64 protein-coding genes (1 of these 64 cut by a window edge) are annotated in these 54,787 nt (G+C 71.6%); 26 read left to right on the forward strand and 38 right to left on the reverse strand.

Annotation, left to right across the window (positions count from 1 at the left end; all coding sequences use genetic code 11):
- Positions 1-380 precede the first annotated feature (380 nt).
- Positions 381-2,900 (forward strand): Helicase associated domain protein, encoded by a 2,520-nt coding sequence (locus ACIP4P_RS43230; protein ID WP_400929406.1) that lies wholly within the window; start codon positions 381-383, stop codon positions 2,898-2,900.
- Positions 2,901-3,039: 139 nt separating this feature from the next.
- On the opposite strand, the gene ACIP4P_RS43235 is transcribed toward ACIP4P_RS43230, so the two are convergent.
- Entirely contained in the window at positions 3,040-4,761 is a 1,722-nt protein-coding gene (locus ACIP4P_RS43235; RefSeq protein WP_400929409.1) for a PAS domain S-box protein, read from the reverse strand.
- An 897-nt stretch (positions 4,762-5,658) separates the two neighbouring features.
- On the opposite strand from ACIP4P_RS43235, the gene ACIP4P_RS43240 reads away from it, so the two are divergent.
- Positions 5,659-6,321 carry an HNH endonuclease family protein gene (locus ACIP4P_RS43240; RefSeq protein WP_400929412.1) on the forward strand — a complete coding sequence of 221 codons (663 nt, stop codon included), beginning with the start codon at positions 5,659-5,661 and terminating at the stop codon, positions 6,319-6,321.
- Positions 6,318-6,605: a hypothetical protein gene (locus ACIP4P_RS43245; RefSeq protein ID WP_400929415.1), complete on the forward strand. Its 288-nt coding sequence runs from the start codon at positions 6,318-6,320 to the stop codon at positions 6,603-6,605. The genes ACIP4P_RS43240 and ACIP4P_RS43245 overlap by 4 nt, the downstream gene beginning before the upstream one ends.
- Before the next feature lie 640 nt (positions 6,606-7,245).
- On the opposite strand, the gene ACIP4P_RS43250 is transcribed toward ACIP4P_RS43245, so the two are convergent.
- From ACIP4P_RS43250 to ACIP4P_RS43275, 6 genes are all read right to left on the reverse strand, one after another.
- The gene (locus tag ACIP4P_RS43250; RefSeq protein ID WP_400929418.1) at positions 7,246-7,521 is read right to left on the reverse strand and encodes a hypothetical protein; all 276 of its coding nucleotides are present in this window, start codon (positions 7,519-7,521) and stop codon (positions 7,246-7,248) included.
- A 56-nt stretch (positions 7,522-7,577) separates the two neighbouring features.
- Entirely contained in the window at positions 7,578-7,856 is a 279-nt protein-coding gene (locus ACIP4P_RS43255; protein WP_400929421.1) for a hypothetical protein, read from the reverse strand.
- The gene (locus ACIP4P_RS43260; RefSeq protein ID WP_400929424.1) at positions 7,853-8,653 is read right to left on the reverse strand and encodes a sigma factor-like helix-turn-helix DNA-binding protein; all 801 of its coding nucleotides are present in this window, start codon (positions 8,651-8,653) and stop codon (positions 7,853-7,855) included. The genes ACIP4P_RS43255 and ACIP4P_RS43260 overlap by 4 nt, the downstream gene beginning before the upstream one ends.
- A 50-nt stretch (positions 8,654-8,703) precedes the next feature.
- The gene (locus ACIP4P_RS43265; RefSeq protein WP_400929427.1) at positions 8,704-9,795 is read right to left on the reverse strand and encodes a helix-turn-helix domain-containing protein; all 1,092 of its coding nucleotides are present in this window, start codon (positions 9,793-9,795) and stop codon (positions 8,704-8,706) included.
- Positions 9,796-9,801: 6 nt separating this feature from the next.
- Positions 9,802-10,041, reverse strand: coding sequence for a hypothetical protein (locus ACIP4P_RS43270; RefSeq protein ID WP_400929429.1), 240 nt, complete (start codon positions 10,039-10,041; stop codon positions 9,802-9,804).
- Between the two features lie 780 nt (positions 10,042-10,821).
- Positions 10,822-11,103 (reverse strand): ATP-binding protein, encoded by a 282-nt coding sequence (locus ACIP4P_RS43275; protein WP_400929432.1) that lies wholly within the window; start codon positions 11,101-11,103, stop codon positions 10,822-10,824.
- Positions 11,104-11,187: 84 nt separating this feature from the next.
- On the opposite strand from ACIP4P_RS43275, the gene ACIP4P_RS43280 reads away from it, so the two are divergent.
- Positions 11,188-11,883 (forward strand): hypothetical protein, encoded by a 696-nt coding sequence (locus ACIP4P_RS43280; RefSeq protein WP_400929434.1) that lies wholly within the window; start codon positions 11,188-11,190, stop codon positions 11,881-11,883.
- 220 nt (positions 11,884-12,103) lie between these two features.
- Here ACIP4P_RS43280 and ACIP4P_RS43285 read toward each other — a convergent pair whose 3' ends face one another.
- The 3 genes from ACIP4P_RS43285 to ACIP4P_RS43295 all read right to left on the reverse strand — a co-directional run bounded on the left by ACIP4P_RS43285 (position 12,104) and on the right by ACIP4P_RS43295 (position 14,713).
- Positions 12,104-13,624, reverse strand: a complete 1,521-nt coding sequence (locus tag ACIP4P_RS43285) for a hypothetical protein (RefSeq protein WP_400929437.1) — start codon at positions 13,622-13,624, stop codon at positions 12,104-12,106.
- Positions 13,625-13,678: 54 nt separating this feature from the next.
- Complete coding sequence (locus tag ACIP4P_RS43290) at positions 13,679-14,257, reverse strand: hypothetical protein (RefSeq protein WP_400929440.1); 579 nt, start codon at positions 14,255-14,257, stop codon at positions 13,679-13,681.
- A gap of 168 nt (positions 14,258-14,425) precedes the next feature.
- Positions 14,426-14,713 (reverse strand): hypothetical protein, encoded by a 288-nt coding sequence (locus ACIP4P_RS43295; protein ID WP_400929443.1) that lies wholly within the window; start codon positions 14,711-14,713, stop codon positions 14,426-14,428.
- A 248-nt stretch (positions 14,714-14,961) separates the two neighbouring features.
- Here ACIP4P_RS43295 and ACIP4P_RS43300 point away from each other — a divergent pair, with 248 nt between their 5' ends.
- From ACIP4P_RS43300 to ACIP4P_RS43310, 3 genes are all read left to right on the forward strand, one after another.
- Complete coding sequence (locus ACIP4P_RS43300; RefSeq protein WP_400929446.1) at positions 14,962-15,150, forward strand: hypothetical protein; 189 nt, start codon at positions 14,962-14,964, stop codon at positions 15,148-15,150.
- A gap of 202 nt (positions 15,151-15,352) precedes the next feature.
- Positions 15,353-16,600 (forward strand): ParA family protein, encoded by a 1,248-nt coding sequence (locus ACIP4P_RS43305; RefSeq protein WP_400929449.1) that lies wholly within the window; start codon positions 15,353-15,355, stop codon positions 16,598-16,600.
- Positions 16,597-17,766: a ParB/RepB/Spo0J family partition protein gene (locus ACIP4P_RS43310; protein ID WP_400929452.1), complete on the forward strand. Its 1,170-nt coding sequence runs from the start codon at positions 16,597-16,599 to the stop codon at positions 17,764-17,766. Before ACIP4P_RS43305 ends, ACIP4P_RS43310 begins: the two co-directional genes overlap by 4 nt.
- 146 nt (positions 17,767-17,912) lie before the next feature.
- On the opposite strand, the gene ACIP4P_RS43315 is transcribed toward ACIP4P_RS43310, so the two are convergent.
- The 26 genes from ACIP4P_RS43315 to ACIP4P_RS43440 all read right to left on the reverse strand — a co-directional run bounded on the left by ACIP4P_RS43315 (position 17,913) and on the right by ACIP4P_RS43440 (position 34,983).
- Entirely contained in the window at positions 17,913-18,353 is a 441-nt protein-coding gene (locus tag ACIP4P_RS43315; protein ID WP_400929455.1) for a hypothetical protein, read from the reverse strand.
- Positions 18,354-18,645: 292 nt separating this feature from the next.
- Positions 18,646-18,879 (reverse strand): hypothetical protein, encoded by a 234-nt coding sequence (locus ACIP4P_RS43320; protein ID WP_400929458.1) that lies wholly within the window; start codon positions 18,877-18,879, stop codon positions 18,646-18,648.
- A gap of 156 nt (positions 18,880-19,035) precedes the next feature.
- The gene (locus ACIP4P_RS43325) at positions 19,036-19,887 is read right to left on the reverse strand and encodes a hypothetical protein (protein WP_400929461.1); all 852 of its coding nucleotides are present in this window, start codon (positions 19,885-19,887) and stop codon (positions 19,036-19,038) included.
- A gap of 84 nt (positions 19,888-19,971) precedes the next feature.
- Positions 19,972-20,112 (reverse strand): hypothetical protein, encoded by a 141-nt coding sequence (locus ACIP4P_RS43330; RefSeq protein ID WP_400929464.1) that lies wholly within the window; start codon positions 20,110-20,112, stop codon positions 19,972-19,974.
- A 175-nt stretch (positions 20,113-20,287) separates the two neighbouring features.
- Complete coding sequence (locus ACIP4P_RS43335; RefSeq protein ID WP_400929467.1) at positions 20,288-20,677, reverse strand: hypothetical protein; 390 nt, start codon at positions 20,675-20,677, stop codon at positions 20,288-20,290.
- A 26-nt stretch (positions 20,678-20,703) separates the two neighbouring features.
- Positions 20,704-20,958, reverse strand: coding sequence for a hypothetical protein (locus ACIP4P_RS43340; RefSeq protein ID WP_400929470.1), 255 nt, complete (start codon positions 20,956-20,958; stop codon positions 20,704-20,706).
- 88 nt (positions 20,959-21,046) lie between these two features.
- Positions 21,047-21,637: a hypothetical protein gene (locus ACIP4P_RS43345; protein ID WP_400929473.1), complete on the reverse strand. Its 591-nt coding sequence runs from the start codon at positions 21,635-21,637 to the stop codon at positions 21,047-21,049.
- A gap of 17 nt (positions 21,638-21,654) precedes the next feature.
- The gene (locus ACIP4P_RS43350) at positions 21,655-22,263 is read right to left on the reverse strand and encodes a hypothetical protein (protein WP_400929476.1); all 609 of its coding nucleotides are present in this window, start codon (positions 22,261-22,263) and stop codon (positions 21,655-21,657) included.
- Between the two features lie 55 nt (positions 22,264-22,318).
- Entirely contained in the window at positions 22,319-22,723 is a 405-nt protein-coding gene (locus tag ACIP4P_RS43355; RefSeq protein ID WP_400929479.1) for a hypothetical protein, read from the reverse strand.
- 124 nt (positions 22,724-22,847) lie between these two features.
- Positions 22,848-23,228, reverse strand: coding sequence for an RRQRL motif-containing zinc-binding protein (locus ACIP4P_RS43360; RefSeq protein ID WP_400929482.1), 381 nt, complete (start codon positions 23,226-23,228; stop codon positions 22,848-22,850).
- Between the two features lie 17 nt (positions 23,229-23,245).
- Positions 23,246-23,749: an AAA family ATPase gene (locus ACIP4P_RS43365; RefSeq protein WP_400929485.1), complete on the reverse strand. Its 504-nt coding sequence runs from the start codon at positions 23,747-23,749 to the stop codon at positions 23,246-23,248.
- A 51-nt stretch (positions 23,750-23,800) separates the two neighbouring features.
- Positions 23,801-24,088: a hypothetical protein gene (locus ACIP4P_RS43370; protein WP_400929488.1), complete on the reverse strand. Its 288-nt coding sequence runs from the start codon at positions 24,086-24,088 to the stop codon at positions 23,801-23,803.
- A 161-nt stretch (positions 24,089-24,249) separates the two neighbouring features.
- Positions 24,250-24,648, reverse strand: coding sequence for a hypothetical protein (locus tag ACIP4P_RS43375; protein ID WP_400929491.1), 399 nt, complete (start codon positions 24,646-24,648; stop codon positions 24,250-24,252).
- A 265-nt stretch (positions 24,649-24,913) separates the two neighbouring features.
- Entirely contained in the window at positions 24,914-25,288 is a 375-nt protein-coding gene (locus ACIP4P_RS43380; protein ID WP_400929494.1) for a hypothetical protein, read from the reverse strand.
- 517 nt (positions 25,289-25,805) lie between these two features.
- Positions 25,806-28,436, reverse strand: coding sequence for a hypothetical protein (locus tag ACIP4P_RS43385; RefSeq protein ID WP_400929497.1), 2,631 nt, complete (start codon positions 28,434-28,436; stop codon positions 25,806-25,808).
- A 209-nt stretch (positions 28,437-28,645) separates the two neighbouring features.
- A complete protein-coding gene (locus ACIP4P_RS43390) occupies positions 28,646-31,024 on the reverse strand; it encodes a hypothetical protein (protein ID WP_400929500.1) in 2,379 nt (792 codons plus the stop codon).
- A gap of 110 nt (positions 31,025-31,134) precedes the next feature.
- Positions 31,135-31,650 carry a hypothetical protein gene (locus ACIP4P_RS43395; RefSeq protein ID WP_400929501.1) on the reverse strand — a complete coding sequence of 172 codons (516 nt, stop codon included), beginning with the start codon at positions 31,648-31,650 and terminating at the stop codon, positions 31,135-31,137.
- Positions 31,647-31,901 carry a hypothetical protein gene (locus ACIP4P_RS43400; RefSeq protein WP_400929504.1) on the reverse strand — a complete coding sequence of 85 codons (255 nt, stop codon included), beginning with the start codon at positions 31,899-31,901 and terminating at the stop codon, positions 31,647-31,649. Before ACIP4P_RS43400 ends, ACIP4P_RS43395 begins: the two co-directional genes overlap by 4 nt.
- The gene (locus ACIP4P_RS43405; protein ID WP_400929507.1) at positions 31,898-32,449 is read right to left on the reverse strand and encodes a hypothetical protein; all 552 of its coding nucleotides are present in this window, start codon (positions 32,447-32,449) and stop codon (positions 31,898-31,900) included. Before ACIP4P_RS43405 ends, ACIP4P_RS43400 begins: the two co-directional genes overlap by 4 nt.
- 33 nt (positions 32,450-32,482) lie before the next feature.
- Positions 32,483-32,620, reverse strand: a complete 138-nt coding sequence (locus tag ACIP4P_RS43410) for a hypothetical protein (protein ID WP_400929511.1) — start codon at positions 32,618-32,620, stop codon at positions 32,483-32,485.
- Positions 32,621-32,821: 201 nt separating this feature from the next.
- Positions 32,822-33,025: a hypothetical protein gene (locus ACIP4P_RS43415; protein WP_400929514.1), complete on the reverse strand. Its 204-nt coding sequence runs from the start codon at positions 33,023-33,025 to the stop codon at positions 32,822-32,824.
- Positions 33,026-33,192: 167 nt separating this feature from the next.
- Positions 33,193-33,717: a hypothetical protein gene (locus tag ACIP4P_RS43420; protein WP_400929517.1), complete on the reverse strand. Its 525-nt coding sequence runs from the start codon at positions 33,715-33,717 to the stop codon at positions 33,193-33,195.
- Positions 33,718-34,077: 360 nt separating this feature from the next.
- A complete protein-coding gene (locus ACIP4P_RS43425) occupies positions 34,078-34,368 on the reverse strand; it encodes a hypothetical protein (protein WP_400929520.1) in 291 nt (96 codons plus the stop codon).
- Positions 34,368-34,499, reverse strand: coding sequence for a hypothetical protein (locus ACIP4P_RS43430; RefSeq protein ID WP_400929523.1), 132 nt, complete (start codon positions 34,497-34,499; stop codon positions 34,368-34,370). The genes ACIP4P_RS43425 and ACIP4P_RS43430 overlap by 1 nt, the downstream gene beginning before the upstream one ends.
- Positions 34,496-34,684, reverse strand: coding sequence for a hypothetical protein (locus ACIP4P_RS43435; RefSeq protein WP_400929526.1), 189 nt, complete (start codon positions 34,682-34,684; stop codon positions 34,496-34,498). The genes ACIP4P_RS43430 and ACIP4P_RS43435 overlap by 4 nt, the downstream gene beginning before the upstream one ends.
- A 2-nt stretch (positions 34,685-34,686) precedes the next feature.
- Positions 34,687-34,983 (reverse strand): hypothetical protein, encoded by a 297-nt coding sequence (locus ACIP4P_RS43440; protein ID WP_400929529.1) that lies wholly within the window; start codon positions 34,981-34,983, stop codon positions 34,687-34,689.
- A gap of 186 nt (positions 34,984-35,169) precedes the next feature.
- Between ACIP4P_RS43440 and ACIP4P_RS43445 the strand changes: the two genes are divergently transcribed.
- The 11 genes from ACIP4P_RS43445 (at position 35,170) to ACIP4P_RS43495 (ending at position 47,113) form a co-directional block, all read left to right on the forward strand.
- A complete protein-coding gene (locus ACIP4P_RS43445) occupies positions 35,170-35,502 on the forward strand; it encodes a GntR family transcriptional regulator (protein WP_400929532.1) in 333 nt (110 codons plus the stop codon).
- 166 nt (positions 35,503-35,668) lie between these two features.
- Entirely contained in the window at positions 35,669-36,706 is a 1,038-nt protein-coding gene (locus ACIP4P_RS43450; protein ID WP_400929535.1) for an AAA family ATPase, read from the forward strand.
- Positions 36,703-37,905, forward strand: a complete 1,203-nt coding sequence (locus tag ACIP4P_RS43455; RefSeq protein ID WP_400929538.1) for an HAD family hydrolase — start codon at positions 36,703-36,705, stop codon at positions 37,903-37,905. Before ACIP4P_RS43450 ends, ACIP4P_RS43455 begins: the two co-directional genes overlap by 4 nt.
- Positions 37,902-38,813, forward strand: coding sequence for a DUF1932 domain-containing protein (locus ACIP4P_RS43460; RefSeq protein WP_400929541.1), 912 nt, complete (start codon positions 37,902-37,904; stop codon positions 38,811-38,813). Before ACIP4P_RS43455 ends, ACIP4P_RS43460 begins: the two co-directional genes overlap by 4 nt.
- A 413-nt stretch (positions 38,814-39,226) precedes the next feature.
- Positions 39,227-40,453, forward strand: coding sequence for a hypothetical protein (locus tag ACIP4P_RS43465; protein ID WP_400929544.1), 1,227 nt, complete (start codon positions 39,227-39,229; stop codon positions 40,451-40,453).
- 79 nt (positions 40,454-40,532) lie between these two features.
- Positions 40,533-42,014 carry a replicative DNA helicase gene (dnaB, locus tag ACIP4P_RS43470; protein ID WP_400929547.1) on the forward strand — a complete coding sequence of 494 codons (1,482 nt, stop codon included), beginning with the start codon at positions 40,533-40,535 and terminating at the stop codon, positions 42,012-42,014.
- Between the two features lie 226 nt (positions 42,015-42,240).
- Positions 42,241-42,747: a hypothetical protein gene (locus ACIP4P_RS43475; RefSeq protein ID WP_400929550.1), complete on the forward strand. Its 507-nt coding sequence runs from the start codon at positions 42,241-42,243 to the stop codon at positions 42,745-42,747.
- A gap of 452 nt (positions 42,748-43,199) precedes the next feature.
- Entirely contained in the window at positions 43,200-45,674 is a 2,475-nt protein-coding gene (tap, locus tag ACIP4P_RS43480) for a telomere-associated protein Tap (RefSeq protein WP_400929553.1), read from the forward strand.
- Between the two features lie 94 nt (positions 45,675-45,768).
- Complete coding sequence (tpg, locus tag ACIP4P_RS43485; RefSeq protein WP_400929556.1) at positions 45,769-46,314, forward strand: telomere-protecting terminal protein Tpg; 546 nt, start codon at positions 45,769-45,771, stop codon at positions 46,312-46,314.
- A 110-nt stretch (positions 46,315-46,424) separates the two neighbouring features.
- Complete coding sequence (locus ACIP4P_RS43490) at positions 46,425-46,676, forward strand: DUF6213 family protein (protein WP_400929557.1); 252 nt, start codon at positions 46,425-46,427, stop codon at positions 46,674-46,676.
- Positions 46,677-46,780: 104 nt separating this feature from the next.
- Entirely contained in the window at positions 46,781-47,113 is a 333-nt protein-coding gene (locus ACIP4P_RS43495) for a hypothetical protein (protein ID WP_400929559.1), read from the forward strand.
- A gap of 221 nt (positions 47,114-47,334) precedes the next feature.
- Here ACIP4P_RS43495 and ACIP4P_RS43500 read toward each other — a convergent pair whose 3' ends face one another.
- The gene (locus ACIP4P_RS43500; protein ID WP_400929561.1) at positions 47,335-47,565 is read right to left on the reverse strand and encodes a hypothetical protein; all 231 of its coding nucleotides are present in this window, start codon (positions 47,563-47,565) and stop codon (positions 47,335-47,337) included.
- 318 nt (positions 47,566-47,883) lie between these two features.
- Positions 47,884-48,573 (reverse strand): hypothetical protein, encoded by a 690-nt coding sequence (locus ACIP4P_RS43505; protein ID WP_400929563.1) that lies wholly within the window; start codon positions 48,571-48,573, stop codon positions 47,884-47,886.
- A 136-nt stretch (positions 48,574-48,709) separates the two neighbouring features.
- Here ACIP4P_RS43505 and ACIP4P_RS43510 point away from each other — a divergent pair, with 136 nt between their 5' ends.
- The 8 genes from ACIP4P_RS43510 to ACIP4P_RS43545 all read left to right on the forward strand — a co-directional run.
- Positions 48,710-48,940, forward strand: coding sequence for a hypothetical protein (locus ACIP4P_RS43510; RefSeq protein ID WP_400929565.1), 231 nt, complete (start codon positions 48,710-48,712; stop codon positions 48,938-48,940).
- A 94-nt stretch (positions 48,941-49,034) separates the two neighbouring features.
- Entirely contained in the window at positions 49,035-50,078 is a 1,044-nt protein-coding gene (locus tag ACIP4P_RS43515; protein ID WP_400929567.1) for a hypothetical protein, read from the forward strand.
- Positions 50,079-50,257: 179 nt separating this feature from the next.
- A complete protein-coding gene (locus ACIP4P_RS43520; protein WP_400929569.1) occupies positions 50,258-50,419 on the forward strand; it encodes a hypothetical protein in 162 nt (53 codons plus the stop codon).
- A 186-nt stretch (positions 50,420-50,605) separates the two neighbouring features.
- A complete protein-coding gene (locus ACIP4P_RS43525) occupies positions 50,606-51,172 on the forward strand; it encodes a hypothetical protein (protein WP_400929571.1) in 567 nt (188 codons plus the stop codon).
- 138 nt (positions 51,173-51,310) lie between these two features.
- Positions 51,311-51,595: a hypothetical protein gene (locus tag ACIP4P_RS43530; RefSeq protein ID WP_400929574.1), complete on the forward strand. Its 285-nt coding sequence runs from the start codon at positions 51,311-51,313 to the stop codon at positions 51,593-51,595.
- A gap of 664 nt (positions 51,596-52,259) precedes the next feature.
- Complete coding sequence (locus ACIP4P_RS43535; protein WP_400929577.1) at positions 52,260-53,909, forward strand: replication-relaxation family protein; 1,650 nt, start codon at positions 52,260-52,262, stop codon at positions 53,907-53,909.
- Between the two features lie 174 nt (positions 53,910-54,083).
- Positions 54,084-54,653, forward strand: a complete 570-nt coding sequence (locus tag ACIP4P_RS43540; protein WP_400929580.1) for a hypothetical protein — start codon at positions 54,084-54,086, stop codon at positions 54,651-54,653.
- Positions 54,654-54,763: 110 nt separating this feature from the next.
- Positions 54,764-54,787, forward strand: partial view of a hypothetical protein gene (locus ACIP4P_RS43545; protein ID WP_400929583.1) — the start only. The gene runs 327 nt beyond the window's last position; 24 of the gene's 351 nt are visible here — the first part of the coding sequence; it begins with the start codon at positions 54,764-54,766; its stop codon lies beyond the right edge, outside the window.

The raw sequence follows: 54,787 nt of genomic DNA on the forward strand, positions 1-54,787 counted from the left end.
GAGGGGTGGCGCTGAGGGGCGCGTGCGGGTCGGCTTCACTCCTCCCGGATTGGCCTAGACCGTGGTCCAGGCCAATATTTCGACCCCGGGCGGGGGTGGGGTGCGCTACCCTCGGAGGGTGAGCAACGGTGACCGGTGTATCAGTTTGAGTCTGTCAGGAAACCTTGCCGGATGCGGGGTCCGTCCCCGGCACTTCCGGGATTTCCAGGTGTTTCTTCGAGGTAGCTGATAAGCTACCGGAAGCCGCTTACATATTGGCTTTTATTTCCCGTCCGATCTGGCCTCTCGGCCCGGCCGGTGAATGTATCAGAAACGCACTGTCAGCAGTTCTTGTCAGATCCCGGGTCCGGCCTGGGGCATTCGAGGGGAGAACTTTTTCCGTGAGCGTGGAGATTTTCCTGGCGGAGGATCAGGAGCCCGAGGAGATCACGCTTCGCCACCACCAGGTGGAGGCACTGGAGGCGATCGTGCGGGGCCTGACACCGCGTCCGGGGCAGAGTGCGCCGGCGGGGCTGCGGGTGACCGCGCAGATGGCCACGGGCACGGGCAAGAGCTTCGTGGGGGCCGCGGCCAGGCAGAAGCTGACGCCCCGCGGCGTGGTCCTGGTCGTGGTGCCCACGCTGGACCTGCTGGTGCAGATGATCCGGGAATGGCGCCGGGACGGGCGGGCCGGGGAAATTCACGCGGTGTGCTCGCTGGCCGTGGGCGAGCTGCCGTTCGGCGTCCGGGCGAGCACCGGCGGGCGGCAGATCGGCTGGTGGATCGAGCAGGCCGCCCACAAGCGCCGGCCGCTGACCCTGTTCGCCACCTACTCCTCGGCGGGGGCCGTGGAGGACGCCTACGACTACTACGCCGAGCGCGGCCAGACGCTGCCGCCTCTGGAGCTGATGGTCTGTGACGAGGCGCACCGCTCCTCCGGCCACGCGGAGAAGACCTGGACGGTCGTCCACGACAACGACCGGATCCCGGCGCTGCGGCGGCTCTACATGACGGCGACGCCGCGCGTGTGGGCTCCGCCGAAGGCCGGCATGAAGCGGCGCGAGGGGGCCCTGCAGCCGCTTCCGGAGGAGTTGGCCTGCTCGATGGACGACCAGCGGATCTACGGGCGGCAGGTGGTCACCCTGGGTCTGGCGGAGGCCATCGACCGGAAGTTGTTGGCGCCGTTCGAGGTGGTGGTGCTGGAGCTGCGCGACCCGGGCGCGGACCGGCAGGCGGCGTCGAGGCAGCCGGTGCCGTGGGGGCCGGGGGTCGGGGAGGCCGAGGACGGCGAGGAGGACCAGGTGCCGGCCGAGCGGATCGCCGCCATCCAGGCCGGGCTGGTGAAGACGATCGTGGAGCGGCGGCTGCGGCGCACCATCACGTTCCACAATCGGACGATCGAGGCGCGGTATTTCTCGGAGACGCTGAACCAGGCCGTGGACCGGCTGCACGCCGAGAACCCGGCGAAATATCCGGAGGAGTTCTGGGCGCAGTGGCTCTCCGGTGAGCATGAGGTGGATTTCCGCAAGGAAATCATCAAGGACTTCGGGACGGCCGAGGAGGAAGAGGGACTGGCACACGCCGTGCTCTCGAACTGCAGGGTACTCGGCGAGGGCGTCGATATCCCGAATGCAGACGCCGTGCTGCTCCAGGGCCGGGGGAGCATGGTGGATATCGTCCAGGCCATCGGCCGGGCCCTGCGCATGAAGCCCGGCGAGGGCAAGACCGCCAGCCTGATCGTGCCGGTGTTCCTCAAGCCCGGCGAGGAGCCCGGAGACATCCTGGAGTCGGACTCCTACACGCCGCTCGTCAAGATCCTCACCGCGATCCGCAGCCACGACGCCCGGGTCATCGAGGCCCTGGCCGTCCCTCAGAAGTCCGGCAAGCGCACCACCGGGCGCAGCGCGGAAGCCCAGGTGGCGCCGGGGTTGAGTGAGGGTTCGCCGTCGTTCTCGCTGCCGGTGCGGTTCCAGTCGCCGGTTGACTCGGACGTGCTGGCGCTGTTCATCGCCACCCGGGTGCTGACGGGTGAGAACCAGCTCTGGCGCGAGGGCTTGGGACACGCGCGGCGGTGGTACGAGGAGACCGGCGGGCTCGATGTCCCGTATTCCGCGCGGGTCGGTGAGAACGAGAATTTCCGGCTCGGTGAATGGCTCACGCAGCGCCGGGTGGAATATGGAAATGGTGAATTGGCGCGTCACCGGGTCGACATGCTCGACGCGCTGGGCATGATCTGGTCGGTCTCGGACGCGCGGTTCGAGGCCGGGCTGGACTGGGCGCGGGTGTGGGCGGCGGAGCATGGGGGGAGCTTGGCGGCGCCGGCGCGGGCCGCGGTCGGCGGGTACGCGATCGGGGCCTGGCTCTCCGGCCTTAGGGCGGCGGCCGAGGTGCCCGAAGGCGAGCCCGGGGCGCTGGCGCCGGAGCGGCGGGCGGCGCTGGAGGAGATCGACCCGTGGTGGTGCCCGCGCTGGCCGATCACCTGGCAGCGCTCGTACGCGGTGGCCCGGCAGTGGTGGCTGGAGTCGGACGGCCGGGTCGACTGGGCGCAGCTGTCGGTGGAGACGGAGTTCGAGGGCGAGGCGCTCGGGCGGTGGGTGCGGGCGCAGCGGGCCGGCTTCGCCGCGCTCGACCAGGAGCAGCAGGACCTGCTGACGGCGATCGGCGTCGAGGAGGACCAGGAGCTCGCCGTCGCGCGGGCGGCGGCCGCGGCGAAGCCGAAGGTGTCGAGGGCCGACCGGTTCGCTCAGGGCCTGGCTGCGTTGGCGGCCTTCGTCGAGCGCGAGGGGCACGCCCGGGTCCCGCGCACCCACAAAGAAGGCGGGACGTCGCTGGGCACCTGGCTCAACAACCAGAAGGCCCGCCAGGACAAGCTCACCGCGGAGCAGCTCGGGCAGTTGGAAGCCCTCGGAGTGAGCTGGTAGACCAGCGGGACCGAGGCCGATGCCCTCACGTCGTTGCGGTCCTTCACCGGGTCGACGGGCTGGTGCGCCTACAGAGGTGTTGGAGAGCCGTTGCCCCATAGTTGCTGGCAGGCTCGCCTCGGGCGGGCGGGTTGCCAGTTCACGCCCTTCTACGGGCATCGACAGTGATGACGAAGAACTTCGTTGCCTCCTCGATGACGACGACGGAGTGCCTCAGGCACACCCATTTATAGCTGCCGTCCCGGTGGGATATGCGGACTTCGGCCATGCCAATTCCGGCGCTGGCACGTTCTAGCAGGACTCGATCCTCGGGATGAACGAGGTCGGCGAAGCTCTGCTGGCGCAGCACCGCGCGGGAGCGGCCGAGCAGTTGACAGAGGGCGTCGTTGACCCTGGTCAGCTGGCCGCGCCCGGCTACGTCCAGTTCGGTGATGGCCATCCCGCTGGGCGCGTACTCGAAGGTGCTCCGGAAGCTCTCCTCGCTGGCCCGCAGCGCCTGTTGCTCCTTCTCCAGCCGGGCCAGCGCGTGTTGCATCTCGGCCCGCAGCCGGGCATTGCCGATCGCGATCGAGGCCTGAAGGGAGAAGGTCTCCAAGGCTTCACGGGTCCAGGCCCCGGGTCGTTTGCCGCTGTGCGGGCGGTCCACCGAGAGCACCCCAAGCAACTCGCCGCCAGCGCTGTGTAGCGGTGCGTTGAGCATGTCCTGCGGGTGCCAGTCGTTGGCGCCGAGAGGCAGCGGGCCGTCGCCGATCCAGCGCGGGATGTCCCTGGCGATAGCCCAGCCGCGGTCGTACGGCAGGAAGCGCAGGGTGCCCCAGTGGTCGCTGACGCCCAGCAGCCGGTCCCAGGACTCGCGTGAGCCGACCTGGCCGAGCAGCACCGAGGGCCCGCCCATCGGGCTCTCCTCCAGCTCCCAGAGCGCCGCCACCACCAGGTCGCCGGCCGGCCGGACCAGGCTCACTACGGCAACACCGAAGCCGAGACCGTCCACCGCGCCCTCGACGACGGCCTGCAGCGTGCCCGCCAGGCTGCGGGCAGCGTTGACGTCTGCCACCACCTTCTGCAAAGTACGGAGGGTCGCGAGACGGACGTACGGCTCCGACTCCCCAGCCGTCCACGCCTCGACCGGCTGCCCCGACTGATCGGGCGCGAGGCTGCTCCCCTCATGGCGTCGGGTGCGCTCCATCTGCAGGGTGGCTTCCGCGGCAAGAAGGCGGCTCTCCAGTTGCACGCACTGTTCCTCTGCGGTGAGTTTCAGGGTCTGGGCGCGAGACAGCTCGCTCCGCAATGCTTCTAGCTCGGTCTTGAGGTCGCGGATCTCGCTCCGGAGTTCGTCTGCTCCTTCGGGCGGGGTGTAGATGTCGAGCTCCGCCGAGCCGGAGGTGTAACGGACGGTGGCCCAGTCGCTTTCCAGTTGGCGGTATCGCTGCTCAGCCTGGGTCGCTCGTTCCTGAGCAGCCACAACGGCCTCAAGCAGAGCACGTTCACGCACATTGGCGCGTTGGAGTTCGCGTTCGGCTGCCCCGAGGCTCTCACGAAGCTGTTCAAGCTCGTGCTGAGTGGGGTTGCGGACGCGCAACGCCTCTAGGCGAAGTTGGTAGGCCTGAACGCGGACGTCATCGGTCACTGGATTGCCTGTGAACTCAGCTACCTGAGTCAGGAGTTCATCAACGAAGTCTTCAGGGGCGATCCGCCGACCGTTGAGATAGCGGGAGACTGAGCCCTTGTCTCGTTTGACACGGGCGGCGTAGCGGGTGAGGGATGTCGCGAGGCTGGCGAAGAGCTGGCCGAGGAAGTCAGCAAGCGCCTCAACTTCCGGCTCATGCAGCTCAGGCAGTTGCTCGGCTCGTTTCTCCAGCACTCTGCTTCCTCATCAGGTTTTCGGTGTTGCAGGCAATTGGCAACTGTTGCGGCTAGTGCAACATCTGCGTATGACGGAAGCCTAGGTGACGGGATCAAACCGTCGCAGGGGAAGGGCTGTTGTGCTTGTCGCGGCTGTTGGTCGCGGGTCCGCCACGCCGGTATGTGGATGGTGCCGTGCTGGCTGGGCCCTGGCGATTGCGGTGAGCCCGGGTCCTTCGGTGTTGGTGAGCCCGGGTCCTTCGGTGTTGGAGAACACAGCTTGGCGAAGCAAAGATCTCTCGCTTCGGAAGGCTTGACCGGCTCGTCCGGTCGCCTATGGTGCGGCCTCACAGAACAGCCTCAGGATGTCGGGATGCAACTGCACCAGGTTTGGGGTCGAGTTCCTGGCCTGGCGTTGGCTCCTGCTGTTGATGGACAAAACGGACGGAGAAGAGTGTGAACGAGTTGGAGCCGCGCGGTCAGGCGCACGGCGCGGTTGGGTGGGACGGTAGGGAGCGGCGTGCGCAGCCGCGTTGTGAAGAGCTAACGAATCGATCCACATCACGGGGGCGTTGGGGTGGTCAGGTGGGCGAGCAGGTACTGATCGGGGTCGGTTCCACGCTCGGTGCGAGCGCTGTGATCTGGGGGCTCCAGTTCCTGGCTGCCCATATCGAAGTGGTCTGGCGCTGACGCCCCGCCCGGGGCCGGTCCGCCGTCGGCTCGGAGCGGCGGACCGGCTCGCGGAAAGTGGGCCTGGGTCATTAGCTGGGGGCCGCTACAGCTCGTTAGCTGTGCCGGTGGCGCAGGCGTCAGGCTGGTTCACCCCGAGTGAACGGTCGTCAACATCTCTCGGCGGCACGCTTACGAACGGGCGTAGCGGCACATGGGTTTCAGGGTGCTGGGGTAGCAAGGCGGCATGATCAAGAATGTGCGTGGGTGGCGTCGTGCCGCCACGGTCCTTGCGTCGTTGGCCGCTGTGCTCGGCCCGGCGGTCCCTGCCCAGGCCGCTGCGGCGTCTGCGAGGGCGTTGCCGGAGCCTCCGCCTGTCGACGTTGTGCGGGGGGAGCTGGCCGGCCTGACGGTGGCCGAGCCGCACTCCATGGAGGGCTACTCGCGGGCGAAGTTCCCTCACTGGGCGATCCAGTACGGCCAGTGCGACACGAGGGAGGTCGTGCTCGCCAGAGACGGCCAGGACGTGGTCCAGGACGAGAAGTGCCAGGCCGTCTCGGGGTTCTGGGTCAGCCCGTACGACGGGAAGACCACCAGCGACTCCAAGGCGCTCGATGTCGACCACGTCATCCCGCTGGCGAACGCCTGGCGTAGTGGGGCCGACTTGTGGGACACGAGCAAGAGGAAGGCCCTCGCGAACGACCTGACGGAGCCGCAGCTCGTGGCCGTCAGCGCGGCCAGTAACAGGAGCAAGGGTGACAAGGACCCGAGCCAGTGGAAGCCTCCGCTCCAGTCGTACTGGTGCACCTACTCGCGGGCGTGGGTCGAGGTGAAGAGCCACTACCAGCTGAACGTCACCGCCCCGGAGAAGCAGGCCCTGTCCGACATGCTCGACACCTGCAACCAGTGACCGCCGCGGAAGGCGGTGAGCGCCACCAGGACCACCTCGTCGCAGGGCCCGGCGGGGTGATGACCGAGGAGGTCGGCTCGGTCACCGGTGACCTCACCGTCGTCACCAGTGTCTTCCCGGGCAACCAGGTGTGGGTCGCCGTCCAGTACCGCGGTGCCGACGAGTGGTACACCCTCACCGGCACCCCCGCTCCCCTGCCCGACGGCTGCTCCCTCGCCGAGTACCACGAGCACGTCCTCGCCGCCATCCGCGCCGGCGGCGAGGCCGTCGCACCGAACCTCTGATCCTGACCGCCCGGCTGAAGGCTCCGGGCGGAATCGCATCTGTGGCCGCGGCCCCGTTCCCGGGGCCGCGGCCACAGCGGTTCCCGGTGTCATTCTCCGCAGGTCGGCCGGGGTTGACCGGCCGCCAGGAGCGTGTAGGCTCCGCCGGTTTCGCGGCGCCCGGCCTCTGAGCCTCCATACAGGGCCGGGCCTCCGAGTGGACTTGACCGGCGCTCTCGATTCCCTACAGTCCGGTGCCGCGGAACCCGCCCTGGCCCCGCCCGGGGCGCCACGCACACCGGAACGTCGTCGTGTGCGGCCGTGTCCGTCCAGCCATCCACGACCCGGAGGGGACCACCATGACCGACCTTCTCTCACGCCTGACCGCCGCGCCCGCCCGGACCGCCGTCGTTCTCCTGAGCGCGCCACATGGACCACCACCGTGCTCACTGGCCTTGCCCCCCTCGAACCGGAAAGCAGTACGACACGGGCCGCTGACTAACCGGGCGTCGTGGCGGTGCTGGGCTCGCTCTGCTCTCGAAGACGGAGGCCACTGACGCCTGGGGCCGGTCCGCCGCCCACTCGGGGGTTCGGGCGCAGACCGGCCCCTCCAGCGTGTGGCCGTGGCAGCACGGTGTCGCCCGGGTTGCTCCAGGCGGCGTCAGGGGGTATCGCCATCCCAGTCCCAGCGGCGCGGGTCGGCGGCCCTGGGCTCGTAGTGCGCCCGCCCGCCACCGCCGTACCGGCCGAGCTCGGTCATCAACGCCGCACCGCTGGCCAGCTGCCCGGCGTCGCAGCCGGTGACGTCCAGCAGCAGGCCGTCGAGCGGGCCACCGACCAGCTCCCGGTAGGAGCGGCCGGGCAGCGGATTGGAGTCGGGGGCACCGTAGTCCGTCCCGTAGACCCGGCCCCGCAGCAGCACCTCGTCGTCGTCCATACCGCCCACCCTCCCAGCCCGCACCGACAGCACGCGGACGATCAGGCAGGCGGGGGTCACCACCAGGCCGGCTCGACGTCGACGGCCTGGTCGTCGTCCACGTCGTCGGCGGCCCGGCCACCGGACTCCAGCGCCTGGGTCTCCTCACGGAGCAGCTCGGCGATCCAGTCCGCGACGCCGACGGGGAGGCGGACGGTTCGCTGTTCGATGTCGTACGGGGTGCCGATGGTCAGCCAGAGGTCGGCGCCGCCGTCGGGACCGGCCGCTCGGGCGAAGGCTGCGAGGGCGTCGGCGAGGTCGGCGCCGGCGGCCTGGCTGTCGTGGTCGGTGTTCACCAGCTCGCCGGGCCGTCGGGGTCGGTCGGCTGCGCCGTCTTGCGGACGGTGGCCGGCGTGTAGAGGTACCAGCACCAGTCGTCGTAGTCCGGACCCCAGCGAACCAGGGCGACCCAGGCGGTGGAGCCCTGGTGCAGGCGCCAGCGCTCGACCCGGCCAGGCCGCCACCGCCCGCCCAGACGGATCTCGACCCAGCGCCAGCGCGGCTCGGCGTCCCAGCAGCGGCCGGGCCCGGACATCAGCTCCCGGGGCGCCCGCTCGGCATCGCCGGGCTCCCAGGCGGGGTGGTCCGGGTGGGAGCGGGAGAACGGAACTGCGCTGGTCACATTCTCCAGCTTAATCGAACAATTGTTCCCGTGAAGCGTCGATCGCCGGTCTTGACTGGGACGCCGGGCAAGAGAGCGGAGGCGAACACGAACCGTGGCGAGGTCGGTCCCGGTGAGCGCGGCCACTTCCGTGTCCGGCAGCCCCAGCGCGTGGTGGAGCAGCAGTACGTCCTGTTCGGGCGGGGTGAGGTGGGCGAGAGGACGCAGCGGGCGGGGGCCTGCGGCCGAGTGGACGTGGTGGCGGACCGCTTGCCAGGCGCAGGCGGCTGGGCTGGGGGTGCGCAGGGCGTCTCGCCAGTGGTGGGCGAGGTCGTCGAGCGCGGTGCGAATGGCGTGCCGGGCAGCGCTTGAGGGGAGCAGGAGGATGGCGTAGCGCAGGTAGCGGTCGTGGTGGAGGTCCCGTAGGGCGATCAGGTCGATCGCTGGGTCGGGTCGGGGCTGGCCGGGGGTGTCTGCGGTTGCAGGTGTCATGTGGTGCCCCTGAGGGGTCGGAGGTAGAAGAAGCGGTGGGGGCGGGTGGGTCAGGACCAGAGCGGCACGATGCCCAGGCATCCGATGTCGAGGAGGAAAGGGGATCGGCGCCAGCGGCGGGGGACACGGATGGGCAGTCCGGCCTCGGTGTAGCCGGCTGCGGGGAGCGAGGGTACGGGGCCGAGCGCCGTGCTGGGTTCGCTCTTCGTGGGGGATGGTCCTACGACGAGGCCGTGGTTCTTCAGGTAGGCCACGTCTTCGGGCTTGAGCCCGTTGTCGGCCTCTAAGTCGGACCGGGCTGCGCTGTGTGCCTCGTCGGTTTCGTCCGCTTGGCCTGTTGGTGGTTCGGGGTCGTCCAGGAGGAATCCCCGCATGGGAACGGGGGTGGTGGCGGTCCGGGTCTCCTGCCAGGGGAGGGTGTTGGGGCCGTCCACCAGGAATCCGCGCATGGGGACGGGGACGAAGGGGTCTGCGAAGCGCGCCCGGAAGCTGGGACGCGTCCGGTTGACGGCGCGGCGTCCTGTCTCGCCGGCTGCCCGGTCCCAGGCCTCTCCCCAGGCCAGGGCGGTGTGGGGCGGGACACCGACGGCGGTGACGAACGCGATCACGTGGCGCCGTTGCGGCAGCGCCTCGGAGCGCAGGATCTTGCCCAGGCTGCTGGCGGGCAGCCGGCAGCGGCCTTTCGGTGTCCGGCCGGCCCTCTTCTCCAGTTCCGCCAGGGATGGGTGGCCGTCCCTGTCCCGCAGACCGACCATGCCCAGACGCAGCTTGGCGAAGCTGTCTATGAGCTGGGGTTTGGTCGCGAAGACGTCGTAGAACTTCGCGGCGAGGTCGGCGTTGAGGAACTCCTCGGTGCGGTCGTGACGGCGCCGTTGGTCCGCCCGGCGGGCCGCTTTCCATAGGCGTCGGGCCGTTCGCAGGTCGGCCCGGCAGGCACGGGAGTAGGCCTCGACGACCCTCCAGGTGGGAACGGCCCTGCCGTCGGTCGCGCGGGAGAAGATGGTGGCGCTGGAGCTGCTGTTGGTCGTCTCCGCCATCGCCCTGTAGGTCAGGCCGCGGTGCTGGCGCTGGGCTCGCAGCCACAGCGCCAGCACCGTCAGTTCCGGCGTGACCTGGGCAACGGCGTTCTCACGCCGTCCCACGGTCGGTCAGGCGGCGTCGGTCGCGGCCGGGCCGGACGGGGGCTGCTCGCGCAGCCCCTTGATCGTCCGGCAGGCGAGGAACGCGGCGGCGCCGACGAGTTCCATGACGCCGAAGGCGGGCAGTCCGGCGCCGGTGAGGGCGCCGGCCAGGAGCAGGATGACGATGACGATGACGGCCTCGGCACCGGTCAGGGAACGTCCGGGACGGTCCGGGAGCGGCGCGGCGGGGATACGGATCGGGCGCATGAGTTGTCCTTGTGTTCAGTATCAGTCGCGTCCGGCGAGCGGACGCGACCGACATGGCTGCACCTACTACGGTCCGGCAGGGGGCTTCCAGACCCCCGGGAGCGCCGGACCGGTGTGATCCTCTCACCGGTGAGCCAACGGTCACAATCCGTGCCCGCCCTCACCGGCCGATTGGTTCAGAATCCAGTAGGAGAACCCCACTAAAAGACGCCAGACCGCAGTTTGACCGAAATTTACGCCAGAGCATCAGTGCAGGTCAGAGCCACTTAAACACCACCAGTTGGTTCAATCTCAACCATGTTGCATTGCCCAGCCCACGGAGGAATGACATCCTTTCGTCTGGCGCTGATTTCCAGCCACAACTGGGAATCCTTCCCTGGCGCAGTGGCTGCACCACGAACAGGGACTGGGCACCACCGCGACTTCCAGCGCGACGCCCGCGAGGGTGGCGCACCCAGCAGGGTGCGGCCACCCTCTACCGCTTCCCCGGCCTTCCGGGCAGCGCAGAGGCTGGCCTCTTCAGCGCCCCAGAGGCGAAAGCCTGGCGAGGTGGTTGCCGGTGGCTTGTTTCCGACGGTGGCTCGCCGAAGGCCTCCGCGGCCTCGGCCGAGGAGGCCCCGTACGAGAACGCCGGTTGCCCGCTCCGCGGGAGTGCTTGCCGAGTTCAACGACAGGCGCTGTCCGAGGGCACGACGACCAGGCGGCACCGGCCGGGTTTCCGGCCGCGATCTCCCGCCAGCTTCGGACGGCCGAGGAGCGGATGGAGCCCGCCGCAGGTCGTCATCGGTTCGCCCGAGAGGGCGCCGAACGCCAGGTGGGCGTCCTGACGGGAGCGGTACCCATGACGGCGGCCCGCATGTAGTCGGCGCGAGCCGCCTCCTGACGCGCCCGGGCGTTGATGTGCGCCGGGTCGAGCGGTACGGGCAGGTCGAGCTCGGCCCAGACCACCTTGCCGGTGCTGGTGGGCGCGCTCCCCCACCGGTTGCTCAGGCCACGGACCATCAGCAGGCCCCGCCCGCTCTCCGCAAAGCCGTCGCCGAAACCATCGACGACCTCGGGCAAGGCAGCGCCCTGGTCCTCGACCTCGTACTACCGGGCCAAGGCCGACAAGGACCTCTCGGCCGCACCGCCGCCTCCCTCGACGGGATGCGCTATGTCGCCGCCGGCGGCGGCCGCCTCGCCCCGCAGGCACAGCGCGGCATCGCCAACCTCGCCCGCATCGCGGGCGACTTCCCCACCGCGCTAGCCGCCGCCTTCACCCTGACATGGACGAGCCGCCGCCACCGCGTCCGCGGCGACATCCTCTGGCCCCAGGGCGACTTCACCGCCGCCGCCCAGGCCCTGCGCGACGGGCGCGCCGAAGCCGAGCAGCACGACGCCCCCGGCAAGCGCGCCATCGCCCAGACCCGCCTGGCCCTGGTCACCGCGTTCACCGACCCCGCCCGCGCCGATGAGGAGATCGGCCTCGCCCGCCAATACCTGGAGCCGCTCGACCAGCGCGCCACCGTGCTGCTCAACCACGTCGCCGTCCGCGCCGCCCTCCTGCGCACCCAGATCGACGTCGCCGGCCTGCCCTGGCTCATCCCCCTGCCGGAAACCGCCCTCGCCTTCCACCACACCATCCGCGGCGACCACGACGACCTGGCCGCCACCATCACCCGCCTTCGCGACGCCACCACCGGCGGCGACTTCGCCTACTACCTGGACGCCGCCCACTTCATGGCCGGCCTGCCGCTGCCCAGCCCGTCCGCCACGCGCTGGCTCGACAGCAAGGACACCGTACGGAACCGGTGGCGCACCCTGGTCACCGAGCGGCAGGAACGCCCTCGCAGCGCACGCTGAAGGTGGTGGGGCGGGGGCCCGGTCGGGGGCCGCCCCACCACCTTCAGCGTCGACCGCCTACTGCTCGCAGCCCGGGCGGCACAGTTCCTCCAGAATTGCGGCCTGCCCGGCCGCCACGCCCTTCAGGACCCTGCCCTGCGCCTCCGGCGCCGGGACCCGGGCAGATCCCGCCGGAAGCGGGCCGGGCCCGGGGGCAGGGCCGGCCCGCCGCGTCACGCGATCAGCGTCGCGGGGTCGGCGGGGTCATCCGCGCGTGCAGCAGCGTGGCGCGGGTGACCTCGGTGCCCTGCTTGTGTTCCTCGTTGAACAGGGCCGTGAGTCCGGCTGGGGCGTTGTCCCAGTGGTAACGGAGGCTGACGGGACGGGTCAGATCGTCCAGGAGCTGGTTGACGACGTGGGCTGCTTCGGTGGGGCGGTCGCCCCAGCCATCGCCCCACCACAGGTGTTCGCCGGGGGTGCAGGGAGCGGGGTGGACCTGCCCGTCGGTGGTCGTGATCCACACCGTGCCGTACAGGACGACGGAGGCCAGTTCGTCGCGGCTGGCAGGCAGGGCGAGCGGGGCGTAGAAGAGCCACTGGGGGCCCTTGGAGCCGTCGGCCTTGGTGCGCACGACCGGCATGTCGGTGAGCGGGTCAACGAAGAACGCCTCCACCTGCTTGCCCTCGGCCAGCGTGGCGTGCACGGCGGTCGGGTCGCACATGGTGAGCCTGCGGGACCAGCGTTCGGCGACGGTCCCCTGCTTGGCCAGGACGTCGGTGAACCGTCCGTAGGGCAGGAGGTGGGGGTGGTAGCCGAGGGCGATGTCGGTGGCGACGACCGCGTCGGGCTGGGTGCTGGTGGCGATCGCCCGCCAGCCCGTGGCCAGGACGTCCTCGACGTCGTCGTCCTCTTCCAGGACCTCGATGGGGTGGGTGCTCTCGTCGTGGCGGGCGGCGACGACCATCCGGGTCTGCAGTCGCGCGGCGTGGTCTCCGAAGATCTTGATTTCGGAGGCGACGCCTTCGACGCGCTGGTTGCGGATCTGGTCGGCCATGTTGGTCAGCGCGGTGCGCGCGTCCGCCCTGAAGGCGGGATTGCGGGCGGCCTTGCGCAGGGCCGTCTCGCGGTCTTCGGCCGGAACCTGGGCGACGACCGCGGCGGCGCCGGGCTGCCACTGGCGGACGACCTCCGGCCGGCGCAGCAGGCCGGGCCACCACGGAAGCGGCTGTCCGACGAGGTCGGCGACGTCCCCCCACCGGGCCTCGTACTCGATGCGCGGCTGGGCGGTGTCGGCGGCGACCAGGGCGGGCCCGGTGTGGCCGAGGTCGCCGTACAGGGCGCAGACGGTGACGATCTCCCGGTTGGACTCGGCGGCCAGGTCGATGGCGGCCGATGACGCCGCGCCGCTGTCGGTGGTGTGGAGCATGCGGATGACGCCGATGCCGGTGTGCCAGTCGGTGGCGGGGCCGTGCGGGGTGTCACGGTAGCCGAGGTGCCGGCCCGGCTGGCGCTGGCCGGGCACGGGACGGGCCAGGTGGGCGCCGCGGTGACGGAACTCGGGGGTCTCGGCGGCCCACAGGTAGAGGGCGGTGGCGTCCCAGACCTGTCCGGCCGGCTCCGGGTCGAAGGCGCGGTGGTGCGGGTCGTCCTGGGGGGCGGGGAAGTCCTTGTGCTGGCGGGGAAGCCGCCACATCCCGAAAGGGCTGACCTTGAGCAGGTCCTGGACTTCCGTCTTGCTGAGGTAGACGGTGCTGACGCCCATACAGCTACTCCTGTGGGTCTCGGACGGATCAGTGCGGGGATTCCAGGCCAGGGGTCAGGCGGCGCCCTCGGCCTCGATGCCGTGCATGCCGCTGGGGGCGCCCTCCAGCGGGTCGCTCCTGCGCAGCCAGCGGCTCGCGGTGCGCAGCGCCTTGTCGGTGTGGATCCGCGGTTCGCTCCACAGGCGGCTGAGCCAGCGGTCCAGGTTGCGGCGGTCGCGGTCGTTGCCGCGCAGTGCGGAGGGGACGGCTTCGACGGGCTGGTCACGGTCCTTGCGCAGGACGAGGACCAGGTGGTCGGTGACCAGTGGTCGGATCTGCTCGGCGGTGCCGAAGCCTTCCTCGACGAGGATGTCCTGCGTCCCGCCCGAGCCGGACCCGTCGTAGCCGGCGCAGCAGGCGGTGAGCCAGAGTTCGTTGCCGCTGTCGTCGATCAGGACGAGTTTGGGGGACTGGGGCCAGGCGTACTGCGGGCCGTGGCTGGTGTTGGCGAAGCGCCGGCCGTCGACGATGACGTCGTCCTCGGAGAGGTAGGCCCGTGCCTCGACGAAGGTGCCGAACCGGTGGCGGTTCTCGCGCCAGAACCGGAGGCTTTCGGTGGTGGCGTCCTGTCCGCCGTCCGTCAGGATCATCATGCTCCGCACCCTACCGATCACGTTGTGCAACGGGGGCGGGAATGCGGAACAGGGCTGCCGCCACTGCGTGATGACCGGGGGCAGGGCGGAGGGTCTGCGCCGTGACGCGGTGCGATGAGCGCCGGCTGCTGCTGGGCGCCCCTCGCGTGGCCCCGCTCTGGGCCGTGGTCAGTTCTCCCGCTGTTCCAGGACGTCGGCGGCCGTCTCGTGGAGGTGGCGGGCGAGGTCCAGCAGGCCTGACAGGCCCTCGAACCGGGGGTCGATCGCGGGGTTGGCGCCGGTCTTCTTGATGTTCTCCCACAGCGTCTCGAGGTAGTCGGCGAGCTCCTCGCGGGCGTCGGACTGCTCGCGCAGGTGCCCGTCGCTCAGGGCCGCCAGGCCGGCCCGGTCGTGCTTCTCGGTGTCCTCGGCCAGTTCCTGAGCCGCTTCCTGCAGGGTCTCGAACTCCACCGCCATCGTGCTTCCCCTCCGTCTACAGCCTGTTGGTTCGTCCCGTGACGCTATCGAGCGGTGGGCTCGGCCGTCAGGCGTTTCGGTTGCCCTCGGGCGGCGGTTGCGGGGCGCTCGCCGCCACCGTGACCGCGGGCATGCCTGGCCGAGCGGCTGCGGGGTCTGATGTGGGGTCGGCTGGGGACGTTCGGCGGTCTGGAGAGCGGGGGTCCGTCGCTAGCGTGCGCGCCGGTGCGGCGTTGTTGCCTGGCCTCGTGGGCGTGGTGGTCCGGCGCGTCATCGGCGTGATGTGGATGACCCAGCTACCCATACAAGTGGCGGCCGGAGCCGGCGGGTGGGAGGTCTCCGTCGGTGGCGCGGACGCGGCCGATGTGGCGGCGTTCTCCGCGGAGAACGTGCACGACCTGCCCGCCCGTCCGCAGGCTGCGTACGGCGCCTGGTAGGTCGTCTGAGGTGTCCTCGGGCCCGCGTCCGCGATCGGGTGCGGGTCCATTCGCCTTCTCGTGTTGGGCAGCACGATCGGCGGACGATGTGGTGCGGGGGGCTGGCTCCGCGGTCTTCTTTACCGCGGTAAAGCCTGATGTGATGACTTTCCTAACGTGTCGAGCCTCGCTGATGAGCTTTGGCGTTAGTAAGGTACCGTCCATGAGTTCCCCAGCTACCTCCAGCGACCGCGAGAAGGTCGTATCCAAGCTGCCAGGATGGCTCTGGCAGACGCTCAAGGTCCGAGCAGCGCAACGCCGTGTCGAGATCCAGACGGCTGTTGAGCGGGGCATCGCGGCCTGGATGGCATTGGCCTCCGCCCGGGGCACCGTCGACACCTCGGGTGCCGATTCGTTCTCCACTTTCCTGCCCAGCGGACAGTGGGAAGCCTTCCGGGAGGCAGCGTCCGACCGTGGCGTCTCCCTGACGCAGGGGCTCGCCCAATCCGTGCAGCTGTGGCTGGAGATGAATCCGGCCCCTGCCGTGAATCGCGCCAAGCATCCGCGCCGCCGTATCGTCTGCAACCAGAAGGGCGGCGTCGGCAAGACGGCTGTCGCAGCCGGCCTCGGCGCGGCGCTCGCGGAAGACTCCGAGGCTCTTCACCCGGTGCGCATCTCCAAGCACTTCGCTGCGCGGCTTGAAGACGTTGAGGGCCCTGACCCTCTGGAGCTTGAGGAACTGCCCGGCCTTGGCCGCCGCACGCTGCTGGTCGACTTCGACCCGCAGCGCCACCTCACCAAGCAGCTGGGGCAGCAAGAGATCCCCATGACGCCGGGGACCGACAGCCTGTGCAAGTACATGACGGGGGAAGCCAAGCGCGACATCCGCGACCTGGTGGTGCCGATCCAGGACGACCGGTACGGCGGGCGGCTCGACCTGCTGCCGGGGTGTCAGGACGGCTTCCTCCTGGACGTCGCCTTGTCGAAGGTGCGTTTCCGGGAGGCCGCCCTCGAACGCGCGCTGGCGCCGCTTGAGCCGTTCTACGACGAGATCATCGTGGACTGTCCGCCCAGCCTCGGGCTCAGCATGGACGCGGCTATCTATTACGGACGCCGGCGGGAAGACGAGGATCCCGGCAGTTCCGGCGCTCTCATCGTGGTGCAGGCCGAGGACAGCAGCGCCGACGCCTACGACCTGCTCATTGCCCAGATTGAGGATCTCCGCAACGACATGGGCGTGGAGATCGACTACCTCGGCATCGTGGTCAACCTCTACGACCCGCGCCGCGGCTTCATCGCCACCTCATCGCTCCAGGCCTGGATCGACATAAAGGACCCGAGGGTGATCGCGGTCATCGGCGACCTGACCGACCAGCGCAAGGCCGTCCGCCTCAGGCAGCCACTGCTGTCCTTCGCGCCGCGCGGCGAGCAGGCGGCCACCATGCGTGCTCTGGCCCGGGAGGTGTCATGACGCGAGTAGCCGACCAGCTTGGCACCGGGGCGTCCTTCGCCCGGGCGCAGGGCGGCGTCAGCGCACGCCGCCAGGCCGTCGCTGCCAGCACTGGGGCGCCCACCACCGGGGCCCCGGACAGCCGACTGCGGGCTCTGCCGCTCACGCAGCTCGTACCGACCCGGTTCAACCCGCGCCGGAACTTCGGCACGGGGGAGGAGCTGCTGGAGTTCGGGCTGAAGCTCAAGAAGAAGCAGCTGCAGCCCGCCGTCGCGGTCACGCGCGACGCCTACCTCAAGCTGTGGCCGGGCGAAGCGGAAAATATCGACGGCGCGCCCTACGTCATCGCCAACGGTGAGCGCCGCTGGCGGGGCTCACAGGCAGCTGGCGTCCTCACGCTCGACGTGGTGGTCGACGACGAGATCGCGAAGTCCCGCGCCGACTTCCTGGACGCGGTGCTCTCGGAGAACAACGACCGCGAGGACCTCGACCCCATCGAGCGAGCCCTCGGCATCAGGACGATGGTCGAAGAGCTCGACGGCAAGGCCAAGGTCGCGGAGCACTACGGGAAGTCGGCCGGCTGGGTCACTCAGCAGATGTACCTGCTGGAACTGGCACCGGAGCTGCAGGAGCTGGTGAGCTCAGGAGAGCTGCCCCTGCGGGAGACCCGGGCGTTGGCGAAGCTCCCGGTGCGCGAACAGGTGGATGCCTGGCGGGCCCGATCCGCTGAGCGGAAGGAGGAGAAGGCCCAGCCTCGGCAGCCGAGGAACCGCCAGAAGCAGTCAAACGACGGACAGGCGCCCGGCGCCGCCGCGAAGCCGGGCTTTACCGCGGTAAAGAACAGCCCGACCGACAGCGTCACCGAAGCCTCCGAAGCGGTGGGCTTTACCGCGGTAAAGCCCACCGGCGAAGCAGAGCCCTCCCCGGCCCACCGTGACGCCCCCGTGCCGCACCAGGCCGCGGCGGTGAGCGCCGCAGTAGCCGACCCACTCGCTGACTTCGCCGTCTACGTCAACAAGGCCGGCGCGTTCGCCGACTCGTTCCAGGGCCTGGCTCAGGTGTACGCCAGGGCCAAGGAGACCGACCGGGACCGTACGGCCGAACTCGCGGCACAGCTCGGCGCCCACGTGCTGCGCGTTGTGGATCAGCTCCCCGATGTACGGCCCGTCGAGGACGCGACGGCATAGAGGCCCAGGAACGCAAAGAGGCCCCGTACCAGCGCAGACGCGCGGTACGGGGCCTCGTGTTTGTGTCGCTGGCCGGGCGGCGGTCTGGCTTGTTGGAGAGCCGCACCCGGGGGTCGGGCCCGACCGCAGCCGACTACGGCGGAACGTTAGGGGTGGCCGGGCCAGCGTTCGGCGAGGCCGTTGTCGCCCTTGGTGTCGTAGCGGGCGATGATCCGCCAGGCGGTGTCGCACAGGTCGCGGGTGTAGCGCTCGCCGGCGGTGGAGTGGCCGCCGTGGGCAGGAAAGAGGTCGTTGAGGTACTTCCACAGGGCGGGCTGGTCGCCGTCGAAGAACATCAGCAGGTAGTGGCCGAAGTAGGCGATGGCGGCGGGGTCCTTGGCCTGGTTCAGCTTGGTGATGCCGGTCTGCATCTTGCTGAGGATGTACTCCGGGCCGCCGACGCTCTGGCCGGTGTCGTCGGGTTTGACGATGTGCTTGGCACCGTTGTCGACGGTGGCCCAGAAGGCGGCGTCCTCCCGGCCGGGGAGCATGGCGAGCAGCCGGGCGAGGTGGCGCAGGTCGGAGTCGGTGGCGAACGCGTCGTTCACGGGTGTCCTTGTTGGTCGGGTTCAGTTGGCCGGGGGGACGAAGCCAAGGGCGATCTGGCACTGGACGACGGGGTTGGTGGACATGGCCGGCTCCTCACCTGGGCCATGTGCGGGCCCTGCGTGCACGGTGAGGCCAGATGGGCGAGCGGGGCAAGAGCGCCGTTTCGGCCACCTATCCGCCGTGGGCGGGCCCGGAGGGGCGGGGTGGGATGATGGCGACGGCGGCCCGCCCCCACTTACTCTGGGGACGGTCCGCCGTCTTCGTTCCGGGCGCCGGGGCGCCTTCGTCCTGCTACCGGGCCCTGCGAACGCGGGAGCCGGTGACGGTGCCGCCCGGCTCGGCGTCGCGGGCGGCGGCTTCGACGGTGTCGAGCAGGTGCGCGCCGGAGGCGTTGGCCGGGCCGAGGCCCGATCCCCGGTAGGTGACGTTCTCGCCGGACGCCGTCTTCATGTCGACCTCGGCCTGGTAGACGGTGGTCGAGTCGGACGAGCTGGACGAGTCGGAGCTGCGGCGGAAGAAACCCATGGTGATGACTCCTCAGTCGGGTGTGCTGGATGGACGGTCAGGTGCTGTGGGGCCGGGGAGGCGGGTTCCGCGCTGCCCTGGTGTCTCCCATGCTCTCGTGTGAAATGGGCTGGTGTAAGGGGGTTTGCGGTGTTTCCCGTTGCCTCTTGTGGCCGCTCAGCGAGCGGAGCTGGTGGCGGCCTGGCGGCGGTGGAGCAGGGCGTGCTGGCCGGGGTCGAGGCGCCAGAGACCGAGGCGGCCGGCGGCCGGGATCGGGTCCGGGAGGGCCTGGACGTCGGTGAGGGTCCAGTGCCACAGGCCGGGCAGGCCCCAGGGCCGGCAGCAGCCGGTGTCGCGGTGGCAGTCGGTGATGCGGGCGGTGGCGACCAGGGCACCGGTCATCAGGGCCGGAGCGCCGGGGCGGGCGAGGACGGCGCGGACAAGCGGGTCGGCCTGGCCGTCGCGGGCGAGGGCGCGGGCGGCGTGCAGGACAACCGGGCCGCGATGCTTCGTCGGCCAGGACCGGTTCTCGATCGCCTTGTCGCCGGCGATGATCGCGGCCAACCAGGGCTGGCGGATCGTCAGCGCGGGAAGGTCCGCAGGCTGCGCCGCCGGGTCGGTGCCCTCGCCGATGCGGCGCAGCGCCTCGGGGAGGGCGGTGTCCCAGTCGCCGGTGAAGTGCAGGGCTCGGTCGTCGATGTAGAGGGCCGCGCCCAGCTTCTTGTTGGTGACGAGCAGCTGGTCTCCCAACCAGTGGGACCGGTCGGGGTCCTCGTCGACGATCGCGGGGATGCCGTGGCGGGTGAACCAGGCCGCCACGGCGGGGTGGTAGCGGCGGTGGCGGGCAGTGACGCAGAAGACGGAGCGGCGCTTCATGAGCTGGCGGATGGCCTCGAGGGCGCCGGGGATCGGGTCGCCGTAGATGCGACCGTCCTGCCAGCCCTTGTCGTGCAGGACGGTGGTGAGATCAAAATCCACGCCCACGGCGTGGCTGGCGGGGGAGTCGGAGGTGAGGGGGATGACGGTCACTCGGGGGTTCTCCTCAGTGGTCGAATCGGATGGTGATCGGGATACGCCGGTAGCTGGGGCCGGGCCGGTGATTGGGCTCGGGGTTCAGTCGAGTCCGGCGCGCAGCTGGTCGGCGCGTTCCTGGGCGAGGCGGGCAGCTTCGGGGTTGGCGGTGGCGCCGCGGGCGGCGGCTTCGGTGAGGGTGCGGATGAGGGCCTGGCGGCTGGCCGGGTCCAGGAGCGGCATGGGTCGGCCGTCGCGGCAGGCGGCCCATCGGGCAGCGAGGGGTTCGAGGTCGCGCAGGTCGGCCCGGTGCTGCGGGCCGTCGGCCTGGCCGACCGGGTCGTGGGGGACGGTTCCGCAGGTGAGGGGCGCCGCCCGGCCGCGTGGCCGGGCGGCGGGGCGGCGGGGCGGCGGGGTGTCAGCAGCCGTAGGGGCCGTAGGCGGCGCAGTTCTCCAGGTGTCCGCCGGCGCGGTCGACGGTGGCGAGGAGGTGGTCGAGGGCGTCCTGGTCGCGGTGTTCGCCGAGGTGGCGCTCGCGCAGGGTGTCGGTGTGGAGGGTCCAGTCGGTCCAGTCACCGATGGCTTCGGCCACCTGGCGAGCGGCGTCGGGGGTACGGAACGCGGCGATCAGGAGGCCGGAGTGGTGGCCCAGGCGCCAGCGGCACGGGCCGTCGCGGTCGATGTCGGCGGGCAGCTCGTAGAGGTAGAGGCCCGGGGCGGTCTTCAGGAGCTCGGCCTGGACGATCCGGCGGCCTTCGACGCAGCGGATCTCGTGCGGGAGGGTAATCGTGGCGGTGGTGGTGGTCACGGGTGTGTTTCCTTCCGGGTTCGGGTTCAGGTGGTGGGTGGGTGGGGGCGGCGGGCGATGGCGCGCATGCCGTCGATGCGGTGGGCCTGGCGGGACAGGCGCGCGGCGAGCACGGCCAGGTGGTCGGCGTCCTCGGGCCGCACGCCGTAGATGAGGCGGGCGGCGTAGTGACGGGCGGCGTCAGCGAGTTGCTGCGTGTCCAGGGCGTGGGCCTGGAACTCGCGGTCGATCTCCGGGTCCGGGTCGCGGGCCTGGAGTCCGTGGCGTTCGGCTTCGTTCACGGCGGGGGTTCCTCGGTGCGGGTGGCGGCGGTCGGCGGGTGGAGCGGTGCCGGGCACCGGATCGCCGGTGCCCGGGAGCATGTAGGGGTCAGTCGAGCGAGCGCACCGCGGGCGGGAAGACCTCGGGCAGCGGCGGCAGGAACGGGCACTGGTCGGCGTGGTCGCTGACCTGCTGGCGGACGGCGTAGACGTACATCGCCTCGGCCTGTGCGAGGCCGTGGCGGCAGCCGGTGCAGTGCCACCACGCCTTGGTCTCGTCGCGGCAGTGGGTGCCGACCGGCCAGGGCTGGTCGCCGATCAGCTCGACCTGGGCGCCGCCGCGGGTGAGCTGGCGCATCCAGATGTGGCCGGGACCGCCGCCGGTCGGGGCGTCGCCGATGTGGACCTGGCCGTGGTCCAGGCGGATGCGGCCGTGGTCGGCGGCCTGCTCCAGGAGCGTCATCAGGCGGTCGTGGCTGCCGAGGACCTGGCCGCTGGGGACCAGGCGCGTCATCGCGTACAGCTCGCCGACGCTGGTGCGCCGCCGGCCGGACGCCTCCAGCTGGCCGAGCACGGCCAGCACGACCGTGTAGGCGTCGTCGCGGCGCAGCAGGTTGTCGAAGGGGTCGGGGGTGAGGTCGGTGAGCATCTTCGCCAGGGTGTCGGCGGTGGCCAGGAGGCGGGTGTCGGTGATCTGCACGGGTGCCTTCTTTCTGTTCAGCGGGTGGCGATGGTGCAGGTGCGGGTGGTCGGGCGCGGTTGGACCCGGTGGTAGTAGTGGGTGGTGCCGGTGGTCGTGGTGTCGGTGTAGGCGGCCAGCAGGTCGGGGCGGCGGTCGGCGATGGTGGCGAGCTGCTCGTAGATCCAGGCGTCGGTGCGCTGGAGGAGCACGCGGTCCCCGATGAAGTCCGCGAGGTGCAGGCTGAATCCCTGCGCGTGCTGGGCGTGGGCGATGCGGGTGGTGAGGATGGCGGCGGCGGTCGCGTCGTCGGGCCGGGTGGGGATCGGGCTGGGCAGCGCGCGGCACTGGCCGGCGTGCTCGTTGGCCTTCTCCTGGCCGTCCCGGAAGTTCAGCGGGTACGGGAGGGAGCGGGAGGGCTTGCTGTCCGTCATGGTCCAGGTGCGGGTGCAGCCGAGGCAGTGGACGGCGTGCGCGCCGGAGTCCTGCGCGTCGGCCAGGTCCCGGGTGTAGAGGAGCACGCGGGCGCCGGCCAGGTTGGCGTAGCGGATCCGGACGGCCAGCCCCTCGGGGGTCCACTGGTCCGGGTCGGGCTCGGCGGGCAGCGCGGGCGCCGGCGGGGCGGGGGAGCGGCGGAAGAGGTGCATGACGGTGTCCTTCCTGATGTGGTGGGTCGAGCGGGTGCTGCGGGTCGGCGGGTGGTCAGAAGGGCGGCTCGTCGCTGTAGAAGCGGGCCGGGGTGGGACGCCAGGGCAGGCGCCAGGACGAGAAGGCGGTCATGCAGTCGCAGAACTCCCAGCCGTCTTCGCGGTACCAGCCGCGGTGGTCCTGGCAGTCGGTGCAGCCGGGCTTGGGATGGCGGTCGATGAACAGGTCGCAGGGGCCCGCGGTGATCTCCCAGCGGCCGATCCGCAGGCGGCGGGGCAGCCTGGCCAGGCGGGCGCGCAGCCTGCGGGCGGGGGAGCGGCGGGCAGGGACGGGCGGCGTGTGGGAGGCGGCGGCGAGGTCGCGCAGGGTCGTGACGGAGGCCTCGAGGGCGGGCGGCAGGAGCGGGTCGGAGCCGAGCAGGTTCAGGGTGGCGGCGTAGACGAGTTCGGCCTGGGTCATGCGGGTTCTCCTCAACGGGGGTGGGTGTCGGCCGGGCGGCCGGTCTCTGTCCCCGGATGCGCGCCGCCCGCCGGGCTGGGTGCCGGGCGGGCGGTGCGGGCCGGGGGCGAGGCCGGTCGTGCGGTCAGGCCGGGACGGCGCGGGCGAGGGCGAGGAGCTCTTCGAGTTCGGCGAGGGCCAGGCCGTCCGCACACGGGAGGCAGCAGCCGAGTGATGTCGGGATGCAGCACTCGGTGACGGTGCGGCACAGGGCACAGGTTCGGCGGGCGAGCATCATCCGGTGGTGGGAGCGCCAGCGGGCCTCGGTCATGGGCCTGACCGGCAGGGCGAGCGAGCGGCGGTAGAGGTAGCCGACCTGCGCGGCGGGTTCCTGGCCGCCGGGGCGCAGGCCGGCGGCGCGTAGTTGGCGGCGGGTCAGCAGGTCCGGGCTGGGGTCGTAGCGCCAGGGGTGGGTGGGCAGGCCGCCGTGGTGTTCGCCGGTGGGGTCGAGGTCGGGTACGCGCACGGGCCGGCTCCTAGCGGTCAGCGGGCACGGGCGGGTTCGAGGTGGGCCGGTCCGGTGGCGGTGACGCGGTCGACGAAGCGGAAGCCCTCGGCGATGAGCTGATCTGCGCCGGGCAGGTCGCGGTGCTGTTCGCGCAGGACGGCGCCGGGCACCACGCGCGGTCGCAACGCGTTCTGCACCTCGCAGACCGCCAGCGGCACGTCGAACAGGACGGCCGAGCAGGGACGCTGCCAGTAGCGGGCCCGGGCGAGCAGGTGGGCGCGCGCGTGGGGTTGGATCGCGGTCGAGTCGATGATCGTGGTGAGGCCGCGGGCGAGGCGGGCGTCCAGGAGCAGGTCCTGGACCTGGAGCGCGACCGTGGTGGCGCTCTGGTCGGCGGCCGAGTTGGTGGCCATCTCGCGGTAGGCGTCGAGGTTGAGCGTCCAGGAGGGGGGCCAGCGGCGTTCGGCGAAGGTGGACTTGCCCGCGCCGCTGACGCCGACCAGGACGACCAGGGTGCCGGGGTCGTGGTTGAGGTTCACGGGGTCCTCTCGTGGGTGTGGTCCGGGCCGGGCGGGCCGGGGGTGGACTGGTCAGCGGGACGCGGCCGGCTGGCCGGAGCAGGCAAGGCAGTTCCAGGGGCTCGGGCCGTCGTTGTCGTCGTCGGAGGGGTCCGGGCCGACGGTCAGGTAGAGGTGGCCGTCGCAGAAGTAGCGGCCGCAGCCGTCCGAGGGGGTGCCGGGCTCCGAGCCGCACAGCTGGTCCAGTCCGCGGTCGATCTGCTTCGTGCAGCTGTCCTGCTCACAGGTGGCGGTGATGCCGTAGCCGGCCTCGATCTCCTGGCCGTCCGAGCGGGTGACGATGTAGTACGCGTAGCCCATCTCTGGGTCCTTTCGGCTGGGTGGTGTCGGCCGGACAGGCCGGTCCCGTCCCCGGAGGCGCGCCGCCCGCCGGGCTGGGTGCAGGGCGGGCGGTGCGGGCCGGGGGCGAGGCCGGTCGTGCGGCACCTGGGCCGGGGTGCCGCTGAGCTCGGTTGGCTCGGTCAGTTGGCGGTGCGGGGGCCGGGCGGCAGGGCGCGGGGCGTGGTGGTGACGGTGGTGGCGAGGAGCTGCACGACGTTGTCGGACAGGCCGGAGAGCGTGGCGGGGATGAGAAGGTCGCGGGTGGCGGTGCGTTCGGCGAGGTGGACGACGGCGGCCAGGACGTGGCCGGTGTCCTCGCGGCGGCCGGCGACGACGGCGTAGGTGCCGACCAGGCGTTGGGCGTCGTTGACGGCGGTTCCGCCGACGCAGGGGCCGGGGACGGTGATGTCGATGCTGCCGGTGTCGTCGGTGAGGACGAGCTGGCGGGGGTAGCGGCCGTTCGTCTCGGTGATGACGCCGTCGACGGTGACGAGGGCGAGGTCGGGGGCGGCGGTGAGGCGGGGCAGGTTGTCGGTCATGCCGGCGGTCTCCTTGCTGGGGTGGGGCCTGCGGGGTCGGGGTGACCGGGCAGCCGCGCCGGTCCCGGCGGTGCCGGCCGCTGGGTGCGGCCGGGTCCGGGGCCGGCGTCGGCGGTCCGCTCGGTGCGCGTGCCTGGCCGGAGCCGTGGGGCCGAAAGGGCTGCCCGCGCTCGTGTCTGCCGGGCCCGGTGTTCTGCCGGTGCGGGCAGGGAGCGGGCCCCTGCTCCGGGTGGAGCGAGGGGCCCGCCGGTCCGGTGGTGGCCTGTCAGGCGGCTGTGGCTTCGTCGGTGGGGCCGGCCTTGCCCGTCTTCCGCCTGTCCCACCAGGCCTTGGCGTCCCAGTCGGTGGCGTAGGACAGGAGCAGGTAGGACGCCGTGGTGCCGATGGCGAGGATCCCGTGGGCCCAGCCCCACGGGGTGGCCTTGAGGATGGCGCCGATGCCGCTGCCCCCGCCGATGGCACTGCTGAGCGTGACGATGACGCAGGCGGCCAGCAGGGCAAACTCGGCGTCTTCGGTGAAGCCGGCGCGGATGCCGTGGTGGACGGTGTAGCGGGCGTGGAGGGCCAGCACGGTCAGCTGGACGGCCCACAGGGCCAAGACGACGGCGGCGATGCCGGAGAGGGTGACGAGGTGGTGCATCGGGGTCCCTTCGTGAGTGGTGCGGGTGACTTTCGGGAGCGGTGCGGCGCCCGGTTGGCGCGCGTCCGGTGGTCAGCTGACGAAGGCGAGGACCAGGACGGCGAGGAGCACGGGCACGGTCATGGCGACGGAGCGAGGGATGTTGATGCAGCGCTTGAGGCGGTCGATCTCGTCGCTGATGTCCTCGCATTCGACGAGGAGGCGGCCGTGGGAGCGGGTGCCGACGGGGACGTTGGCCAGGGTCTTGCTAGCTCGTAGTGGGTCTGGCGCAGGGCGGCGATCCGGGCGTCACGCTCTATGGCGATCAAGGCGGGTGGTCCTCTTCTGGAATCGGGTTCGGTGGGTGGTTCGCGGTGCGGGACGATGCGGGCGGGCCGGTGACGAGACCGGCCCGCCGGGCACTGGTGGCCCGAACCGGCTCCGGGATGGTTCGTTCATCCCGGAGCCGTCCTGCGCGGTTCGCGGTTCGGGCGGTCAACCGGTTCGCGGTTCGCCGAATCCGGTTCGCGGTTCGCGGTCAGACGCCGACGCTGCTCGCGGTTCGCCGAACCGGGTTCGTGAACTCCTTGCGGGCGTCCGCGAGGCGGTGGTGCGCGGTGGTCTTCTTCATGTCGAGGTTCGTCATGACGAAGTCGAGGTCGACCGTGTCGTAGCCGTGGGTCCCGATCAGTTCGAGAACCTGCTGAACCTGCTGTTCGGCGAGGAGCTGCGCGGTGCTGCGCCGGTTCGAACCTGCCCCGGTGGCGGGGCGTTGCGGCTGGTCGGCGGCGGTTCGCGGCTCGGGGTCCGCCGGGGCCGGTTCGCCGGACGGCACGGGACGGTTCGCGGCTTCCAGTTCGCGCCGCGCGGCCGCCTCGCCGGTGCGTGCGGCGGGCAGGGCGTGGTTCGCCGAACCGCCGGGGCGGTTCGTGGTGCGGTTCGGCGAACCGGCGCGGGTGAGGCGAACCGCGAACTGAGGGATCGCGGCCGGGTTCGGCGAACCGCCGAGGGCGACGGCGAGGCTGGAGTTCGGGACACGCGGCAGGGCGCGAACCGGCACCCAGTCGCCGACGCCGATCATCCCGGCGACGAACCGGCGAACCGGGCCGAGGCCAGTTCGCCGAACCAGTTCGCGCTGTTCGGCCGCGGCCGTCCAGGCCAGCTCGACCGTGGACAGCGACTCGTCCGTGATCGCCGCCGACCACGCCGCGAAGGAGTGCCCGGGGTAGCGGATCCAGCGGATCGCCCCGATGGTCGGCCGCGACTTGGCGACCTTGCCGTCCGTGCGGAGCTTCTGGCGGTGGATCAGCCGAGCGTAGAGCTCCCACAGCACCATGCCGGTGATGCTCATCGCCGAGTACGCGACCGCCTTCGGGGTGGCGTGCCAGTAGGTGACCTGGTCGACCATCTTCATCGCGGCCGCGTCCCAGTGCCGGCCGGTGACGAGTGCGGAGGCGTGCCAGTAGTTCATGATGCTCGCCCCGATGGCGAACACCCACGTCGCGACCCGGTACAGCGTGCCGGCGTCGCCGCTGCGGCGGGCCTCGTTATACATCCACGCGACGAACACCGTGGACAGCTCCCACGCCGCCGCGAAGAGGATCGTCGCGGGGAAGATCCAGCCCAGGACGTCGTGGGCGACGCCGGCCTGGCCGGACCAGGCGACGGCCATCGGCGCGGTGATCGGCACGATCGCCAGCAGCCGCCGGGCGTTGGCCCTCACCAGCGCCTTGAACCGGCCGCCGAGCGTGGGCTTCCCAGCGCGCTCGGCTTCCCTCGCCTCCCGCTTGAGACGGCGGCGCTCCAGCTTGCGGGCAGTGCGGCCGGTGGCCCGGCGCAGCGTTTCGCGGGCCGCGGCGAGGTCCTGGAGCGCGAGGACCTTGCTCTCCTCCGCCTCGGTCTGCAGTTTCTGCGCCTTCTCCAGTGCCTTGGCGGCCTCGGCCTTGTCCGCGGCAGTCTGCTTCTCCGCCTCCCGGCGGATCCGGCCGGCCTCCTGTTCTGCCTCGGCACTCAGCCGCGCCGCCTCGGCGGCGGCCTGGGCGCGCTGCTGCTGCGCCTCCGTTCCGGCCTGGGTGCGCAGCCGGTCGGCGTCGGCCGTCGCCTGGGCCCGGACCTCCCGCGCGGCGTCGGTGGCCTGGTCGGCCTCCCGGTCCGCGTCCTCCCGCAGCTGGCGCACCTCGCCGCGCACCCGGTCGGCGTCGGCCTGCGCGCTGTGGCGCAGCTCCTCGGCCTGCTCGCGGGCCTCGGCGAGCAGGCCCTCGGCCCGGGTGCGGGCGTCGGCGAGGACGGTGTCGGCCTGTGAGGTGGCGTCCGCGCGGACCTCGGCCGCGTGCCGCTCGGCCCGGGCACGCAGCTCGGTGGCGTCGTGGTGCGCCTGGGCACGGATCCGCCCGGCCTGCTCTTCGACGGCGCGGGTGAGGGCGCTGGCCTTCTCCTCGGCTTCCGCGAGCAGTTGCTCGGCCCGGACGCCGCTTTGGCGGGCCTGCTCGGCCGCCTCGCCGCGCACCGCCTCGGCCTGTTCCTCGGCGGCCCGGGTGAGGGCGGCCGCGGTCTGTTCGGTGTTGGCGAGCAGGGTGGTGGTCTGCGCCTGCGCGTCGGTGAGGATCGCCTGGGCGCGCTGCTTGGCCTCGTCGGTCAGCGCGGTGGCCTTCTGTTCGGCCTCGGTGGTGATCCGGGTCGCTGTGTCGGTGGCGGCCTGGGTGATGGCGGCGGCGTTGTGCTCGGCCTGTCGGCGGGCGTCGGCGTCGGCCTCCTCACTCTGTTCCCGGGCGTACTGGAGGATCAGGCCGGCCTGGTCGTGGGCCATGCCGAGGATCCGCCCGACCGCCTGATCGGCACGCTGCGTGACCGTCTCGGCTTCGGCGGCGGCGTCGGCGCGCAGTTGCTGGGCCTCGGTGGCCCACTGCTCGGCGGTGGCCAGGTCGCGGCCGGCGGTGGCGGCGGCGCGCTCCAGGGCGGCGAGCGCCTGGTCCTCGGCGAGGGCCAGGACGTCGGCGGCGCGGTCGGCGGCGTCGGCTAGGACCGGGTCGGCGGCCGGCCGGGCGGGCGGAGTCTCGGGAGCCTTCGGAGGGGCCTTCGGCGGGGTCCTGGCGGGGGTCTTCCGGGCGGGGGCTCCGGTGCGCTGACGGGTCTTGCGGGCCGGGGTCATCGGGCGGTTCTCCTTCTGCACGCGGTGACGGTGTGTGAGGCCGTATGGGGTGTAGGGGGTGTATGGGTTGTCGGGGGAGGCAGGGCGTACAGGGCCGTTTTCCTGGCGGATCCGGGGTGTCCCGGAGGACCCCATACACCCCATACAGGCAGGTCAGGTCCCCATACGGGTGCCGCATCCCATACGGGCTGTAGGGGGTGCGGCGTAGGGGTTGTATGGGGTGGGGTTGGTTACTTTCGGTACTTGTCCATGGCTTCGCCGAGGGTCTTGGCGAAGTAGCCCTGGACGGGGTTGTCGACCCCGGGAACGCGGACTTGGCCGTTGGCGGTGCGTTCGACGCCGACGTCGCGCAGGTATTTGTTGATCTCGATGCCGAGGTCGCGCGGGTCGGGGTGGCCGAGGGCCTGGGCGAGGTCGGCGGTGGACATCCGGCCGCCCGCCGCCGTGATGACGGCGTGGGCCTCGGCGAGCCGGACCGGGATGCCCTCGGGCAGGCGGTCCGCGTTGTCGGCATCGCTGAGGTCGATGGACGGCACACTTGGGTCGAGGGCCGGGGCGGTGACGGTGAGTGACAGACTGCTGCTGGTTGCCGAGGCGATCGTTGCCGGGTCGGGCGGCTCGGTCCCGGCGCCCCGGCGCCGCAGTTCGGCCTCGATGGGGTCGTTCCACTGGCCGCGCAGTCGGCGGGCGGCAGCGCGGGCGGCGGTGACGTTGGCGATCAGCTGGAGCATGTCGTCGCCGTCGATCCACAGCGAGCGCAGCCGCTTGTAGCCGGCCTCGGCGAACAGGATGCCCATGCCCTTGATGTGGGGGTCGAGTTTGGAGGCGTCCCAGCCGGCCGAGGCCGCGCCGGGGGCGAGGGCCATGTTCGACTCGGTGGTGTCGGTGGTGCGCATGGCCCACTTCCAGCTGATGTTGCCGGAGACCAGGCGCGGGATGACGCCGTTCTCGCCCTTAGTGATGACCTGGGTGGCGAGGATCAGGATGATGCCGAAGGCCAGGCCCCGCGCCGTCAGCGCCGCCAGGGCCTGCTTGATCTGGGCGCCGAACTTCTTGTTGTCCGTGAACGGCAGCACCTCGTCCATGACGACGAGCTCCAGGCCGCCGAGCTCGTCGATCAGCTTGGGGTCGTTGATGTCCTCGACGCCGTACTTCCTGAGGATCCCGGCCCTGCGGGACATCTCGTTGATCTCGGCGTCCAGCAGGTACAGCGCCCGCTCGGCGCGCCGGTCGCCGTCCTCGTCGATGAACGTGGCGGCGAGGTTGCTCCACCGGGCCTGCCCGGGGGCCTTGCCGTCGATGAGGCGGACGTTGACCCTCATGTCCAGCAGTGCGCCGCCGATGATGCCGCGCAGCGCCGCGCCCTTGCCGGAGCGGGAAGCCCCGCCCAGGGACAGGCTGGTGTTGCGCAGTACCAGGTAGATGATCTGGCCGAAGGCGTCGACCGCGACCGGGATGCCCCGGTTCCAGACGTCCACGGTGGTCGCGCCGACCAGCGGCGAGGGGACGCCGTCGAGGAACGGGTCGGTGTCGAACATCGCGACGGCGATGGTCTTCGCGTTGCCTCCGGCGCTGGCGTGGATCGCCTCCATGAAGAAGCGGTCCCGGTCGGAGTCCATCTCGCCCGCGATCTTGCCGAGTTTGGGCAGGACGGTCTCGACGTTCGCGCCGTCGCCCTTGGGCAGGACGACCTTGGCCATCCAGCCGTTGGCCAGGCGGGTGAGCGCCCCGGGGGCCGCCAGCCGCACGCGCCCGTCGCTGATCGCCCCGGCGGAGAGCACCGCCGCGGTGAGCCGGTCGGTCTCCGCGCAGAACAGCGCCGGATCCACCACCTCCTCCACCACGGCGTCGCCCTCGGCGACCTCGGTGTCCGGCTTGGCGGGCGGGTCGAGTTCGGGCAGCAGCAGCTCCGCAGGGACCGGGCGGTGGGTCAGCCGGGGCGGGTGGACGGCGGTCCACCAAGCCAGGCCCGTCGCAGCCAGCAGGGCCAGCAGACCGGCCGGCGGCGCGTTCACCGCGCCGGCCGCGGCCCCGCCGGCCGCGCCGAGCAGCGCCCCGCCCCGGCGCAGCCGCCCGAAGGAGCGGGCCCTGGCGATCTGACGCTCGGTCGGCTGCACCGGGCGGAACTTCGCCTTGCGCATGTCCTTGAGGGTCTTCTCCAGGCGGCGCGCGGTCTCGCGGCTGAACGTCAGCTGGCTGCGCTGCGCCTGGGTGAGGCCGCCGTCGGACGCCTCCTCCTCCAGGCGCACGATGCGCTTGGTCTCCTTGCCGAACGCGGCCTCCGTCTCGGTGCGGCGCTCGGTGTAGGCCTCCAGCTGGGCGGCCACCAGGCGGCGGCGGATCTCGTCGCTCGACTGGTCGGCGGTGGAGGCCCAGTGGGCCAGCCACTGCCCGATCAGCCGGGCGCCCTCGCCGGTGCGCCGGGTGGTGCCGGTGGCGAAGGCCGCGAGCCGGTTCGGCTGCGCTTCGCCGTCCGCGCCGGTCTCGGTGTCGGTCCGCGGGTCGGTGTCGGCGGCGGGCTCGGGGGTCTTGGTCAGGTGGACGGGAGCGGCGGTGGCCGCGGGGCCGGCCTCGGCGGGCGCCGTGCCGGGGTGGGTGTCGGTGCTCAACGGGGCCTCCAGGCTCCACGTGGTAGGGGTGGTGGGCCGGTCTGGGATGGACGTCCCGGCGCCGCCGCCCTGGGGGCGGGCGGGTCCGGGGCGCCCATCACGGGCCGGAGTCAGCCGATGATCAGGTGGCCGAGCCAGTTGGCGAGCGGGATGCCCGACCAGGCGGCCAGGCCGCCGAGGGAGATGGACAGGCCCCAGGTCGAGCCGGTCAGAGCGCCGGAGAGCATGAGCAGGCGCTCCTCCCACTTCTTGGCGAACCAGAGGAAGAGCCCGGCGAACAGCAGGACCACCAGGGCGATCCAGGAGCCGGAGTAGGTGAGCTGGGTGTGCTGGGCGACCGGGGCCGCGCCGTCGCCGCCGGTCAGGCCACGGCTGACCAGGGTGCCGCCCTGGTTGCCGGCGCCGGTGAAGAACCCGGAGACCAGGGCGAGCAGGCCGCCGGCGCACGAGGACGCCAGCACCATCACGCCCAGGCCCAGCACGTACGGCATCCAGAACTTCTTCTTGGTGACGAACTTGAACTTGCGGTTGTTCTTGAAGAAGTAGAAGCCGAAGGTGCCGGCGAACAGCAGGAAGCCGAAGCCGCTGCCGGCGAGGGTGACGATGTGCGTGATGTCGAGCTTCACAGGGACAACTCCCAGGCAGAGGCGAATGAGATGGACAGGACCGCCCAGCAGAAGGAGATGGCAGCGGCCCGGGCAAAGGCGTCGCGGACCGTGCGCGAGAACACGTGGCGGACGGGCAGCCGCACAAGCAGTTCGAAGGCCACGAGGCCGCCGACGCCGAGCAGCACCGCCCCGGCGTAGCCGAAATCGGTCACCGGCAGCACGAGCTCCCGCAGCACCGCGATCCGCTCGGCGCTCCCGAGCCCGCTCACCGCAGTGCCCCGGTGAACACGGAGCCCAGCAGCGCGAACGCCCAGTCGCGGGCCGGTCCGTAGGCGAGGGTGCCGACGACGACCGACCAGGCCGCCACCCGCAGCGCGGTGCGCAGCACGGTGCCGCGCAGGCGGGAGCGGACGACGAGGACGGCGGTGAGGGTGATGAGGCCCAGGCACAGGCCCGGGTCGGCGACGTCGGCGGCGGGGCGGAAGGAGTGCGAGCAGTCCTCCACGGTGCTGCGCCACAGCCAGGCCGGGCCGGTGGCCGCGACGGCGGCGGCCGCCAGGTTCGGCCAGGCCTGTACCGCGCGCTTGAGGGCGGCGGCGGCGCGCTTGACGCGGGCCCAGTCGATCAGGTGGTGCGCGTCGTCCGCCTTGTGCGGGATGGCGGCGTCCAGGCGGGACTGGCGCAGTTCGTGCGTCAGCTCGGCCAGGCCGTCCCCGTCGTAGCCGGGATGGTGCTCGGTCAGGTCGACGGGGTCGGTGTGCTCCGGGACGGCGGGGTCGTACGCGGGGCGCGGCGGGACCTCGGGGGTGACGGTCACAGCGTCACCTCCGGTCCGCCGTCCGGGGCGGGGTTACGCATCGGTGGCCTCCTGTCGGTCGAGGTAGGGCGGGATCAGGTGGGCTTCCGCGTACAGCGCCGCCAGCAGGCCCAGGGCCGTGACGGCGCTGGCGGCGAAGAACGCGAAGAAGACCTGGTCGAACGGGGTCATGTGCACGGTCCTTTCGGACGGGCGACAAGGGGTGGAGTGCCGGGCGGGGCCCGTGGCTCCCCTGGACAGCCGGCGGCTCCGGCGAAAGGCCAGGTCGCGGGGTCGGCGGTCCAGGGGAGCCACGGGTGCGGGCGGCGCGGGGTGCCCGGCCGCCGGGGCCGCAGAGGTGCGGGGCCGGCGGCCGGGCCGGGGCGCGGTGGTTCAGCGGGTCTGCGGGTCCTGGTCTCCGACGAGGGCGACGTCGTCGCCGGGGGCGGTGTTCAGGTCGCCGCACTGGATGAGCAGGCCGGTGACGAGGACCGTGTTCTCGATGCGGTTGACGACGGGGCCGTGGCCGGTGCGGGTGCCGCCGGTCTGGATGAGGGTGCCGGGGGTGCGGCCGGCGCTGGTGTGGTTCGTTCCCATGGGCGGTCTCCTGACGGGTCGTGGTGGTCCGGGGCCGGACGGCTCCCGGGCGGCGCGGCCGTGTCGGCCGCGCCGGTGGTTCGGTTCACGCCGCCGGCGGGAAGGCGGGCGGCGGCGGTGCGGGGCCCGGGGCCGGGCGGCGGGTGGAGCCGGTTGTGCGGCGGGGGTTAGTGCGGGCCGTTCGGGGAGCTGCCGTCGCCGTAGCGGCCGGAGGGGCAGATCCAGCGGGGACCGCCCTCGAACGGCGACCAGCGCTCGACCTTGGTCTGCTCGTCGGGCAGGCGCTCGGGCTCGGCGGCGGCCCGGTCGACGTACCGGCCGGGCGCCGGCAGGTCCGGCGGGACGGTGGTGCGCTCCAGCTCGGTGTCGGCCGGGGCGGCAGCCGCGGCAGCGAACGCGGTGGCGGCGTCGACCAGGCCCAGACCGTACGGCCGGTCCTCGTCGTCGGTGTCGGTGGCTGCCTGGGCGAGGAGCGCGTCGGCGCCGGCCGACAGCAGGGTCTGCCAGTCCGAGTCCGAGAGGACGCCGTCCCAGCGGACCAGGGTGGTGCCGGTCAGGCGGGCCAGGCGGCGAGCGGCCGCCCGCCGCACGCGTTCCGGGCCCTTGGCCTCGTCGACCCAGGCCCACGACGAGGTCGTGGTGGCGCGGGCGATGTGCTCGGCCTGGCGGCGGCCGGTCAGCGTGCGGGACATGCGGTGCCTCCTGATCGGGTGGGGCGACGTTCTGCTGGTGGTGGGCCCTGGGTGGGGCCCGCCGCACCACTCCCGGCCCCGCCCGGCATGGGCATGCCAGGACGGTTCCGGTGGCAGGCGGGAGCCGAACTGCGGGACAGAGAGGGGAAGGGGAGGGGTTACTGGCCGGGGCCCGAGCCGCCGGTCCTCGCGGCCTGAGCCCTCTCGTAGGCCTCACGAGCGCGTCGGAGCTGCTCGTCCTGCTGCTGACGCTGGGCTTCCTCGGCGGTCACCGGCCACCTCCCTTCGGCTGGGCGGGCGGGGCCGGCGGCGGGGTGGGGGCCTTGCCGTTGGCGTAGGCGCGGCAGAGGTGGGCGATCGTCACCGGACACCCCCGTCCTGGCGGTACGGCCGACCGAAGTTGCGCCGAACGTGCGCCTCGTCGGGCTGGGCGTACGGGTCCGGCGAGACCACCCGGCGGCCGTCCCGGTCCGTGCCGGCCGGATCGAGCGGGACCTGCGCGTCGCGGTGGTGGCGCCGGGCGGTCGCCTCGTCGTACGAGGGGTGCCAGCCGGTGGTCGACATCCCGCTGGTGCGGGCCGCCGTCCCGGACGAGCTGCCGGAGCTGGAGGAGTTGCTGGAGCCAAGGCCCAGGAAGGAACGGATGCCCATCACTGGCCCTCCGTCCGCTGGCCGGCGGCGGCAGCCGCCACGGCGCGGTCGTCGGCGTGCCTCGCGTCGATCCGGCCCAGGTGCTCCTGGACCTGACGCTCGAGGTCGGCGGCGGTGTCGGTGGCGGTCACTGGGAGACCCCCAGACCGGTCGGCTGACCACCGTTGCGGGCGTTGTAGTCGGCCGAGGCCTCGACGCAGATCTCGCGGATCTGGTCGGGGGTGCTGGCCCGGTGGATCGCGGTGTGGAACTGCTCCGCACGCTCGGCGACCGCCCGGGCCTGCTCCGCCGTCTGCGGCGACGTCTGCTGCGCCACGGTCAGCACCCCGCCATCTGCGGCCGCAGGCCCTCGATGAACTCGGTGACGGCGTTCTGCGCGAACCAGCTCAGGTGGGTCCAGGTCGTGGAGGCCCTTTCGATGTGGTTCGCGGCCTGCTGCCAGACCCGGGCGACGACCGCGTTCACGGCCCACACGCTGGCAGCCGGGTCGGCGGACGTCAGGTCCCGGATAACGAGGGCGATGACCTGGTCCTCGTACTGGTGCTGGATCTGCGCGACGAGCTCAGTGGTGGGGCCGATTTCACTGACCCCACGGATGTCGGTCATGCTGGTCATTACGGATCTCTCCTTGGCGAGCTGGTCCGTGGAGACCCCGGTGGATGCTGTCCAGGCGCACCGGGGTCTTGCCATTTCACGATCACTTCCGTGTCGGCTTAGCCAGCTTAGCTGATACAGTCTCAGCTGTGTCAACTAAGTCGGTGAAGCTATCTATGACGGGGAGGTGCCCCTACGATGTGGCTTATGACTGATCCACTCGCCCAGCCCTACCAGCGGATCGTGGAGGACGTGCGCGATCAGATCCGTCTAGGCCGACTGCGGCCCGACGACAAGCTGCCTTCTACGCGTGAGCTGGCCGCGCACTACGGGCTGGCCGCCGGGACAGTGCAGAGGGCCCTTACCGAGCTGCGGACGGCCGGGCTGATCTACTCGCATCAGGGGAAGGGCTCGTTCGTCCGGCAGGTGCCGGACGATGATCTCCGGGCGCCGTCCGAGCTCCAGCAGTTGCGCGAGACAGTTGCCGACCTGACCGCCCGACTCGAGCGGGTGGAGCGGGTTCTCTTCCAGAACGCATGATCCACAGCTGCTCCTTCGGGCCGGGTTCTGACGCTCAAATCAAATCCCGACTCGGCGGTGACGGGCCATCACATACCCGTGGTGACATCCGTCAGTAGCTCTATCAATACGTTTTCAACACCCGCGTATACAGGGGTTCTTGAGCCTGGCCCATAGGCTCCCGACCATGACGAAAGCCGAGGTGGATGGCATGGCGAAGCCGCGTCCCGGGTGGCGACCCGACAAGCTGCGGGAGCTGCGGGAGGCCCACGGGCTCACGCTTGAAAAGGCCGGCGAGCGGCTGCGGGACGTGGTCCGGGATGCCGGGCTGGAGTACGTGGCCGCGCACGCCCAGACGCTCTGGGGACACGAGCAAGGCGAGATCTACCCCGGCGCTGACTACAGGCGCGCGTACTGCGCTGTGTACCGCGCGACGGAGCCGCAGCTGGGTTTCCGGAACCCGTGGCCGGATGAGCAGGACTCCACCTTCGCAGTGACGCCGACCACGGAGAGGCACAACGGGCACCACGTGCTGGCGGTCGAGCGGGCACTGCACCGGATCGCGCCGGGTGGCGTGGATTCCGACAACATGATGCTGCAGCAGCGGATTATGGATGCGTTTCGCCGGCGGCATACTGGTGGCGACCCGCACCGTCCCACCATGGTGCTGGTCAGCGGGTTCGCTGGCAGCGGCAAGTCCGAGCTCGCGAAGTTCCTCACGCAGCTGACCGGGTGGCCCCTTCTCGACAAGGACCCGTTGACCAGGCCACTGGTCGAGCAGTTGCTGATCGCAAAGGGCTGCGACCCGAACGATCGACACTCCGAGACCTACCGCACTGAGGTCCGGGGACTGGAGTACGAGTGCCTGATGCGGACCGCCTACGACAATGTCGCGGCAGGTATCTCGACCGTGCTGGCCGCCCCGTTCATCGCCGAGATTGCCGACGCGGATTGGATGGCTCGCCTCGCTAACCGCTGCCGGTCGCACGGCGCTGACCTGTGGCCGATTTGGGTGCGCTGCGACGCCGAAAGCATGCACGAATACATCGCGATGCGCTCCGCCGCTCGTGACGCGTGGAAGCTCGCCAACTGGTCGGACTACATCGCCACTGTCGATGTCGACACCCGCCCGGTTGTCCCGCATTTCGTGGTGGACAACCGAGCTGGCGCGGCGATTTCTCTGGCCGACCAGGCACGCCTCGCACTCGCCGAGGTGCGTGCATGACCGGCCGAAATCAGGGCGTCTTGCTCTACGGCCCGCCGGCCGTGGGGAAGGACACCGTCACGCACGCGTTGGCCGCCCTGGACCCCACGTTCGGCCTGTTCTCCCGGGTGAAAATCGGGCCCGGCCGGTCTACTGGCTACCGGATGGGAACTCCCGAGGAGCTTGCCCAGCTGCGTGCCAGGCCTGGCGCCGTGGTCTACGAAAACACCAGGTACGACAGCACCTACGTGACGGACCGGCCGGGGCTGGGAGCGGCGTTCGAGGCCGGGGTGCCGGTGATGCACCTGGGGCAAGTCGAAGGGGTGCAGGCGGTGCTGGACGGCTACCCTGCCGACTGGCTGACGGTGCTGCTCTGGTGCCCGCGGGAGGCAACGGCCGAGCGGTCCGCGGGCCGCGGTGACACGGACACCACTGCGCGCCTGGCCGCCTGGGATGCCACAGAGGCCGATCTGAAGGCCAATGCCGGCTTCCGGTTCGATCTCGTTGTCCGCACGGACGCGGCGTCACCCGAGCAGGCTGCTGAGCGGATCCGCCAGGCGCTTGCCAAGCGCGGGCAGCAGCTGGTGATGCTGGACTTCGACGACACCTTGGTCGACCGCCGCTCCGCGGTGACTGCCTGGATCTCCCGGTACTGTGCCGACCACGGCTTGGCACCGGAGGCCGAGCACCGGATGCTCGGTGCCATGCAGGTCCGCGCGGACCCGCGGACGTTCACGGACCTGAGCGCCGAGTTGTCGTTGCCGGAGTCCGCCGACCAGCTGTGGGCCCGCTACACCGCAGAGCTCCCGGCGACAGTGCGGCCCTTCCCCGGCGTGCCGGACGCGCTGGAGGCGGTCAGGGCCGACGGGTGGCAGGTCGTCGTAGTCACCAACGGCGGCGGGGAGATCCAGCGCGCCAAGCTGAAGGCGAGCGGTATCGACGGCCTGGTCGACGGCGTGTGTGTCTCGGAGGAGGCCGGCATCCGTAAGCCGGATCCGGCGATCTTCGAAACAGCTGCCGCGAGCGTGGGGCGCAGCCTCGCGCGGGGCGGCTGGATGGTGGGGGACAACGCCGCCCTTGACGTGGTCGGCGGGCGCGCGGCCGGGCTGCGCACCGTTTGGGTCTCGCACGGTCGACCGTGGCCCGGGGGCGCGAAGCCGGACTACATCGCGCTGGACGTCCTGGACGCCCTGGAGCACGTCCGGGGAGGTGTCCGGTGACGGATCGGCAGGTCACGGTCGGTGTGCTGCATCCCGGCAGTATGGGCGCGGCCGTCGCGGCATGTGCTCTGGGACACGGCAGCCGGGTCCTATGGTGCCCGCAGGGGCGCAGCGACGCGACAGCCGCCCGGGCGAAGCGGTTCGGTCTGACGGCGGTGCCGTCGCTGGGCGAGTTGGTGGCTCAAGCCGACGTGGTGCTCAGCCTGTGCCCGCCAGCTGCGGCGGAGGATGTCGCGCGGGAGGTGGCCGGGCTCTGTTTTACCGGCCTGTACGTGGAGGCGAACGCGATCAGCCCGCAGCGAGCCGCGCGGATCGCGCAGCTGCTTGGCGGGACGGCCCGCGCGGTGGTCGACGGCGCGGTGGTCGGCTCGCCGCCGGTCGGCACGAAACGGCCCCGGCTGTACCTCTCCGGGCCGGCGGACGAGGTCGGGCTGGTCGAGCGGCTCTTCGCAGGCACCGCGGTGTCCACCCACGTACTGGGCGAGGAGATCGGGCAGGCCAGCGCGCTGAAAATGTCCTACACGGCCCATCAGAAGACGTCCCGGGTGCTGGCCGCACTGTCCTACGGTCTCGCACGGGAACACGACGTCGACCAGGCGCTGCTCGACGTCGCCGGTCAACGGACCGGCTCGTACCTGACCGAGACGGACTACATCGGCAAGACAGCCTCCCGGGGTTGGAGGTGGGGCCCCGAGCTGGAGGAAGCCGCAGACGCGATGGCCGCCGTCGGCCTCCCGGACGGACTGCTCCGCTCTGCAGCCTCCACGCTCAGCCGATGGGACGATGCCAAGGGCACCAAGCTATCGGCTGACAAGGCGCTGGACGAGCTGCTCCGCGCGGAGGCCGAGTTGTCCAGCCGACACGCAGAACCTGAACGGCCCGAGGAATCCGGGAGACGAATAAGCTGATCCGGTCGCCCGCACGGGCGTCACCAAGGTCCAGAAACAGCAAAAGCAGCCCAAGATTGGCGTCTGGGGGCTGCTCAGCTGTCTATTCAGTCGTTCCCGACGGTACCAAAGGTACCCCGGCTTCGGCGAGAGACACCCGTCTCTCGCTCGCTAGGGCTACCCCCAAGGTCCGGTCGGTGGCGACGCCTTTCGAGAGGTAGCGCCCCGTTGTTCCACCCCGTCAACCTGCGGGGCCGTGTTGTCCCGGCCCGCACCATCCGCCAGTCCCCGCCCAAACTGGGCGAACTCTGTCCACAGGCTCGCCCTGTCATGACTGGCTTCATGTTCGCCGTACCCACTCTGGCGAGTGATCCACACCACTCGTTCCAGCGTCACACCGAGACCACAAATCTGGCCTCCTTCGGGGGTGCTCGATGAACGTGTCCGACGACGACACCATGCGGGTCATCCCGGGCAACGAGCCGGTCACCGAAGTCACCGTGCACATGCACATGGTCTACGGCGCCCACCTGCCCGATCCGCTGGACACGCTGGTTCTCCTGCATCTGATGTTCATGGTGGCGGGCGGCACCTCTCCCACGGCGGCGAAGGTGCTGGCGGCGCTCCGAGCCGAGGGCATTCAGGCGGGCAACGGTTCGGGGCTGATCGGCCGTGACGCGGTGCAGGCATCGTTCCGTCGGTTGACCGAGGCCGGGTTCCTGCGCCGGATCGGCCAGGCGCAGGGCCAGAAGGGCCGGTTCGGTGGGGCCGGGTACGAGCTATACCGCAGGCCGGCCTACAACCCCGACTGGATGCCCTCCGAAGCGCTGCACGCTGCTGGCAGCGCTTCGGCATCACCGCAGGTCACACCGCAGACGGCAATGCCGGGCACGGCAGTGCCGCGCAAACGCCGAAAGCGTATTTCCGCAGGTCAGACCGTGGACGGCAATGCCGGGCACGGTGTAACCGGCAACGGCAATGCCGGGCACGGCGGGAGCACTGTTTCCGCAGGTCAGACCGTGGACGGCAATACCGGGCACGGAAGCGGTTTCCCCCCACACCCCCCGGGGGAGGTAGGAACTACCTCCTCCCCCTCCCCTCACGGGCGTCACATGCGTGACGCGGCGGCTGCGCCGAGGAGCGGCCGGGCTGGCGCCGGTTTGCCCGCCGAGGTCGCTGCCGACTCCGCTCCGGTGGATCCCGAGCTGTTCCGGGCCGCCGTTGACTTCCTGATGCGCCTGCCGGGGAAGTGGGCGGTCGGTCGGCTGAAGGCCCGCAACCTGGCGTCCGAGCTGGTGCGCGCCATCGAGGACACCGGCTGGAAGCTCGACGCGTCCCTGCGGATGTGGTTGACCCGGGCCGAGGAGGGCAAAGCGGCTCCGCGTGTGCACGGAACGGTGCTGGAGTTCCGGATCAAGAACCTGGAGCTGCGGGAGGCGGTGTTCGCGACCGAGGACACCGACTCGGAGCAGGCGGCCGCTTTGCCCGCTCAGGCCCGTCCGCAGACCAAGCCCCGTACGCCGGAGTGGTGCGGTAAGTGCAACGACGGTGAGCGGCCGATGAGCCTGATGATGCGCACCATCGCCGATCCGGACCTGGAGAGCGACAGGGTCCTGCCCTGCCCGGACTGCCACCCCTCGCGGGTGCGGTTCGCCCGCTGAGTACCCACCAACGCAACACGGCGGCCGGGAGCCCCTGGAAAAGGCCCGGCCGCCGCAGACCCCAGCTAGGAGCCTGACCATGACTATCCCCCAGCAGCAGGCCGATCTCAACGACGTCCCGGAGCCCGAGGACTTCGACGTGCCCGAGGACCTGTTTGCGGACCCGGAGCCCGGCCCGCGGAAGCGGTCGCGCGGGAACCGGGCCGCGAAGGCCTCCGGCGACCAGGACGACGGGCTGGGCGGCATCGAGCGGGTGCCGCCGAACGACCTGGCCGCGGAGCGGGCCACCCTCGGCGGGATGCTGCTGTCCAAGGACGCCATCGGCGACGTCGTCGGCGTGCTCCAGCCCGGCGACTACTACCGGCCGGCCCACCGGCTCATCCACGACGCGATCCTGGCGCTGTTCGCCAAGGGCGAGCCGGCCGACGCCATCACCGTGGCCGGCGAGCTCACCCGCCGCGGCGAGCTCGCAAGGGCCGGTGGCCCCGGATACCTTCACGACTGCGCGAACGGGGCGGTGGGCGCCAGTGCCGAGTACTACGCCAGCATCGTCCACGAGCGGGCCGTCTTCCGCCGCCTCAGCGAGTCCGGCACCCGCATCGCCAACCTCGGCTTCATCGGCGAGGGCGACGTGCACGAGGTCGTCGACGCCGCCCAGTCCGAGCTGTTCGGCGTCCTCGGGCGCGACACCTCCACCGAGATCCGTCCGCTCGGCGCCACCGCCGACTCCCTCGCCGACCGCATCGAGGCCCGCAAGAACGCCAAGGGCGGCTTGCAAGGCATCTCCACCGGGTTCGTCGATTTGGACCAGCTCACCGGCGGCCTGCGGCCGGGACAGTTCGTCATCGTCGCGGCCCGCCCCGCGATCGGGAAGTCCACCCTGGCCGTCGACTTCGCCCGCGCCTGCTCGATCGAGAACAAGATCCCCTCCGCGTTGTTCTCGCTGGAGATGGGCCGCGAGGAGATCGAGGAGCGGATCATGTCCGCCCACGCCCGCATCGCGCACCACCACCTGAAGACCGGCGAGATGACCGACGACGACTGGGCCCGCTTCGCCCGGTACTACGACGACTACGCCGGCGCCCCCCTGTTCATCGACGACAGCGAACACCTGACGGTCATGGATGTCGCAGCCAAGGCACGCCGGCTCAAGCAGCAGCACGGCATCGGCCTGGTCGTCATCGACTACATCCAGCTGATGAAGTCCGGCACCCGCAAGCCCGAGAACCGACAGCAGGAAGTCTCCGACATCTCCCGCAACCTCAAGCTCCTTGCCAAGCAGCTCCAGGTCCCCGTCGTCGGACTCTCCCAGCTCAACCGCGGACCCGAACAGCGCACCGACAAGAAGCCGATGGTCTCCGACCTACGCGAGTCCGGCTCCCTGGAGCAGGACGCCGACATCGTCATCCTCCTGCACCGCGAGGACGCCCATGAGAAGGAGTCCCCGCGCGCGGGCGAAGCCGACCTGATCGTCGCCAAGCACCGAGGCGGCCCGACCGCCACCATCACGGTGGCCTTCCAGGGCCATTACTCGCGCTTCGTCGACATGACCCGAGACTGATCGCCAGACAACCAGCCCGGCCGACGACGCCTACGCCGAGGCTCCCGCATTGACTCCTAGCTCGAACGTGGCGTCGGACCTCGGACTGTAGAGGCGCGAGAAGGGCCCTGACCGCCCCTCAGAGGCCCTGGCGGCCCCGCCCGCGTGCGCAGAGTCGGGCGGAGCCGTGATCGCCCCGCAGAAGACGATCTAACCCCGGACGCGGGGTGAGAGGACAGTCCACGTGGTGTCGATGCCAACCACCGATTGGATCAGCATGGAAAAACTTCCGCCGATCACCGCCATCAACTCCGACTTCGGAGGCCAGGACTACTACCTTGTCGTCGCACACAAACCTGTTACCGACCGTAACCTGGCCCCAGCGGACTTGGGGCTGTATATGCGATGCCGGTGGCTGAACCAAGTCTGCGGCGACATCGGCGACGTCGGGTGGTTCATCAACGAGTTCGATCTGCCCGCCGACGAGACACAGGCGGGCCTTCGGCGCCTCGCTGATGCCGGGTACATCGAGGTTCTGAACCCCGAGTTCGTAGAAGCCAGGCGGACGTACGAGCGGGCACAGGCAGTGGCCTCGGCCGCAGAGGAGCTGCAGGGGTTGTTCAGCGAGTCCGAAGCCGCGGTTGTCGCTCGATTCGTCGCTCTAGCCGAGGAACGTGCTAAGCAAGCGTCGCGGGCCTCAACCACCCTCGCGTTGCTGGAGCTGGACGCCACGTACCAGCCTCCGGAGTCCTGAGCGCGCCGGCCCGCCTCGCGCACGTGCACGCGTAGGCCACCCGTCAGGGGGCCTGCGGCCGTTCGGGAGGAGCGCAGCGGCACCCACGCTGCCAGGGTGGCGGCACCGGTGCTGCCACCCTGACCGTCCGGCGGAGATGTTCGAGGCGAGCCAGTGGCCCGGGTTGCCGGGCCCCGAAGGCAGCCGGTCTCGCGCGTCGCGCGCGAAGCCACCTGTAGATGCCTTCGGCGTCCGGGAGGGCGCGCCTACTTCTCTGGCTACTTCTCTTAATGGTGTCCGCGTGGTGCGGCCACCCCCGTCCGTCTGGTGCGGCCACCCCCGTCCGCGTGGTGACCAGACCCCGTTGTCAACGCGGAGTGGGCTGAGTGCTGCCCCGATCCGGTGATGTGACTCAAAATGTGCGATCCATAAGTGACTTTCACGCTAGGGTGTGTGATGGAGGTGAGGTGTCGATGAGTGAGGACCTGTTCGCGTCGATCGACGCGCTGCTCGCGCGGCCGCGTCCGGTGGAGGACCTGCCGGTCCCGGCCGAGCGGGAGCGGCTGCGCAAGCTGGGCGAGTACACGCAGGAGGAGCTGGCCGCCGCGCTGAAGACGCGTCGGGAGACGATCGTGCGGTGGGAGGCCGGGGCGACGGAGCCGCGGCCGCCGAAGCGCGAGGTGTACATCGCTTTTCTGGCGACGCTGGCGCTGCAGCACGGCACGGTGGAGCCGACCGAGTGGCTGCGCCGTGCGCAGGCCGCCGGCCTGGTGCGTTCTCCGGCCGGGGCCGACAGTGTGGCCGCCGTCCCGATGCCCGCTGCTCCGGCTGCTCTGGCCGCTGCGGTGCCGGTGGCGTTCGGCGGCGAGCGGGACCGGGGTGTGGTGGAGCTCGACCGCACGGCGGCCGGGGAGCTGGTCACCGGGCCGCCCCAGCCGTGCATGCGGTGTGGCCGACCGACGCCGTACCGGTCGCAGGGCCGTCCGGTCCACATGGGCGGCTGGTGCGCGCCCGCCCCGGCCGGGCAGCCGACGACGGCCGCCGTCCCGGTCGCGGAGCAGCCCGCCCCGGCCGCGCCCGCCGATTCGCCGGCCCCGGTCGCTTCGGTCGCTGCGCCCCGCCAGGCCGCCCCCGTCCCCGCCGCGCCCGCTGCGGTTCGGCGCGGGCCTTCGTCCCGGCCTGCCGCTGGGGCGCCGTCGCGTTCCCGGAAGGCTCCGGCGAAGAAGCCGTCCGCGGTGGCTGAGGGGCCGTCGGACTGGGAGGTGGCGGCGGCCGCGCGGTTCCCGGCCGGGCCGTTGGCGGTGCTGGACGTCGCCCCCTCGGGCAAGGCCCTGGTGGCCTACCTCGCCGACGGTACCCCGGCGCCGACCGCGCCGACCGGCCGCACGCTGGCCGATGTCGTGGAGTGGGCGCTGGAGGTGAAGCTCGGCTCGCCCCGGCTCCACCGGCACGGCAAGGACGGCGACGCCCTGGTCGTCCTCACCGACGCCGCGCTCGCCGAGCTCGGCCTGCCCCCGATGGGCCGCGACGAGAAGCGCGAGTTCGTCCAGCGCCTGGGCCAGCTGCCGAAGACCCACAAGGCCGTCAAGGCGATCGAGAAGGCCGGCTGGCTGCTGACCCAGCGCGGCCTCGGGCCGTGGGCCCGGGTCTACCGCACCCCCGAGGACGGCAAGCGCCAGTGCGTCCAGCTGTGCATCCCCGCCTGGGGCGCCCTCGCCACCGGCGGCTGGCAGATCCCCGACAGCCTCGCCGCCTCCGACCTGGCCCGCCTGCTCGGCACCTACGCCACCCGCGTCCTGACCCCGCGCGGCTCCACCGCCGTCTCCGGCCTCGAACTCGTCACCGCGCTGCGCCCGCCCACCCGCGCGGTGCGCACCGAGGCCGGCTGGACGTCGGGGCCGGTGGAGGGCTCCCGGCCGAAGGAGGCGTTCGACCCGGCGGTGCCGGAGGTGCTGGACGTGCACCCGCTCGCGCAGGGCCGGGAGATTGGCGGCGCGCTGGTCACCGAGGCGTGGGACTGGCACCGCGAGCTCACCGACGTCGAGGCGGCGGCGCCGTTCGCGGTCGGCCTCGATGTGAACATGGCGTTCCTCGCCGCCGCCGGCCGCCTCACCCTGCCACTGGGCCCGCCCGCGTACGAGCTGGACCCGGCCTTCGACCCGAAGACCCCGGGCTCCTGGCTGGTCGACCTGTCCGGCCTCGACACCGACCCGCTGCTCCCGTCACCGTTCACCGCGGACGGCTCCCGGCCGACCGGCCCGGCCTGGTACAGCACGGTGAAGGTCGCCTACGCCGTCGAGCTCGGCGCCCGCCCGCAGCCGACCGAGGCCTGGCTGCGCCACGAGCACGGCCCCTACCTCGACCCCTGGCACAAGCACCTGCGCGCCGCGTACCTGGACACGATGGCCGCGCTCGGCATCCCGCTGAACATGGCGGACACCGACCCGCTCGCCTTCCTCGACACCATGGCAGGCCTCAAGACCACCGGCGACCCGGCCGAGCTCGCCGTCCTGCACGCGATCAAGCAGACCGCCAAGGGCACCATCGGCAAGATGCGCGAACGCCCCCGCGGCCACGGCTACAAGCCCGGCGAACGCTGGCCGGCCCTGGAACGCCCGACCTGGGACCCGCTCATGCGCGCTTTGGTTGTCGACACCGCCACCGTCAACCTCCACCGCAAACTCCGCAAGATGGCCGCCGACACCGGCCTGCACGCCTTCGCCGTCCTCTCCGACTGCGCCGTCTTCGCCGCCCCCGGCCCCGGCGCCCTCGACATCCTCACCAAGCCCGACGCCACCCTCACCACCTCGCTGCGCCTCGGGGTGTCGCCGGGGATGGTGAAGTTCGAGGGCTCCCGGCCGATGGCCGAGATCGCCGAGCTGCTCGCCGACGACACGAACCCCGCCCGGCACATCAAGACCGGCGGCATCGTCTCCGCCGACGAGTAGTCACCCTTCGGCCCGCCGGCACCCGTCCGGCGGGCCGCCCACCGATGACCACCAGCAGTGGCCGCCGATGCCGGCGGCCGGGAAGGAGAGCAGCGTGAGCCGGGAGATCGACGAGGGCCTGGAGCGGGCCGAGCGCACCAAGCCGATCCCGCAGTCCACCGCCGCCCGGATGCGCTTCCTACTCAAGGGCGCCAAGGGCTCCACCAAGCAGCTCGCCCAGGACCTCGGCGTCTCCCAGCGCACCGTGCAGCGCTGGCTCAAGGGCCAGGGCACCCCGAAGCCGGCCGCGGCGAAGGCCATCGAGACCAAGGTCCGCGCCGCCTGGCAGCCGCGGGTGAAGCAGCGGGTGCGCCGCGACGCCGAGAAGAACGGCTTCATGCTCCACATCCAGGCGACGTTCGGCTACTCGGCGGCCGGCGGCTCCACCGACGACCCCCGCCCCCGCATGATCACTCAGAAGATGCCCGGTGAGGTGGCCCAGAGGCTCTACGAGGCCCGGGACGCCGGAGCCGGCCAGGACGAGCAGGAGCGGATCCTCGCGGAGGGCCTGCGCGAGTACTACTTCAAGGACACCGGGCGCCGCGGCCGCGGCCTCGACGTCGAACTCAACGACGTCGCCTGGATGGACATGGAGCTGTAGAACCACCCGCCGGCGGCCCCGTGTCGCCGAAAAACACAAGTCCCGGCCACCAAAAAGGGCGGCCGGGACTTTTTCCTGCCCCACCACCGAAATCCGTCCGGAGGAAAGCCATGGAATCCCATAACAGCGGCGAGCAGCGGTTCCTCCTGCCGGTGCGCCGCGACCAGGACGGAACCCTGGTGGTCCCGGCCGACTACGTCACCGGCCTGCTGCGCGGCATCGCCGCCACCTGGCAGGACTGGGCGGCCGACGGCGTGCCCGGCCTGGACCCGGTCACCGCCACGGGCCTGGGCGCCGTGCTGGAGCACCTCGCCGACCAGCTGGACGTCCAGTGCATCGCCCAGGCCGACAGCCAGAACTGACCCCAGGACAGACAGAGAGGCCGGGCCGCCCGGCGACTTCCAGGGCCCACCCCGTGCGACGGGGCGGGCCCTTTCGCATGCCCCCGTCGAAGGAGACCGCCCCGATGCCGACGCTGCACTACACCCCCGCCGCCGCCCGTGCCCTGGCCCGCCTGGAGAAGGGCCGCCGCGCCGACGCCCGCCGGCTGCGCCGGGTCCGCCGCGCCCTGGAGCGCCTGGCCGCCGACCCGCACCACCCCGGCCTGAACTCCCACCGCTACCCCTGCCTGCCCGGACACGAGCACACTGCCGCCTGGACCTCCTACGTCGACCAGGGCGCCGGCGCCTGGCGCCTCCACTGGACCTGGGGCCCCGCCGACGACGGCGCCACCGGCCACGGCCAGAACGGCCAGGGCGGCGCGGTGGTCACCGTGCTGCGGGTCGGCCCGCACCTGTGATGGCATGTCCGCGGCCGGAAAACTCGCAGGTCAAAGCCCTGGCCATCCGCTGATCGGCGGGTCTAGCATTCCCCGCACGGCGGCCCCCCACAGCACCACCGGGCTGCCGAGCAGCGCAGCCGCGCCTCCCGTCGGTGCTGCTGGCCTCCCACCGGCCGGGCCTGTGCGGAACGCGCCCCCCGTCGTTCCCCGGCCCGGCCGGGCTGCGCCTCGCGGCGGCCTCAGCTCTCCGGGGTTTCGGCGGTGTCCGGGCGGGCGGCCTGCTTGAGCTTCATCTCGGCCTTGTGCCGGTTCTCAACCCCGGCCCGGTACGGGTGGGCGTACAACTCGGCGCTCACCGCAGCGAACGCGGCCCGCTGCTCCTCGGTCGGGTCGGCGGCCCAGTCGGCCTCGGCGGCGTACCAGCGGCGCTGGAGTTCGAGCAGGTCAGCAGGGAAATCGGTGTCGGACACCAGCCCATCGTAGATCGCACATCCGTACGGCCCACCGCCATCGCCCGGCGACCCGCCGTGCCTCGAAGCCGTCCGGGCCGTGCCCGCTACGCTGCTGCCGGTGCCCGCCGGACCTGAGACGCACAATCCGGGCCATCACCGGCGGGCACCGCCGGGTCGCCGTCGGCCTGGGACAAGGCTGAGACACCCCTGTCCCAGCACGCCCGGTATGCCCGATTCGCTAGGACGGTCCCACCCTAAAATCCCAGGTCACGACACTCTGCGTCCGGACCTGGGGCAAGGGTGGGACAGCCGACCGCAACCGGCTGCCGGCCTCCGTCAGGGCTCCCGGAAGCGGATCAGGGGCGGGTGTTCGACGGCGTCCGGGTCGGCGCGCGGATCGTACGCGGCGAGGCCGGCCTCACGGACCAGGCCGGCGATCCGGAGCCACTCGCGGTGGTCCGCCTCGGCGGTGAGCACCGACCAGTCGGCGTTCGGGTCCTCCAGGGCCAGGCCCCGTACGTGCTGGAGCTGCCCCAGCGCCCTGTCCGCGGCCAGGGCGATCTCGGCCGGCGTCATCCCGTCCGCTTCCCGGCACACCGCCGCCCGGTGGAAGCGCTCGGACTCCGGGTGGAGCTCCAGCTGCTCGCCGGGCGGGCGCAGCCAGCGGGTGGGGATGGTGTGGGTGACGGTGTTGGGGAAGGTGAGGGCCTGGCCGTCGGCGTCGGTGACGATGCCGGTGATCTCGTACTCCTGGCCTTCGGCGAGGTCGAGGGCGGCGGCCTGCCCGGGGCTCAGGCGCAGCACGACGCGGCCGGCCGGGAGCTCGCGGCTGACCACGACGGTGCCGGGCTCGTCGCCGAGAGCGGTCACCGTCACCGTGACGCGCCGCCCGCGGGCGAGGTGCAGCTGCATCGCGGCCTGCCACTGGGCACGGTTGGCGGGTAGCTCGTCGCGCATCCGCGCGGGAAGCCGCTGCGGGATGCTCGCGATGTAGGTCTCGCCGACCACGACGTCCCCGCTGCGCATCGCCGCCTCCTCGCCTGTGTCTGCCTCCATCCTGCCCCGGCCCGCGTCGCGACCGGGCAGCTCGCGCTCCAATAGGCCCGGGTACCGGTCCGGCGTCCCCGTCGGGGCCGGCCCCCCGGGTGACAGGATGTCAGTCATGAGTGATCACACCGGCCCTCCGTCCCGGCGCCTGTTGGCCCAGCCGTTCTCGCACGCGAGCGCCGCCACCGACGAACCGGTCGCCGAGCGGCTGCTCCCGGCCGAGCGTCTCGCCTCCCCGTTCTCCGTCCCGGTCGTCCCGGCCCCGGCGGCCGCGCGCCCCGCACCTGGCGGGCGGCGCCCGTTGGGGAAGGGCGGCCTCTCCTATGCCGCCGGGACGGCCGACTGACACCCTGCCGGGCCCGGCCCCGCGCGCGAGCGCTGGAGGTCGGGCCCGGCAGAGAGGGCCGCGGTTGTCCGGGGGCCGGTTACGCTCTTCGATCATGGAGACGGAAAACGACGCGCGAGGAAACAAGGCCGACATCGATATCGACGCGCGTCGAATTGAGGGGAAGCCGGAGACACCCCACTGCCCGGAGTGCGACACCGAACTGCGCACCACCGGACCGGGCCGCCGCCCGGTCTACTGCGGCCGGGGCTGCTCATCCAGGGCGTACCGCCGCCGGCGGTCCGAGGGGCAGCAGGACGCCGTCGCGGACGCCCTCATTGCCTCGCGCGTCGAAACCCCGGACGACTTGGACGACGGCCCCCGCCAGTTGATGGAACTCGCCGCAGCCGTCCAGCGCGCCTCCGCCCGCTACCTCGAGCGCCTGGAGCAGGCCCGCCGCGGCGAAGGCGACGACCCGCGCTGCAACCAGGCCCTCAAAACCCTGGAAACCGCCATCACGGGAGCCACCCAGCGCCTGCTGCGCCAGGCCAACGTCCTGCGCTACGAGATGACCGCCACCCGGCTGAACGCCGCCTCCGAGGGCGCCGCAGGGGAAGCCGCGCCCGCTTTCCCAGAATCGTCGCGCGTCGAATCAAGCGCCATCGCCGGTCCGGTCGCCCCTGTCGTCGGCCATCTCATTTCCCCGCGCGTCGAAACAAGCGGAACCGGGGGCAGCCCCGTGCTCGCCGCCTCCACCGTCAATACGTCGCGCGTCGAATCACCGCAAGCTGCGCCCGCCGGCGCCGTACCGCAGCCGAGCACCGTCCCGGTGGAGGAACTGCGCCTGGCGCTCGCCGCCGAGCGCTCCTCCACCAGCCCGCTCCTGCGCCACCTCGGCGCGCCCACCGCAACCCGCGCGGATGCGACCGGCTCGGTGCTGGTCGAGAGCTGGAACGCCGACCCGCGGGTGCTCGCGGTCCGCCGGCCCGACCGGCGCCTGGTGGGCTGGCTCGAACACGCGGCCAGCGGCAACGGCTGGGCGGTGTTCATCGACGGACGGGCTGTCGTCGACGCCGCCGACGCCCTGCCCTGGCTCGCTGAAAACGCCGACCACGCCCTCACCCTGCTCCTAGTGGCGCTCGACCAGCACCTCGCCTGACAGTGAGGATGTGACGTGGCCAGCCGGGCGGCCTGAGCCGGTTCGACCTGATCTGCAACATCAGCTCGCTGATCGGCGAGCCGGGCTGGGACCTCGCCGGGTGGACCCGGGCCCCCGGCCTGTTCTACGTCCGCAAGGACGGCCGCGCGCTCGGCTGGATCGAGCACGGCGCCGGCCGCGTGGACGGCTGGACCGTCCTGGTCGCGGGCACCTTCCTCGTCGACTCCAACACCCCCGACCGCCCGCTCGTCCGCGACACCGCCGACGACGCCGCCCTGCTCCTCCGCCAGGCCCTGGACCAGGGCCTGATCGACGCCGCCGGCCTCGTCCGCCAGCCCTGACCATCGGTTGGCCCGATCGAGGTCGCCGCTGCGCCCACGGCCGCCGTCCCGGCCGGGGACGGCCGTTGGGCCGAGGACGGCCGACGCCTCCTCGGCGGCGCCGACGTACTGCGGCCTCCGAAGACACCACCGAGGGCACCACCACAGTCGCGCTACCCCTGTGCCCGGCAGCTCGTTGAACAGGGCGTGACAACACAACAGATCACCGAACAGGCAGCTGTCGATCTTCGCGAGCTTCCCGCCGAAGCCTTCACCCCCTCCGACCGGGCCCGCGTCCAGCTCGCCAGCAGCATCGCGAGCAGAGCTTCCGAGGTCGAGGGAATGGCGCTGCTGCTTGGCGAGGATGTCGCAGTAGCCGGCGACTACGTCGCCCGCGCATGCCAGATCCAGCGCAGCTACGAGAACGTGATCAAGCTGGCGGTCATCGCCGAACGGGTACGCGGTACCAGCTGGGAGCGTATCGGCAAAGAATTCTTCCTCACCGCAGAGGAAGCCGAGAAACGCTGGTCCACAGCCGTGGAGGACTGGCAGGCCAAGACCAAGGCCACCAGCATCTACGTGCGCGAGCCCGGCACGTACGCCGCCCATGCCGACAAGTTCATCATGACCGGCACGGCATACCAATCCTCCACCGTCGTCAGGCGCCCCCTGAGCCAGAGCCTCGACGCGGCCGCACCCCAGACAGGTCGAGACGTCCCAGCTGCCGACCGCGCCTTCGCCGGCGACCAGGCCTGCACCCACTGCCACCGCTGATCCTGCTACCTCGTCCCGCCGACCCTGGTCTCGTCCCGGGCCGGCGGGAGACCCTTCGAAGGCAGCCGTGGCCGTGCTGCGCGGCCGTGAGTGCCTGTTTCTGAACCCCTGGACGGGTTGGGCCAGTAGTTTGGAATCATGCACAGCATCGAGCGGCGGACGGCTGCTGCCCAACGGCTCCTGGACGTCTGGACCGACGACGTGGCGACGGCTCAGGAGTTCCCCGGGGCGCGGTGGACCCTGGATGCCGACGCGAATCTGCACGGCACGGTGGGGACCGACAGCGACGCGGCCATTTGGGCCGACTACCTGGGCATCGTCCTGGTCCCCGCGCCCGGTGGGCGCCTGGGCGGACGCCGGGACTACACCCCTGACGGCCCGTTCGGGCCAGTGGTTACGGTGGCTCTGACAGTGGACAGGTAGTAACCAGCTTCGCTGGCCTCTGGGTGAAGGTCACCGTGGTGACCGTGCCCCGGAAACTCAGATACCCCACGCGTCCCAGGACTTCCGTTCGCCGTGACCGTACGGCGAACACTTCCGCAAACTTCTCGTTTCGGATATCCATGGCGTGACCTGCGGCTTTGAGGTTCAGAAACAGGCACCGAGCGGCGTGCGGCGGACCGCAGCGGGTAGCGTTCTTCATGGCCTATTCCGGGCCCCTGTGAGCCTCTGCCAGAGCGTGCCGCGGACCCGGCGAGGCGGAACAAATCCCCGGGTGTCTCCCCGGGGGCGTCCCCGGGTGCTGCCCCGGGGGGCTTCCCTTCCGAGGGTTTCGACATTCCCGCAGGCCAGGGCCCAAAATCGAGGCCGACAAGCTTGCCGACAACCCTCTCCCTCCCCTTCCTGTCCTTGGCTTGTGGTGTTGGTGGTTGGCGGTTGGGTGGGGCGGTACGGGCCCGGGTTCGCTCCAGGTCCGACGGGCCCTGTTGCCGCTCCGGGTCCGCTCTGCCCCTTCCCCTCGTGGCCGGGTGGCCGCGCGCCTCCCGGTGGTCGGCGCTGGCGGGGCGGGGCAGGGGTGGTGCGGCGGCCGGGCGGTGTCGGTGGCGTGAGGTAGAGAGGCAAGACGATCACCGCCACGGGGAGCAGCATGGATGACCACGACGAGTACGACGGCCAGGGCGAGCAGCCGCCCGGTGGCTCGGCCGGCCCCGGCCGGGTCCACTTCCGCCGCTCCGCCCGCAACCCCAACGGCTCCACCGCCCCGCTGCGCGCGGACGTGCTGGCCGCGCTGGGCGTGTTGAAGATCGCCACCTACAAGCAGCTGCACGCCCTGGTCGCCGCCGACGAGTACCGCGACCACCACCGCGTCGAGCACGTCGCCGAAGCCGTGCGGGACCTGGAGAAGCACAAGCTGGTCGACGCGCGCGGCGCCACCTCACCGCCGGGCCGCCGTCCCGCCGCCAAGGCCTCCCCGGACACCGGGGGAGCCGCGAAGCCGAAGCCGGGCGGGCCCGGCGCGCAGAAGATCGTCGGCCTCACCCCGCTCGGCCTCGCCGCGGCCGCCGAAGCCCTCGGTGACGACCGCGACATGGGCGGCCACGCCCGCGGCGCCGGAGCCACCGGCGCCCCGCACGCCATGCTCGTCAACGAGCTCATCATCACCGCCGTCACCGGCACCACCACCCACGGCGCCCCACCTCGCGCCGACACCCGCCAGGCCCCACCACGCCGCGCCCTGCCCGCCGGCCCGCTGCCCGGCGGGATCGAGGCCTGGGCCACCGAGACACCCCACACCATCACCGGCAAGTACAACGTCATCCCCGACGCCGTCGTCCGCCTTCCCGAGCTCGGCATCCCGGTCGCCTTCCTGGAACTCGACCGGGGCACCATGACCGACATCCGCAAGGTCGCCGGCAAGCTCGACAACTACAAGCGCTACTTCGACCGCACCGTCCATGACGGCGGCCAGGAGCGCCTTGAGGTCGAGGTCCGCTACAACGCCCCCGAGCCCGCCTACGGCTACAGCCCCCGCAGATCCGTCCGTCCGCCCGTGCTGTTCGTCCTGGACCAGGGCACCCGGGGCAGCCGCCCCCGATACAGCCCCGAGGCCCTGGAACAGCGCCTGAAAGACCTGCGCAACGCCACCGCGGAGCACTGGCAGGGCTGGGCTCACGAACAGGAGGGCGTCACCTACGCCACCTTCCACGGCAAGATCCCCGTGCTCGGCACCACCGTCGAGCGCCTACGGGAGCACGGCTGGCAAGGACCCACCTGGTGGCGCTTCGGCCGGCCCGGCTGGCACTCCCTCACCGACGCCCTCGACGACCAACCCGACTGGGACCTCATCGACCAGCGCCGCCAAGAACGCGAGGACCAGGAGCAAGCCGAACAGAAGCGCGCCGAGCAGGCCAAGCACAACGCCGAGACGGCCAAGCTGCGCAAGGTGCTGCTCGCCGCCCGCGCGCACAACGACGCCCTGCACCCCTGCTACACCTGCCACGGCCCGCTCGGCGGCGCCCACGACTCCCGAGACGAGCTGTACGAGCCGGCCGACCCGGACCGCCTGGAGTGCCCCGCCTGCGACCACCAGCGCCGCACCACCAAGGCACAGCCCATCGTCCTGGAACTGCCCACCGCCCGCGCCCTGCGCCGGGCCGAGAAGAACGGGCCACCCGAAGACGATCCCTGGTGGCAGGTGCGCCTCCTCCACGCGCAACGCTGGCCGAAGCAGGCCCGAAGTGACGGGGAAGTCCCCTACAGCATGACCCAGATCCCGTACGGGCGGTCCATGCCATAGGGCCTCCCGCCCTCCGGGCCGTCCTCGGCCCGCGAAGGAAGAAAGAAACCATGACCAGAACATCCCACTAATCGGAGAGACGGCGTCCGCGCAACCCCGCGCGGGCGCCGTTTGCATTCCCTCCGAAAACCCTGCTAAAAGAGTCATCACTGGTGAAGTCGAAAGGAAAAGGCCATGCGCAGAATCATCAACCCGCGTGAATCGGTCCGCCGCAAGGCCACCGGAATGACCCGGGAACAGATCACCGAAGCCACCCAGGAAGCCGCCATGTGGGAACGCCACCGCTCACGCGTCTGCGATAACGCCGACGACGAAGCCATGATCAAAGACGCCATCGCCCGCCACAAGGAATGGCGTCGCATCGGCTACGTCATGGCCGAAGAACACCTCACCACCTACGACCCCGACCACGACCCCACCGTCCAGCGCTGGAACCGAGAGGCCCGCGCCCGCGAACTCGCCGAAGCCGCCGCCCAGGCCCAAGCCGCCGAGCGCGCGCACCAAGAGCAGCAGCCCGCCCCGGACACCGACCCCAAGACCAAACCCCTCCTCACCGCCCTCGCCCGCGCCGGCCTTCACCCCACCGAAACCGACCACCACACCGTCGGCCAGCTCACCCACCTCGACCACGACACCATCACCCGCATCGCCACCTGGATCGAAGCCGCCCACGACAACGCACTGCGCCGGGCCGCCTCCGCACCCGCGCCCCGGCCGCCCTGGCGCCGCCCGCAAGCCCTGTAGCAGCGGGCCCACCCCGCGGCCCTGCGCCCGATGACCGGCCCGAGACCGCCCCGCACCGGGCCACGGCCAGCTGCCGTACGGTGTCCTAGGCACCTGAGAGGGAGGTACCGATGAGCGCCCAGCCGATCCACGGC

It is taken from the genome of Kitasatospora sp. NPDC089509 (assembly GCF_044749365.1).
Classification (GTDB): Bacteria; Actinomycetota; Actinomycetes; order Streptomycetales; family Streptomycetaceae; genus Kitasatospora.

Coding starts and splice junctions, on each gene's coding strand:
- tap (WP_400929553.1), top strand. CDS start 43,200: ATGAGTGAGGACCTGTTCGCGTCGATCGACGCGCTGCTCGCGCGGCCG.
- ACIP4P_RS43540 (WP_400929580.1), top strand. CDS start 54,084: ATGCGCAGAATCATCAACCCGCGTGAATCGGTCCGCCGCAAGGCCACC.
- ACIP4P_RS43305 (WP_400929449.1), top strand. CDS start 15,353: ATGAGTTCCCCAGCTACCTCCAGCGACCGCGAGAAGGTCGTATCCAAG.
- ACIP4P_RS43420 (WP_400929517.1), bottom strand. CDS start 33,717: ATGTCCCGCACGCTGACCGGCCGCCGCCAGGCCGAGCACATCGCCCGC.
- ACIP4P_RS43490 (WP_400929557.1), top strand. CDS start 46,425: ATGGAATCCCATAACAGCGGCGAGCAGCGGTTCCTCCTGCCGGTGCGC.
- ACIP4P_RS43370 (WP_400929488.1), bottom strand. CDS start 24,088: ATGGGCTACGCGTACTACATCGTCACCCGCTCGGACGGCCAGGAGATC.
- ACIP4P_RS43270 (WP_400929429.1), bottom strand. CDS start 10,041: ATGCGCCCGATCCGTATCCCCGCCGCGCCGCTCCCGGACCGTCCCGGA.
- ACIP4P_RS43505 (WP_400929563.1), bottom strand. CDS start 48,573: ATGCGCAGCGGGGACGTCGTGGTCGGCGAGACCTACATCGCGAGCATC.
- ACIP4P_RS43285 (WP_400929437.1), bottom strand. CDS start 13,624: ATGGGCGTCAGCACCGTCTACCTCAGCAAGACGGAAGTCCAGGACCTG.
- ACIP4P_RS43455 (WP_400929538.1), top strand. CDS start 36,703: ATGACCGGCCGAAATCAGGGCGTCTTGCTCTACGGCCCGCCGGCCGTG.
- ACIP4P_RS43290 (WP_400929440.1), bottom strand. CDS start 14,257: ATGATGATCCTGACGGACGGCGGACAGGACGCCACCACCGAAAGCCTC.
- ACIP4P_RS43510 (WP_400929565.1), top strand. CDS start 48,710: ATGAGTGATCACACCGGCCCTCCGTCCCGGCGCCTGTTGGCCCAGCCG.
- ACIP4P_RS43310 (WP_400929452.1), top strand. CDS start 16,597: ATGACGCGAGTAGCCGACCAGCTTGGCACCGGGGCGTCCTTCGCCCGG.
- ACIP4P_RS43535 (WP_400929577.1), top strand. CDS start 52,260: ATGGATGACCACGACGAGTACGACGGCCAGGGCGAGCAGCCGCCCGGT.
- ACIP4P_RS43495 (WP_400929559.1), top strand. CDS start 46,781: ATGCCGACGCTGCACTACACCCCCGCCGCCGCCCGTGCCCTGGCCCGC.
- ACIP4P_RS43530 (WP_400929574.1), top strand. CDS start 51,311: ATGCACAGCATCGAGCGGCGGACGGCTGCTGCCCAACGGCTCCTGGAC.
- ACIP4P_RS43355 (WP_400929479.1), bottom strand. CDS start 22,723: ATGACCCAGGCCGAACTCGTCTACGCCGCCACCCTGAACCTGCTCGGC.
- ACIP4P_RS43330 (WP_400929464.1), bottom strand. CDS start 20,112: ATGCCGCTCCTGGACCCGGCCAGCCGCCAGGCCCTCATCCGCACCCTC.
- ACIP4P_RS43465 (WP_400929544.1), top strand. CDS start 39,227: ATGAACGTGTCCGACGACGACACCATGCGGGTCATCCCGGGCAACGAG.
- ACIP4P_RS43380 (WP_400929494.1), bottom strand. CDS start 25,288: ATGCACCACCTCGTCACCCTCTCCGGCATCGCCGCCGTCGTCTTGGCC.
- ACIP4P_RS43350 (WP_400929476.1), bottom strand. CDS start 22,263: ATGCACCTCTTCCGCCGCTCCCCCGCCCCGCCGGCGCCCGCGCTGCCC.
- ACIP4P_RS43375 (WP_400929491.1), bottom strand. CDS start 24,648: ATGACCGACAACCTGCCCCGCCTCACCGCCGCCCCCGACCTCGCCCTC.
- ACIP4P_RS43410 (WP_400929511.1), bottom strand. CDS start 32,620: ATGACCCCGTTCGACCAGGTCTTCTTCGCGTTCTTCGCCGCCAGCGCC.
- ACIP4P_RS43450 (WP_400929535.1), top strand. CDS start 35,669: ATGACGAAAGCCGAGGTGGATGGCATGGCGAAGCCGCGTCCCGGGTGG.
- dnaB (WP_400929547.1), top strand. CDS start 40,533: ATGACTATCCCCCAGCAGCAGGCCGATCTCAACGACGTCCCGGAGCCC.
- ACIP4P_RS43445 (WP_400929532.1), top strand. CDS start 35,170: ATGACTGATCCACTCGCCCAGCCCTACCAGCGGATCGTGGAGGACGTG.
- ACIP4P_RS43515 (WP_400929567.1), top strand. CDS start 49,035: ATGGAGACGGAAAACGACGCGCGAGGAAACAAGGCCGACATCGATATC.
- ACIP4P_RS43260 (WP_400929424.1), bottom strand. CDS start 8,653: ATGACACCTGCAACCGCAGACACCCCCGGCCAGCCCCGACCCGACCCA.
- ACIP4P_RS43320 (WP_400929458.1), bottom strand. CDS start 18,879: ATGGGTTTCTTCCGCCGCAGCTCCGACTCGTCCAGCTCGTCCGACTCG.
- ACIP4P_RS43440 (WP_400929529.1), bottom strand. CDS start 34,983: ATGACCAGCATGACCGACATCCGTGGGGTCAGTGAAATCGGCCCCACC.
- ACIP4P_RS43250 (WP_400929418.1), bottom strand. CDS start 7,521: ATGGACGACGACGAGGTGCTGCTGCGGGGCCGGGTCTACGGGACGGAC.
- ACIP4P_RS43295 (WP_400929443.1), bottom strand. CDS start 14,713: ATGGCGGTGGAGTTCGAGACCCTGCAGGAAGCGGCTCAGGAACTGGCC.
- ACIP4P_RS43425 (WP_400929520.1), bottom strand. CDS start 34,368: ATGGGCATCCGTTCCTTCCTGGGCCTTGGCTCCAGCAACTCCTCCAGC.
- ACIP4P_RS43280 (WP_400929434.1), top strand. CDS start 11,188: ATGCGCTATGTCGCCGCCGGCGGCGGCCGCCTCGCCCCGCAGGCACAG.
- ACIP4P_RS43240 (WP_400929412.1), top strand. CDS start 5,659: ATGATCAAGAATGTGCGTGGGTGGCGTCGTGCCGCCACGGTCCTTGCG.
- ACIP4P_RS43415 (WP_400929514.1), bottom strand. CDS start 33,025: ATGGGAACGAACCACACCAGCGCCGGCCGCACCCCCGGCACCCTCATC.